This is a genomic window from Streptomyces sp. NBC_01446, assembly GCF_026340095.1.
GTDB classification, from domain to species: Bacteria; Actinomycetota; Actinomycetes; order Streptomycetales; family Streptomycetaceae; genus Streptomyces; species Streptomyces aureus.
The window spans coordinates 6,958,401-7,014,664 of the sequence record NZ_JAPEPO010000001.1 but is presented as its reverse complement, the minus strand read 5'-3'; the positions used below and the strand labels follow the sequence as shown (position 1 = coordinate 7,014,664).

52 protein-coding genes and 2 pseudogenes (1 of these 54 only partly in view) are annotated in these 56,264 nt (G+C 72.4%); 31 read left to right on the top strand and 23 right to left on the bottom strand.

Annotated features, from left to right (window positions below):
- Positions 1–27 precede the first annotated feature (27 nt).
- The 9 genes from OG456_RS31565 to mug all read left to right on the top strand — a co-directional run bounded on the left by OG456_RS31565 (position 28) and on the right by mug (position 10,384).
- Complete coding sequence (locus OG456_RS31565) at positions 28–822, top strand: ABC transporter ATP-binding protein (protein ID WP_266566929.1); 795 nt, start codon at positions 28–30, stop codon at positions 820–822.
- A 10-nt stretch (positions 823–832) separates the two neighbouring features.
- Positions 833–3,400 carry an ABC transporter permease gene (locus tag OG456_RS31560; RefSeq protein WP_266566928.1) on the top strand — a complete coding sequence of 856 codons (2,568 nt, stop codon included), beginning with the start codon at positions 833–835 and terminating at the stop codon, positions 3,398–3,400.
- A gap of 67 nt (positions 3,401–3,467) precedes the next feature.
- Entirely contained in the window at positions 3,468–4,358 is an 891-nt protein-coding gene (locus tag OG456_RS31555; RefSeq protein ID WP_266566927.1) for an LLM class F420-dependent oxidoreductase, read from the top strand.
- 66 nt (positions 4,359–4,424) lie between these two features.
- The gene (locus OG456_RS31550; protein ID WP_266566926.1) at positions 4,425–4,850 is read left to right on the top strand and encodes a GNAT family N-acetyltransferase; all 426 of its coding nucleotides are present in this window, start codon (positions 4,425–4,427) and stop codon (positions 4,848–4,850) included.
- A 197-nt stretch (positions 4,851–5,047) separates the two neighbouring features.
- The gene (locus tag OG456_RS31545) at positions 5,048–6,388 is read left to right on the top strand and encodes a hemolysin family protein (RefSeq protein ID WP_266566925.1); all 1,341 of its coding nucleotides are present in this window, start codon (positions 5,048–5,050) and stop codon (positions 6,386–6,388) included.
- Positions 6,385–7,398, top strand: a complete 1,014-nt coding sequence (locus OG456_RS31540; protein WP_266566924.1) for a hemolysin family protein — start codon at positions 6,385–6,387, stop codon at positions 7,396–7,398. The genes OG456_RS31545 and OG456_RS31540 overlap by 4 nt, the downstream gene beginning before the upstream one ends.
- 83 nt (positions 7,399–7,481) lie before the next feature.
- A complete protein-coding gene (locus OG456_RS31535; protein ID WP_266566923.1) occupies positions 7,482–8,270 on the top strand; it encodes an SGNH/GDSL hydrolase family protein in 789 nt (262 codons plus the stop codon).
- 105 nt (positions 8,271–8,375) lie between these two features.
- The gene (gene purB, locus OG456_RS31530) at positions 8,376–9,818 is read left to right on the top strand and encodes an adenylosuccinate lyase (protein WP_266566922.1); all 1,443 of its coding nucleotides are present in this window, start codon (positions 8,376–8,378) and stop codon (positions 9,816–9,818) included.
- A gap of 5 nt (positions 9,819–9,823) precedes the next feature.
- Positions 9,824–10,384 carry a G/U mismatch-specific DNA glycosylase gene (mug, locus tag OG456_RS31525; protein ID WP_266569495.1) on the top strand — a complete coding sequence of 187 codons (561 nt, stop codon included), beginning with the start codon at positions 9,824–9,826 and terminating at the stop codon, positions 10,382–10,384.
- Between the two features lie 45 nt (positions 10,385–10,429).
- Here mug and OG456_RS31520 read toward each other — a convergent pair whose 3' ends face one another.
- The 4 genes from OG456_RS31520 to OG456_RS31505 all read right to left on the bottom strand — a co-directional run bounded on the left by OG456_RS31520 (position 10,430) and on the right by OG456_RS31505 (position 13,494).
- The gene (locus tag OG456_RS31520) at positions 10,430–11,236 is read right to left on the bottom strand and encodes an SAM-dependent methyltransferase (RefSeq protein ID WP_266566921.1); all 807 of its coding nucleotides are present in this window, start codon (positions 11,234–11,236) and stop codon (positions 10,430–10,432) included.
- Between the two features lie 90 nt (positions 11,237–11,326).
- Positions 11,327–11,761: a hypothetical protein gene (locus tag OG456_RS31515; protein ID WP_266566920.1), complete on the bottom strand. Its 435-nt coding sequence runs from the start codon at positions 11,759–11,761 to the stop codon at positions 11,327–11,329.
- 63 nt (positions 11,762–11,824) lie between these two features.
- Positions 11,825–12,562, bottom strand: a complete 738-nt coding sequence (locus OG456_RS31510; protein WP_266566919.1) for an ABC transporter permease — start codon at positions 12,560–12,562, stop codon at positions 11,825–11,827.
- Positions 12,563–12,564: 2 nt separating this feature from the next.
- Entirely contained in the window at positions 12,565–13,494 is a 930-nt protein-coding gene (locus OG456_RS31505; protein WP_266566918.1) for an ATP-binding cassette domain-containing protein, read from the bottom strand.
- A 108-nt stretch (positions 13,495–13,602) separates the two neighbouring features.
- On the opposite strand from OG456_RS31505, the gene OG456_RS31500 reads away from it, so the two are divergent.
- From OG456_RS31500 to OG456_RS31490, 3 genes are all read left to right on the top strand, one after another.
- Complete coding sequence (locus OG456_RS31500) at positions 13,603–14,838, top strand: sensor histidine kinase (protein WP_266566917.1); 1,236 nt, start codon at positions 13,603–13,605, stop codon at positions 14,836–14,838.
- A 45-nt stretch (positions 14,839–14,883) separates the two neighbouring features.
- The gene (locus OG456_RS31495) at positions 14,884–15,534 is read left to right on the top strand and encodes a response regulator transcription factor (RefSeq protein WP_266566915.1); all 651 of its coding nucleotides are present in this window, start codon (positions 14,884–14,886) and stop codon (positions 15,532–15,534) included.
- A 119-nt stretch (positions 15,535–15,653) separates the two neighbouring features.
- Positions 15,654–16,817 (top strand): ROK family transcriptional regulator, encoded by a 1,164-nt coding sequence (locus OG456_RS31490; RefSeq protein ID WP_266566913.1) that lies wholly within the window; start codon positions 15,654–15,656, stop codon positions 16,815–16,817.
- 84 nt (positions 16,818–16,901) lie between these two features.
- Here the strand turns inward: OG456_RS31490 and OG456_RS31485 are convergent, their stop codons facing one another.
- A complete protein-coding gene (locus OG456_RS31485; RefSeq protein WP_227293472.1) occupies positions 16,902–17,669 on the bottom strand; it encodes a GntR family transcriptional regulator in 768 nt (255 codons plus the stop codon).
- A 260-nt stretch (positions 17,670–17,929) separates the two neighbouring features.
- The gene (locus OG456_RS31480; protein WP_266566911.1) at positions 17,930–18,808 is read right to left on the bottom strand and encodes an RNA polymerase sigma-70 factor; all 879 of its coding nucleotides are present in this window, start codon (positions 18,806–18,808) and stop codon (positions 17,930–17,932) included.
- Positions 18,809–18,991: 183 nt separating this feature from the next.
- Here OG456_RS31480 and OG456_RS31475 point away from each other — a divergent pair, with 183 nt between their 5' ends.
- Positions 18,992–19,822: an alpha/beta fold hydrolase gene (locus OG456_RS31475; protein WP_266566909.1), complete on the top strand. Its 831-nt coding sequence runs from the start codon at positions 18,992–18,994 to the stop codon at positions 19,820–19,822.
- Between the two features lie 36 nt (positions 19,823–19,858).
- On the opposite strand, the pseudogene OG456_RS31470 reads toward OG456_RS31475, so the two are convergent.
- Positions 19,859–20,695 (bottom strand): annotated as a pseudogene (locus tag OG456_RS31470) (EamA family transporter); the annotation flags it as partial.
- A 47-nt stretch (positions 20,696–20,742) separates the two neighbouring features.
- Between OG456_RS31470 and OG456_RS31465 the strand changes: the two are divergent.
- From OG456_RS31465 to OG456_RS31455, 3 genes are all read left to right on the top strand, one after another.
- The gene (locus tag OG456_RS31465; RefSeq protein ID WP_266566907.1) at positions 20,743–22,221 is read left to right on the top strand and encodes a PLP-dependent aminotransferase family protein; all 1,479 of its coding nucleotides are present in this window, start codon (positions 20,743–20,745) and stop codon (positions 22,219–22,221) included.
- A 176-nt stretch (positions 22,222–22,397) separates the two neighbouring features.
- Entirely contained in the window at positions 22,398–23,981 is a 1,584-nt protein-coding gene (locus OG456_RS31460; protein ID WP_266566905.1) for an alkaline phosphatase, read from the top strand.
- A 96-nt stretch (positions 23,982–24,077) separates the two neighbouring features.
- Positions 24,078–25,529, top strand: a complete 1,452-nt coding sequence (locus tag OG456_RS31455) for a GNAT family N-acetyltransferase (RefSeq protein ID WP_266566903.1) — start codon at positions 24,078–24,080, stop codon at positions 25,527–25,529.
- A gap of 88 nt (positions 25,530–25,617) precedes the next feature.
- On the opposite strand, the gene OG456_RS31450 is transcribed toward OG456_RS31455, so the two are convergent.
- On the bottom strand, positions 25,618–26,829 hold the full coding sequence (locus OG456_RS31450) for a PLP-dependent aspartate aminotransferase family protein (protein WP_266566901.1): 1,212 nt from the start codon (positions 26,827–26,829) through the stop codon (positions 25,618–25,620).
- 60 nt (positions 26,830–26,889) lie between these two features.
- Between OG456_RS31450 and OG456_RS31445 the strand changes: the two genes are divergently transcribed.
- Positions 26,890–27,384, top strand: a complete 495-nt coding sequence (locus tag OG456_RS31445; RefSeq protein WP_266566899.1) for an Lrp/AsnC family transcriptional regulator — start codon at positions 26,890–26,892, stop codon at positions 27,382–27,384.
- 35 nt (positions 27,385–27,419) lie between these two features.
- Positions 27,420–29,123 (top strand): DUF885 domain-containing protein, encoded by a 1,704-nt coding sequence (locus OG456_RS31440; protein WP_266566897.1) that lies wholly within the window; start codon positions 27,420–27,422, stop codon positions 29,121–29,123.
- A 59-nt stretch (positions 29,124–29,182) separates the two neighbouring features.
- On the opposite strand, the gene OG456_RS31435 is transcribed toward OG456_RS31440, so the two are convergent.
- Positions 29,183–29,662, bottom strand: coding sequence for a rhodanese-like domain-containing protein (locus OG456_RS31435; RefSeq protein ID WP_266566895.1), 480 nt, complete (start codon positions 29,660–29,662; stop codon positions 29,183–29,185).
- Between the two features lie 146 nt (positions 29,663–29,808).
- Here OG456_RS31435 and OG456_RS31430 point away from each other — a divergent pair, with 146 nt between their 5' ends.
- The gene (locus OG456_RS31430; protein WP_266566894.1) at positions 29,809–30,264 is read left to right on the top strand and encodes an Lrp/AsnC family transcriptional regulator; all 456 of its coding nucleotides are present in this window, start codon (positions 29,809–29,811) and stop codon (positions 30,262–30,264) included.
- Between the two features lie 27 nt (positions 30,265–30,291).
- Here OG456_RS31430 and OG456_RS31425 read toward each other — a convergent pair whose 3' ends face one another.
- The 3 genes from OG456_RS31425 to OG456_RS31415 form a co-directional block, all read right to left on the bottom strand.
- Positions 30,292–33,288, bottom strand: coding sequence for an SMC family ATPase (locus OG456_RS31425; protein WP_266566893.1), 2,997 nt, complete (start codon positions 33,286–33,288; stop codon positions 30,292–30,294).
- Entirely contained in the window at positions 33,285–34,448 is a 1,164-nt protein-coding gene (locus OG456_RS31420; RefSeq protein ID WP_266566892.1) for an exonuclease SbcCD subunit D, read from the bottom strand. The genes OG456_RS31425 and OG456_RS31420 overlap by 4 nt, the downstream gene beginning before the upstream one ends.
- A gap of 96 nt (positions 34,449–34,544) precedes the next feature.
- A complete protein-coding gene (locus OG456_RS31415; RefSeq protein WP_266566891.1) occupies positions 34,545–35,171 on the bottom strand; it encodes a YigZ family protein in 627 nt (208 codons plus the stop codon).
- A gap of 172 nt (positions 35,172–35,343) precedes the next feature.
- Here OG456_RS31415 and OG456_RS31410 point away from each other — a divergent pair, with 172 nt between their 5' ends.
- The 4 genes from OG456_RS31410 (at position 35,344) to OG456_RS31395 (ending at position 39,238) form a co-directional block, all read left to right on the top strand.
- Complete coding sequence (locus tag OG456_RS31410) at positions 35,344–37,320, top strand: amino acid transporter (protein WP_266566890.1); 1,977 nt, start codon at positions 35,344–35,346, stop codon at positions 37,318–37,320.
- A gap of 75 nt (positions 37,321–37,395) precedes the next feature.
- Positions 37,396–37,812, top strand: coding sequence for a BlaI/MecI/CopY family transcriptional regulator (locus OG456_RS31405; protein WP_266566889.1), 417 nt, complete (start codon positions 37,396–37,398; stop codon positions 37,810–37,812).
- Between the two features lie 8 nt (positions 37,813–37,820).
- A complete protein-coding gene (locus OG456_RS31400) occupies positions 37,821–38,753 on the top strand; it encodes a M56 family metallopeptidase (RefSeq protein WP_266566888.1) in 933 nt (310 codons plus the stop codon).
- Positions 38,754–38,830: 77 nt separating this feature from the next.
- Positions 38,831–39,238 carry a CoA-binding protein gene (locus OG456_RS31395; protein WP_266566887.1) on the top strand — a complete coding sequence of 136 codons (408 nt, stop codon included), beginning with the start codon at positions 38,831–38,833 and terminating at the stop codon, positions 39,236–39,238.
- Between the two features lie 39 nt (positions 39,239–39,277).
- Here the strand turns inward: OG456_RS31395 and OG456_RS31390 are convergent, their stop codons facing one another.
- Together OG456_RS31390 and OG456_RS31385 are read right to left on the bottom strand one after the other, a co-directional pair.
- Positions 39,278–40,048, bottom strand: a complete 771-nt coding sequence (locus tag OG456_RS31390) for a cupin (RefSeq protein WP_266566886.1) — start codon at positions 40,046–40,048, stop codon at positions 39,278–39,280.
- Positions 40,049–40,147: 99 nt separating this feature from the next.
- Positions 40,148–40,999: a hypothetical protein gene (locus tag OG456_RS31385; protein ID WP_266566885.1), complete on the bottom strand. Its 852-nt coding sequence runs from the start codon at positions 40,997–40,999 to the stop codon at positions 40,148–40,150.
- Between the two features lie 169 nt (positions 41,000–41,168).
- Here OG456_RS31385 and OG456_RS31380 point away from each other — a divergent pair.
- Both OG456_RS31380 and OG456_RS31375 read left to right on the top strand, forming a co-directional pair.
- Positions 41,169–41,402: pseudogene (locus OG456_RS31380) on the top strand (IS607 family transposase); the annotation flags it as partial.
- A 43-nt stretch (positions 41,403–41,445) separates the two neighbouring features.
- Positions 41,446–43,089: a transposase gene (locus tag OG456_RS31375; RefSeq protein WP_266566884.1), complete on the top strand. Its 1,644-nt coding sequence runs from the start codon at positions 41,446–41,448 to the stop codon at positions 43,087–43,089.
- A gap of 6 nt (positions 43,090–43,095) precedes the next feature.
- Here the strand turns inward: OG456_RS31375 and OG456_RS31370 are convergent, their stop codons facing one another.
- Entirely contained in the window at positions 43,096–43,653 is a 558-nt protein-coding gene (locus OG456_RS31370; RefSeq protein ID WP_266566883.1) for a YbaK/EbsC family protein, read from the bottom strand.
- Between the two features lie 43 nt (positions 43,654–43,696).
- Positions 43,697–44,269, bottom strand: a complete 573-nt coding sequence (locus OG456_RS31365; protein WP_266566881.1) for a helix-turn-helix domain-containing protein — start codon at positions 44,267–44,269, stop codon at positions 43,697–43,699.
- Positions 44,270–44,372: 103 nt separating this feature from the next.
- On the opposite strand from OG456_RS31365, the gene OG456_RS31360 reads away from it, so the two are divergent.
- Positions 44,373–45,239, top strand: coding sequence for a DMT family transporter (locus OG456_RS31360; protein WP_266566880.1), 867 nt, complete (start codon positions 44,373–44,375; stop codon positions 45,237–45,239).
- A 92-nt stretch (positions 45,240–45,331) separates the two neighbouring features.
- Positions 45,332–46,912, top strand: coding sequence for an IS1182 family transposase (locus tag OG456_RS31355; protein WP_266559966.1), 1,581 nt, complete (start codon positions 45,332–45,334; stop codon positions 46,910–46,912).
- 59 nt (positions 46,913–46,971) lie between these two features.
- Here OG456_RS31355 and OG456_RS31350 read toward each other — a convergent pair whose 3' ends face one another.
- On the bottom strand, positions 46,972–47,736 hold the full coding sequence (locus OG456_RS31350; protein WP_266566878.1) for an acyltransferase: 765 nt from the start codon (positions 47,734–47,736) through the stop codon (positions 46,972–46,974).
- 144 nt (positions 47,737–47,880) lie between these two features.
- Here OG456_RS31350 and OG456_RS31345 point away from each other — a divergent pair, with 144 nt between their 5' ends.
- Positions 47,881–48,414 (top strand): gamma carbonic anhydrase family protein, encoded by a 534-nt coding sequence (locus OG456_RS31345; RefSeq protein ID WP_266566876.1) that lies wholly within the window; start codon positions 47,881–47,883, stop codon positions 48,412–48,414.
- A 51-nt stretch (positions 48,415–48,465) separates the two neighbouring features.
- Here OG456_RS31345 and OG456_RS31340 read toward each other — a convergent pair whose 3' ends face one another.
- Both OG456_RS31340 and OG456_RS31335 read right to left on the bottom strand, forming a co-directional pair.
- A complete protein-coding gene (locus OG456_RS31340; RefSeq protein ID WP_266566874.1) occupies positions 48,466–49,101 on the bottom strand; it encodes a DedA family protein in 636 nt (211 codons plus the stop codon).
- 101 nt (positions 49,102–49,202) lie between these two features.
- A complete protein-coding gene (locus tag OG456_RS31335; RefSeq protein WP_227293497.1) occupies positions 49,203–49,655 on the bottom strand; it encodes a DUF4442 domain-containing protein in 453 nt (150 codons plus the stop codon).
- A 72-nt stretch (positions 49,656–49,727) separates the two neighbouring features.
- Here OG456_RS31335 and OG456_RS31330 point away from each other — a divergent pair, with 72 nt between their 5' ends.
- Complete coding sequence (locus OG456_RS31330) at positions 49,728–50,684, top strand: hypothetical protein (protein WP_266566871.1); 957 nt, start codon at positions 49,728–49,730, stop codon at positions 50,682–50,684.
- A gap of 97 nt (positions 50,685–50,781) precedes the next feature.
- Positions 50,782–51,819, top strand: coding sequence for a hypothetical protein (locus OG456_RS31325; protein ID WP_266566869.1), 1,038 nt, complete (start codon positions 50,782–50,784; stop codon positions 51,817–51,819).
- 70 nt (positions 51,820–51,889) lie between these two features.
- Here the strand turns inward: OG456_RS31325 and OG456_RS31320 are convergent, their stop codons facing one another.
- A complete protein-coding gene (locus OG456_RS31320) occupies positions 51,890–52,219 on the bottom strand; it encodes a hypothetical protein (protein WP_266566867.1) in 330 nt (109 codons plus the stop codon).
- 173 nt (positions 52,220–52,392) lie between these two features.
- On the opposite strand from OG456_RS31320, the gene OG456_RS31315 reads away from it, so the two are divergent.
- The gene (locus OG456_RS31315; RefSeq protein WP_266566865.1) at positions 52,393–53,697 is read left to right on the top strand and encodes an MFS transporter; all 1,305 of its coding nucleotides are present in this window, start codon (positions 52,393–52,395) and stop codon (positions 53,695–53,697) included.
- Here OG456_RS31315 and OG456_RS31310 read toward each other — a convergent pair.
- The 3 genes from OG456_RS31310 to tuf all read right to left on the bottom strand — a co-directional run.
- Positions 53,659–54,504, bottom strand: coding sequence for a spermidine synthase (locus OG456_RS31310; protein ID WP_266566863.1), 846 nt, complete (start codon positions 54,502–54,504; stop codon positions 53,659–53,661). The two genes, OG456_RS31315 and OG456_RS31310, sit on opposite strands and share 39 nt — an antisense overlap.
- A gap of 182 nt (positions 54,505–54,686) precedes the next feature.
- Positions 54,687–55,526 carry a patatin-like phospholipase family protein gene (locus OG456_RS31305; protein WP_266566862.1) on the bottom strand — a complete coding sequence of 280 codons (840 nt, stop codon included), beginning with the start codon at positions 55,524–55,526 and terminating at the stop codon, positions 54,687–54,689.
- An 88-nt stretch (positions 55,527–55,614) separates the two neighbouring features.
- Positions 55,615–56,264: the 3' portion of an elongation factor Tu gene (tuf, locus tag OG456_RS31300; RefSeq protein ID WP_266566861.1), read on the bottom strand. Its footprint extends 529 nt past the window's final position; the window shows 650 of its 1,179 coding nt (coding positions 530–1,179); its start codon lies beyond the right edge, outside the window; it ends in the stop codon at positions 55,615–55,617.

The window sequence follows — 56,264 nt, the reverse complement described above, 5'->3', positions numbered from 1 at the left end:
GACGACGGCGAGACCCAGGAGGCGGCCTTGTCCACAGCGGCAGCAGAACAGCCCCACGGTCCGGCGGAGGCGGGCGACGTAGCCGCGCGCGCCCGGGGCCTGACCAAGGCGTACGGATCCGGGGAGACCGCCGTCCTCGCGCTCGACTCGGTCGACGTGGACATCGCGCGCGGCCGGTTCACGGCGGTCATGGGCCCCTCGGGGTCGGGCAAGTCCACGCTGATGCACTGCCTGGCCGGGCTCGACTCGGTCTCCGCGGGCCAGGTGTGGCTCGGGGACACCGAGATCACCGGCCTGCGCGACAAGGAGCTGACGCGGCTGCGGCGCGACCGGATCGGCTTCATGTTCCAGTCCTTCAACCTCATTCCGACGCTGAACGCTGCGGAGAACATCACGCTGCCGATGGACATCGCGGGCCGCGCCCCGGACGCGGAGTGGCTGAAGCAGGTCATCGACACGCTCGGCCTCGGCGACCGGCTCAAGCACCGTCCCGCGCAGCTCTCCGGAGGCCAGCAGCAGCGGGTGGCCTGCGCGAGGGCACTCGCCTCACGACCGCAACTGATCTTCGCGGACGAGCCGACCGGGAACCTGGACTCGCGCGCGGGCCTCGAGGTCCTCGGGTTCCTGCGCGAGGCGGTGGACGACCTCGGCCAGACCGTCGTGATGGTGACGCACGACCCCGGCGCCGCGGGCCACTCCGACCTGGTGCTCTTCCTCGGCGACGGCCGCCTCGTGGACGAGATGCCGCAGCCCACGGCGGAAGCGGTCCTGGAACGCATGCGTCTGTTCACCGGGGGCAACCCCCACAACTCCCAGCCGTAGAGGGGCCGCTGTGCTGAAGGCGACGCTCAGGAGTTTCCTCGCGCACAAGGGCCGACTGGTCCTGTCGGGGCTCGCCATCGTCCTCTCGGTGGCGTTCGTGGCGGGCAGTCTGGTCTTCTCGGACACGGTCACCCGCACCTTCGACCGGCTCTTCGCGTCCACGTCCGCCGACGTGCAGGTGAATCCGAAGCAGGATTCCCTCAGCGAGACGGTGCCGACCGGAGCGGTCGAGACCGTCCCCGCCCGGCTCGCCCGGCAGATCAGGTCCGTCGACGGCGTCGCCGCGGCCAGGATCGACGCCGCCGCCGAGAACGTCACCGTCGTGGACGACAGGAACAACTCGGTCGGCCCCACCAGCGGCGCCCCCACCATCGCCACCAACTGGTATGTGACGGACCGCAGTCCGGTCCGCCTGACCTCGGGCCATGCCCCGCGCGGCAGTGGCGAGGCACTGCTCGACGCCGACACCGCCGACAAGAAACACCTCCGCATCGGCGACTCCCTCACCGTCCTCGCGCAACCGGGCTCCTTCACCGTCCGGATCGTCGGCATCGCGACCTTCCGCACCACCAACCCCGGCGCCGCGCTCGTCTTCCTCGACACGGCGACGGCACAGGCGAAGCTGCTCGGCGCGACGGACCGCGCGACGAGCATCTCCGTGGACGCGGCGCCCGGGGTGAGCGACGCCGCGCTGAAGCGGCGGATCGCCCGACAGCTCGGTTCCGGCTACGACCTCAAGACCGCAAGCGAACAGGCCACGTCGGACGCGGCGGACCTCGGCTCGTTCCTCGACGTGATCAAGTACGTGATGCTGGGCTTCGCCGGGATCGCGGTCCTGGTCGGGATCTTCCTGATCGTGAACACGTTCTCGATGCTGATCGCGCAGCGCACCCGCGAGCTGGGACTGCTGCGCGCGCTCGGCGCCGACCGGCGGCAGGTGCGTCGCTCCGTCCTGACGGAGGCGGTGTTGCTCGGCCTGGTGGGCTCGGTGCTCGGCCTCGCGGCGGGCATCGGGCTGGCGCTCGGCCTCATCCGGCTCATGAGCGCGTTCGGGATGAACCTGAAGTCGACCGAGATGGTGATCGGCTGGGGGACGCCCGTCGCCGCGTTCGCGGTCGGCGTCGGGGTCACGTTCGTGGCCGCGTATCTGCCGTCGCGGCGTGCGTCGCGGGTCTCCCCCATGGCGGCGCTCGCGGACGCCGAGATCGCGGGTGCGGGGCGGCCGCTGCGGGTGCGCGCGGTGGCAGGGGCGGTGGTCGGCGTGGCGGGGGTGGCCGCTCTCGCCGGCTGTGCCGCGGCCACGAAGACGGCGAGCGCCTCGCTGCTCCTGATGGTCGGCATCGTCCTGACGCTGCTGGCCACGGTGATCGCGGGCCCCTTGCTCGTACGTCCCGTGATCCGCGTCCTGGGCGGCGCGTTCCCCGCCGTGTTCGGCTCGGTGGGGCGGCTCAGCCAGCGCAACGCGCTGCGCAACCCGCGGCGCACCGGGGCCACCGCGGCCGCGCTGATGGTCGGGCTCGCTCTGGTGGCGGGCATGTCCGTGGCGAGCGCGTCGATGAGCAAGTCGTTCGACGAGCAGATCGACAAGACCCTGGGCGCCGACTTCACCGTCCAGAATGCCAACTTCACGCCCTTCCCTGAAGAAGTGACCGACAAGATCCGCGCCACGGAAGGGGCGGGGCTCGTCGTGCGACAGCGGTTCGTGCCGCTCGCGGTGCGTCTGCCGGACGGCAAGCGCGTGAAGACGACGGCCGCGGGTTACGAGGCACAGCTCGACGACGTCGCGCACATCACGTACTCCCAGGGCGACTCGGCGGCCGCGCTCGCGCCCGGGAAGGTCGCGATGGACGCGGAGTTCGCCAAGGAGCACCACGCGCGCGTGGGCACGGTGGTGCCCGTGGACCTGCCCGGCGGACGCACGGACCGGCTCACCGTCGCGGCCCTCACCGACCAGGGCGGGGGCGACGGATTCGGCATGTCCGGCGGCCTGTTCATGGGGATGGGGACGCTGGAGAAGTTCCTGCCCGACGGCCAGGACTCGGCGGTGTACGTGAACGCCTCCCCCGGCACGGGCGCGGACGTGCTCCGCGCCCGCCTGGAGAAGGCCCTCGATCCGTACCCACAGGTACAGGTCCGCGACCTGGCCGACTACAAGAAGCTCGTGCACGACCAGATCGCGGTGCTGCTGTACCTCGTGTACGCGCTGGTCGGGCTCGCGATCGTCATCGCCGTGCTGGGCGTCGTCAACACCCTCGCCCTGTCGGTCGTCGAGCGGACGCGGGAGATCGGTCTCCTCCGCGCCATCGGGCTCTCCCGGCGCCAGTTGCGGAGGATGATCCGCCTGGAGTCCGTGGTGATCGCCGTGTTCGGCGCGGTGCTCGGGCTCACGCTCGGTGTCGTGTGGGGTCTCGCCATCCACGAGGTTCTCGCCCTCCAGGGCATGGAGGCGCTCGCCATCCCGTGGGGCACGATCGTCGCGGTCGTGGTCGGCTCGGTCGTCGTGGGGCTCGCGGCGGCGCTCCTTCCGGCGCTGCGCGCCTCACGCATGAACGTGCTGGCGGCCATCGCCCACGAATGATGTACTCGCCGCACGGTCTCCCGGCCGGCTCCACCCAGTTCAACTCGCCCGAGACTGAGGAGAGTTCATGAGTCGCGCGTTCCGCTTCGGCGTCAACATGGTCACCCCCGCGTCCGGTGACGAGTGGCGCAAGCGCTGCCGCAGGGCCGAGGAGCTCGACTACGACGTGATCCTCGTCGCCGACCACCTGGGCGTGCCCTCGCCGTTCCCCTCCCTGGTCGCCGCCGCCGAGGCGACCGTGCGCCCGCGCGTGGGCACGTTCGTCCTCAACGCCGGCTTCTGGAACCCGGTACTCCTCGCCCGTGAGGTGGCGACCACGGACGCGCTCACCGGCGGCAGGCTCGAACTGGGTCTGGGCGCAGGCTACGTACAGGCGGAGCACGAGGCGGCCGGGCTGCCCTGGGGGTCGCCCAGTGAGCGCGTGGACCATCTGCGGCGCGTCGTGGAGGAGCTGGACCGGCTGCTCGGGTCGGACGAGCATCAGCCTCGGCCCGTGCAGCACCCCCGACCGCCGCTCCTGATCGGCGGCAACGGCGACCGGATGCTGAAGCTGACGGCCGAGCACGCACAGATCGCGGCGTTCACCGGGGCGCGCTCCGTCCCCGGCCACCCGGGCGGGAAGCTCCAGCACCTCACCCCTGAGGAGCTGGACGAGCGCGTCGCCACGTACCACCGCTTCGCGGCGGGGCGCGCGGAGCCCGCCGAACTCAATCTGCTGATCCAGATGGTCACGGTGACCGACGACCGGCGGGCGGCGATCCGGCCGGTTCTCGAACACATCCCGCAGTTCACGGAGGACGAGGCGCTGGACCTGCCGCTGCTGCTCGTCGGCACGGTCCGTGAGATCGCCGACCAGGTGCGCGCGCAGCGCGACCGCTATGGATTCACGTACATCACGGTCCTGGAGCCGTACATGGAGGCGTTCGGTCCGGTCATCGAGGAGCTGCGTAAGCCCTGAGCCGGGCGCTGTCCGCATCGTGAAAATGGCGCGCGGGGCCGGCCGCCCGGTGATGGGATCGGCCCCATGAGTGATCTTCGGATACGGGCCGCGACGCCCGACGACCTCGATGCCGCCCTCGCCTTCTGGAAGCTGGCCGCCGAGGGCACGAGCATCAGCGACGACCGCGCGGGCGTGGAGCGGCTCGTCGCCCGTGACCCCGAGTCGCTGCTGCTCGCCGAGCGCGACGGGGAACTGGTGGGGACCGTCATCGCCGGCTTCGACGGGTGGCGCTGCCATCTGTACCGGCTCGCGGTGCATCCGGACCTGCGGCGGCAGGGCGTGGGTTCGGCGCTGCTCGCCGCCGCCGAGGAGCGGTTCGTCGCGCTCGGCGGGCGGCGGGGCGACGCGATGGTCCTGGACCGCAACGGGCGCGCGCAGCACACGTGGCGTGCCGGAGGTTATGCGCCGGAGCCGCAGTGGACGCGCTGGGTCAAGCACCTCACTGACTGACGTCCTCCGAGGCCGGGGCGACGGCGTCCCGGCCGCACGGGCTTTGCCGATCCTTTACCATGGTCGCTCCACTTGTCCTGTCTTCTTTCTCTTGAAAGGTGTGAGCGTCCGCCCATGGGCGAGCCTCCCAGTACCCGGCGCCTGCGACATCGCGCGATACCCACCGCCCTGCCCGATCATGGGACGGAGGTGACCCGATGACCGAAGTGCTCCTGCTCGCCGTGGCGGTGCTGCTCTCGCTGGCCTGCGGCGCGTTCGTCGCTGCCGAGTTCTCCCTCACCACGGTCGAGCGTTCCGGCCTCGAGCGCGCCGTCGAGCGCGGTGAGCGGGGCGCCGCCGGCGCCCTCAAGGCCGTACGGAACCTGACCTTCCAGCTCTCCGGCGCCCAGCTCGGCATCACCGTGACCAACCTGGTCGTCGGCATGCTCGCCCAGCCGTCCGTCGCCAAGCTGATCACGGGCCCCCTGGAGAGTCTCGGGCTCTCCCACTCCGCCGCCGCCTCGGCCGCGCTGGTCATCGGTACGGCGCTGTCGACCGTCTTCCTGATGGTCGTCGGCGAGCTCGTCCCCAAGAACTGGGCGATCTCGTCGCCGCTGGCCGTCGCCAAGCGCGTCGCGACGCCCCAGCGCCTGTTCAGCGCCGCGTTCCGCCCCTTCATCACACACCTGAACAACACCGCGAACCGGGCGGTGCGCCGCATCGGCATCGAACCCGCCGAGGAGCTGGCCTCCGCGCGCGGACCGCAGGAGCTGGTGGCCCTGGCCCGCCACTCCGCCAAGGAGGGCGCCCTCGAGGCGGACACCGCCGAGCTGTTCATGCGCACCCTGAACCTCGCGGACCTCACCGCGGAGAACGTGATGACGCCGCGCGTCCAGGTCGTCGCGCTCGACGCGCAGGCCACCTGCGAGGACGTGGCGAACGCGACCCGGGCCACGGGCCTGTCCCGGTTCCCCGTCTACCGCGGCAACCTCGACTCGGTCGTCGGCGTCGCGCACATCAAGGACGTCCTCGCCGTGCCCGCGGAACTCCGGGGCCGCCGCTCCGTGTCCGATCTGATGCGCGAACCGCTCCTCGTACCCGAGACCCTGACCGTCGACCGGCTTCTCGACCGGCTCTCCGGGAAGCGCACGATGGCCGTCGTCATCGACGAGTACGGCGGCACCGCGGGCGTCGCCACCGTGGAGGACATCGTCGAGGAGGTCGTCGGCGAGGTGCGGGACGAGCACGATCCGCACGAGACACCTGACCTCGCCCCGGCGGGCGCGGACGAAGAGGGCCGCGCCCTCTACTCCGCCGACGGCGCCGCCCGCACCGACCAGCTCCAGCGGGTCGGCCTTCGAGTCCCCCACGGCCCCTACGAGACACTCGCCGGCCTGATAGCCACCGAGCTCGGCCGGATCCCGGCCGTCGGCGACAGCGTCGAGGTGGCCGGATGGCGGCTCGACGTCGTGGACGCCGCGGGCCACCGCGCGGCCCGCGTCCTGCTGCACGCGCCGCAGGCCGAGCAGTCCGACGACGCCCCGGAGGTGGACCGATGACCGCGATCCAGCTCCTGATCGGCCTGGCGACGCTCGTCGTCAACGCCTTCTTCGTCGGCGGCGAGTTCGCCCTGATCTCCGTACGCCGCAGCCAGATCGAACCGCACGCGGACGAGGGCGACCGGCGGGCGAAGAGCGTCCTGTGGGGCCTTCAGCACGTGTCGGCCCTGCTGGCCGCGGCGCAGCTCGGCATCACGCTGTGCACCCTGGTGCTCGGCATCGTCGCCGAACCCGCCATCGCCCATCTCCTTGAGCCGCTGTTCGACGCGGTCGGCGTGCCGCACGGCCTGATCCACCCGATCTCGTTCGTGATCGCGCTGACGGTGGCCACGTATCTGCACATGCTGCTCGGCGAGATGATCCCGAAGAACGTCGCGCTCGCCGAGCCGGTGCGCAGCGCGCTGCTCCTCGGGCCGCCCCTGGTGACCTTCGCGAGGGCGCTGCGCCCGGTGATCTTCACCGTCAACGCCTTCGCGAACGGGCTGCTCAAGCTGTTGCGCGTCGACGTCAAGGACGAGGTGTCCGCCACGTTCTCGGACGACGAGCTGGCCCGTCTCGTCAAGGACTCGGGCGACGCGGGACTTATCGACGACCGCGCCCAGGAGCGCCTGCGCGACGCGCTCGAACTGGGCCGCCGCCCGGTCAGGGACGTCGTCCTGCCGCTGGAGCGGGTGGTCTACGCACATGTGGGCGTCACGCCCGAGCAGCTGGAGCAGCTGTCGGCGCGGTCGGGGTTCTCGCGCTTCCCCGTGGTCGACGACAACCGCCGCATCGTCGGCTATCTGCATGTGAAGGACGCCCTGGACGCGTCGCCGCGCGATCTGCCGTTCCGGATTCCGGACATGCGGCCGATCGCGCGCGTCCGCGAGACGACGCCGCTCGACGACGTCCTCTCGGCGATGCGCGGCAGCCGTACGCACGTGGCGGCGGTCCTCGGCGCCGACGGGCGGCTCGCCGGTCTGGTGACGATGGAGGACGTCCTTCGGGAACTGTTCGGACAGCCGGCGTGATCTCGGCGCCGTGTGCCCGACCGACGTCGGGCACACGGCGCCCCGTCGGCTGTCCCAGGGCCCGGGTTACCATCGCTTCCGCCATGCAGAAAAATGCCAACCACACCAGTTACAGCAGCCTCGTCACGATCGGTGACTCGTTCACCGAGGGCATGTCCGACCTGCTGCCCGACGGCTCCTACCGCGGCTGGGCCGATGTACTGGCCGGCCGGATGGCGGCCCGCACCCCCGGCTTCCGCTACGCGAACCTCGCCGTGCGCGGCAAGCTCATCGGCCAGATCGTCGACGAGCAGGTGGACGTCGCGGCCGCGATGGGCGCCGATGTCATCACGCTGGTGGGCGGGCTCAACGACACCCTGCGCCCCAAGGTCGACATGGGCCGGGTGCGCGGGCTCCTCGAAGAGGCCGTCGAGAAGCTCGCGCCGGCCTGCGAGCAGCTCGTCCTGATGCGCAGCCCCGGCCGCAACGGGCCCGTGATGGAGCGCTTCCGGCCGCGCATGGAGGAGCTGTTCGCCTGCATCGACGACCTCGCGGCGCGGCACGGCGCGGTGGTCGTGGACCTGTACGGGCCACCCGCCCTCGGTGACCCCCGCATGTGGGACGTGGACCGGCTGCATCTGACGGCGGAGGGGCACCGCCGGGTCGCCGAGGCCGTCTGGCAGGCGCTCGGCCACGAGCCCGAGGGTGACTGGCAGTCCGTGCTCCCGCCGACCGCGCCGCCGGGGTGGGGCACGCGCCGCCTCGCCGACGTCCGCTTCGCCAAGCAGCACCTCGTCCCGTGGATCGGCCGCCGCCTGACGGGCCGCTCCTCCGGCGACGGCCGCCCGGCCAAGCGCGCCGAGCTGCTGCCGTACGAGGCTCCGCGCGGCTGACCTGCCGGGACGGGGGCGGCGCGCGGCGGGCGCCCCGCCCTCGTAGCTTCCGACGAATGGGGCCCTGGCGCTGGCCTGCACGAATCGCCAGTAGAATCCGTACACGTGACTGCTGCGCCTGCAAAGCCCCGTATCCCGAATGTTCTCGCCGGACGCTACGCCTCCGCCGAGCTCGCCACTCTCTGGTCCCCCGAGCAGAAGGTGAAGCTGGAGCGTCAGCTCTGGCTCGCCGTGCTGCGCGCGCAGAAGGACCTCGGGATCGAGGTGCCGGACGCCGCTCTCGCCGACTACGAGCGCGTCCTCGACCAGGTCGACCTGGCTTCCATCGCCGAGCGCGAGAAGGTCACGCGCCACGACGTGAAGGCCCGCATCGAGGAGTTCAACGCCCTCGCCGGCCACGAGCAGGTCCACAAGGGCATGACGTCCCGCGACCTGACGGAGAACGTCGAGCAGCTCCAGATCCGCCTCTCCCTCGAACTGGTCCGCGACCGCGCCGTCGCCGTCCTCGCGCGCCTCGGCAAGCTGGCCGGCGAGTACGGCGAGCTGGTGATCGCGGGCCGCTCGCACAACGTCGCGGCGCAGGCCACGACCCTCGGCAAGCGCTTCGCGACCGCCGCCGACGAGCTGCTCGTCGCGTACGCCCGGGTCGAGGAGCTGCTCTCCCGCTACCCGCTGCGCGGCATCAAGGGCCCCGTCGGCACCGCGCAGGACATGCTGGACCTGCTCGGCGGCGACGCGGCGAAGCTCGACGAGCTGGAGCAGCGCATCGCGGGCCACCTGGGCTTCTCGCAGGCGTTCACCTCGGTCGGCCAGGTCTACCCGCGCTCCCTCGACTACGAGGTCGTCACCGCGCTCGTGCAGCTCGCGGCCGCGCCGTCCTCGACCGCCAAGACGATCCGTCTGATGGCCGGGCACGAGCTCGTCACCGAGGGCTTCAAGCCGGGCCAGGTCGGCTCGTCCGCGATGCCGCACAAGATGAACACCCGCTCCTGCGAGCGCGTCAACGGCCTCATGGTCATCCTGCGCGGCTACGCGTCGATGACCGGGGAGCTGGCGGGCGACCAGTGGAACGAGGGCGACGTCTCCTGCTCCGTGGTGCGCCGTGTCGCGCTGCCGGACGCGTTCTTCGCGCTCGACGGTCTTCTGGAGACGTTCCTGACGGTGCTCGACGAGTTCGGCGCGTTCCCGGCCGTCGTCGCCCGCGAGCTGGACCGCTACCTGCCGTTCCTCGCCACGACGAAGGTCCTGATGGCGTCGGTGCGGGCGGGCGTCGGCCGCGAGGAGGCCCACGAGGCCATCAAGGAGAACGCCGTCGCGTCGGCCCTCGCCATGCGCGAGCAGGGCGCCGAGCGCAACGAGCTGCTCGACAAGCTCGCCGCCGACTCCCGGATCCCGCTGGACCGCGCCGGGCTCGACGAGCTGATGGCCGACAAGCTGTCGTTCACGGGCGCCGCGAGCGACCAGGTCGCCACCGTCGTCGCGCGCGTCGAGGAGATCGTCAAGCAGCACCCGGAGGCCGCCGGTTACGCGCCCGGTGCGATCCTCTGACCCGGCTGACCCCCGCGGACCTGGAGGCCGCTCGTGACCGCATCGTTCCCGATGTGGTCGCGAGCGGCCTCTCCGTGCTTTTCTGCGGGATCAACCCGGGCCTGATGACAGCGGCGACCGGCCACCACTTCGCGCGCCCCGGCAACCGTTTCTGGCCGGTGCTCCACCTGTCCGGGTTCACGCCCCGGCAGCTGGCCCCCGCCGAGCAGGAGGAACTCCTGTCGTACGGGCTCGGGATCACGAACGTCGTCGCGCGGGCCACGGCGCGGGCGGACGAGCTGAGCGCGCAGGAGTACCGCGACGGCGGCCGCCTGCTCACCGCCAAGGTGGAGCGGCTGCGGCCGCGCTGGCTCGCGGTCGTGGGCGTGACGGCGTACCGGTCGGCCTTCGGGGAGCCGAAGGCGAGGATCGGCCCGCAGGAGCGGATGATCGGCGCCACCCGGGTGTGGGCGCTGCCCAACCCCAGTGGTCTGAACGCGCATTGGACGGCGGCGACGATGGCCGAGGAGTACGCACGGTTGCGCGCAGCCGCCTCGGGGGAGGACGGCGCGGGGCTCCCCGGCTGACGCGGCGCGAGACGGGTCGCGCAGTGGCTTGCGTGACGGCATGCGTCAGGGCTTGCGGGCCACGACACCGAACTGGGCGACGAGCGGCCCCTCGTCGACGCCGTCCGTCCGCCAGCGCGCGCAGGAGACGAGGCCCGGCTCCAGGATGTCGAGTCCGTCGAGGAAGCCCTCGATCTCGGCGCGGCCGCGTGCGGTGATCGGCGGTGTCGCGTTCTCGTTCCAGAAGCGCATCGCCGCCTCGTTTCCCTCGCCGCCCAGCTCCAGCGTGGGGTGCGTGAGCACGAGGTGGCTGCCGGAGGGGACCGCGTCCACGAGGTGGCGCACGATGGACGTGGCCTCGGCGGTGTCGAGGATGAAGTTCAGGATGCCGAGCATCATGACGGCGACCGGCCGGCCGAGGTCCAGGGTGCCGGACGCGGCGCGCAGGATGGCCGCGGGGTCCCGCGCGTCCGCGTCCACATAGCTGGTGGCGCCCTCGTCCGTGCTGGTGAGGAGCACGCGGGCGTGCGTGAGAACGATCGGGTCGTTGTCGACGTAGACGACGCGGGACTCGGGGGCGATGCGCTGGGCGACCTCGTGGGTGTTCTCGGCGGTGGGCAGGCCCGTGCCGATGTCGAGGTACTGGCGGATGCCTGCCCGGCCGGTGAGGTGGGTCACGGCGCGGCCGAGGAACGCCCGGTCGGCGCGCGCCACTTCGCCGATGCTGGGGTACCTGGAGGTGACCTGGTCGCCGACCTGTTCGTCCACCTCGTAGTGGTCCTTGCCGCCGAGCCAGTAGTCCCACACGCGGGCGTTGTGCGCGATGTGGTTCGCGGTCCGCTCCCCCGGCTCCTGCCCGCTCTGCTCGCTCACGTGCTCTCCCTCACCTCGGTCGTGCCATGATCCGATGCCAAGATCCCATGGTGGCACGGCAGTTCCCGCTTACCGGGTCCAGGCGCGTCATCAGGGCGGGTCCACGTCCGTGACGGCGGCGACGAGCCGGAACGGCAGGTCCTCGGCGCCGAGCGGGATGCCCAGCACGATCCACCGCCCGTCGGCCTGCCACACCTGGACGTCCGGCACATACGCGCTGAGCGCGGCCCAGGGCTCCGGTATCTCCTCGCCGCCCTCGACCGCGCGCAGGCTGACGCTCCACAGGCTGAACCACTGCGGCTCCCCCCAGCGCTCGGTGAGCATCGAGGAGAGCCCGTCCCGGTCGGCGACCCACTGGTCCTGAGCGGCGCCCTCGGGGGCCGGCTCCCGGAGCTCGTCGCGCGTCGCCAACTCCGCGATGTGATAACCCGGTCCGCCGGAGCCCGCGTCCGATCTGCCGTGCTCCGCGGGGAACTCACGGGAGCGCAGCAGGTCGATCGTCGCGAGATGCTGTGCGGTGCTCATGACGTCCAGTAAAGCGGCCACCACTGACATTTGGCGGGGCGTCCGGCGGTTACGAGCCTGCCGTCACGCGTCCCTGCGGCGCAGCGCCCACCAGCCGGCGAGGAGCGCGGCCGCCGCCCACCCGGCGGTGACGGCGAGCCCCGTCCACGGCCCGAGCGTGCCGACCGGGTCCTGGTGCAGGACCTGTTGTCCGGCGTGGTCCGGCAGGAAGTCGGCGACGGAGGCGGCCATGTCACCCACGACGAAGGACACGATCAGGATGAACGGGATCAGCAGGCTCAGGACGGCGACCGCGCTGCGCAGGACGACGGTGAGACCGGCCGCGAACAGGGAAATCAGGGCGAGGTAGAGGCCGCCTCCGACGCAGGCGCGCAGCGCGCCCGGATCGCCGAGTCCCAGGGCGTAGGACCCCATGAACGCCTGACCGGACAGGAACGTGACGAACGAGGTGAGCAGGCCCACCACGATGGCGAGGGCACCGACGACCGTGATCTTCGCGGCGTAGAGGAGATTCCTGTTGGGGACCGCCGCGAGGGAGACGCGCAGGGCGCCGTTGAGGTACTCGGACGACACGGCGGTCGTGCCGAAGGCGATGGCCGCGATCTGGCCGAAGTTGAGTGCGTAGAAGGCACCGAAGAGGAGGTCGGCTCCTTCGTTGTCGGCCTCGGCCTGTCCGACCGCGGCGGTGGCCAGGATGGTGATGGCTACGGTCGTGGTGAAGACCGCGACGAGTGAGCCGGCGCTGGCGCGCACGGACCTCACCTTGATCCATTCGGAACGCAGCACGGCGGTGGTCGACATCGTCAGGCCTCCTGGAGGGGGGTCGCGGCGGACGCGAACTCGGTGTCGTCCGCGGTGAGGGCGAGGTAGGCCTCTTCCAAGGAGCCCGATTCGTCGGCGAGTTCGAGGACGGCGATGCCGTCCGTGGCGGCGAGCGCGCCGATCTCCTCGGCGCGCGCGCCCGCGACGGTCCAGCGGCCGTCGCCGGTTGCCACGGCTTCGAGTCCCTTGCGGCGAAGTGCCGCGCGCAGGCTCGCGGGATCGGTCGTGCGGACGCGGACGCGCCGCTCGCTGTGCGCGTCGATGAAGTCCCGCATCGGGGTGTCGGCGAGGAGCCTGCCCCGGCCCAGGACGACGAGGTGGTCGGCGAAGGTGGCGGTCTCGTTCATGAGGTGGCTGGAGACGAGGACCGTGCGGCCCTCACGGGCGAGACTCCGCATCAGTTCGCGGATCCAGATGATGCCTTCGGGGTCGAGGCCGTTGGACGGCTCGTCGAGCATCACGACCTGCGGGTCGCCGAGGAGGGCGGCGGCGATGCCGAGGCGCTGGCGCATGCCCAGCGAGAACGTCTTGATCCGGCGTCCGGCGACGGCCGCGATGCCGGCGAGCTCCAGGACCTCGTCGACCCGGCGTACCGGGATGCGGTTGGAGGCGGCAAGAACGCGGAGGTGGTCGCGGGCGGTACGGGAGCCGTGGGCTGCCTGGGCGTCGAGGAGGGCGCCGACCTCGCGCAGAGGTTCGCCGAGCGTCGCGTAGGGGCGGCCGCCGAGTGTGGCGGTGCCCGACGTGGGCCGGTCAAGGCCGAGGACGAGGCGCATGGTGGTGGACTTCCCGGCGCCGTTCGGGCCGAGGAATCCGGTGACCCGGCCGGGCCCGACGCTGAACGTCAGGCGGTCCACCACACGGGTCGTGCCGTACTCCTTGGTGAGCTCTTGGACGTCGATGCTGGTCATGGCTCCAGCTTTCCGGCGGCGCCCCCGCCGGGTCCTCCCCCGGGCGTGGAGAGCGTCTCCCCCATGAGGGGGAGCCATCCGCACCCGCACCGCTGGCACGATGGCGGCATGATCCGCCTCCTCGCGCCGCTGACCCGCGCGGTCACGTACACCCGCTGGCTGCACCTTCTCGTCGGCGCGATCATCGCCCTCGTGTGCGGGTCCGTGTACCCGGGGCTCACCCGGCCGGGGTACGGGCAGTGGGTCCTGATGCTGTTGATCCCGGTCCCGCTCCTCATGGCGGCGGCCGTGATCCCCGTGGTGCGCAGGGCCGAGGGTCTTCAGGCCCGCCTGATGCTGTTTCCCGGTGCCCACGCGCGCGTGGGGGGCGATTCGGGTTCACGGGAGGCGGGCGTGTCCGTGGCGCCGTCGGCGTCGTGGCGGGACCGGGGCAGGACCGCGGTGTGGCTGGTGCTGCGTCTGTGGGCAGGCTGCGCGGTCGCGTTCGTGACCGGCCAGCTCATGGCTCTCTCCCTGGAACTGGTGGACGCCACGTCGGGCGGCCCCGGCGAGGCCGAGTCCCTCATCCCCGTACCGGGGCACGGCTGGGCGTACGCGCTGCTCGTGCCGGTGCCGCCGCTGGTGTTGCTTGGCGTGGTCGCGCTCGCCGGGCGCCTGATGGTCCCGGCCGCCCTCGGTCTGCTCGGGCCGTCGGCGGCGGAGCGTCTGGCCGCTCTGGAGGAGCGCACCGAGCAGCTGCTCGAACGCAATCGCATCGCCCGCGAACTCCACGACTCCATCGGGCACGCGCTGACCGTCGCCGTCGTGCAGGCCGGCGCGGCGCGGGCGGCCGCCGATCCGGCCTTCACCGACCGCGCCCTGGACGCCATCGAGGAGACGGGCAGGGCGGCCCTCGAGGACCTGGAGCGCGTCCTGTTGGTGCTGCGCGAGTCGGGGCAGCCCGCGAGCCGCCGGCCCACGCTCACGGAGGCGGACCGCCTGCTGGACTCGGCGCGCGCCTCGGGCGCCGAGGTCGACGCGGAGGTGCTCGGCGCGCTGGACACGGTGCCCGGTCCCGTCTCCCGAGAGGGCTACCGCATCCTCCAGGAGGCACTGACGAACGTGCTGCGCCACTCGGGGACCGTCCCGATCCGGGTCGCCGTCACGGTCGACGACGCCCGCCTGTGGCTCGACGTACGCAATCCGCTTCCCGCGGGCGCACCGGCGAACGGCCAGGGCAGCGGCGGTGGCAGCGGCAGCGGTCTGCGGGGCATCCGGGAGAGGGCGGCACTCCTCGGCGGCCGGGCGCGGACGGGTCCCGACGAGGGGCAGTGGCGGGTGCACGTGGAGCTGCCGCTCGGCTGATCCCCGTCTCCACGTACGCCCCGACCGCTCCCCTAGGCTGTCCGGATGCCGCTCACCGTGCTTCTTGTCGACGATGAACCGCTGGTCCGCGCCGGGTTGCGTGCCGTGCTTTCGGCGCAGCCGGACATCGAGGTGGTGGGCGAGGCGGCCGACGGTGCCGCGGTGATCCCGCTCGTCCGGCAACTGCGTCCGGACCTGGTCGCCATGGATGTGCGCATGCCTCTCCTGGACGGGATCGAGGCCACGCGCGCGGTGCTGCGCAGTGTGTCCGAGCCGCCCAAGATCCTGGTCATCACGACGTTCGAGAACGACGAGTACGTGTACGGGGCGCTGCGGGCGGGCGCCGACGGGTTCCTGCTGAAGCGGTCGCGGCCCGCCGAGATCGTGAACGCGGTCCGGCTCGTGGCCGAGGGCGATTCCCTGCTGTTCCCCGCGGCCGTGCGGCGGCTCGCGGCCGAGTACGGCAACACGTCGGCACGCGAGGCGATGGACCGCGCCGCGCTCACGGAGCGGGAGGCGGACGTGCTGCGCCTGATGACGCGGGGCCTGTCCAACGCCGAGATCGCCGAGCGGCTCGTCGTCGGCACGGAGACGGTCAAGTCGCATGTGAGCGCCGTCCTCGCCAAGCTCGGGGCGCGGGACCGGACGCAGGCCGTCATCGCCGCGTACGAATCCGGTTTCGTCTCGCCCGGCTGAGCGCCCCTTCGTCCCGCCCGGCTGAGCGTCCCGGGACACACAAGTGCACCCGCGCTCGCCGGTGTCCGCCGCGGCGAGTACGATCCGCCCAACACGCGCGCGAGCTGGGAGGACGGACGTTGGGGCGGCTGACCGGCGGGGACCCTTCCCTGCTACGGCGGATCAACTCCGCGGTGGTGCTGCATGCCCTGCGCGCCACGGATCTCGCGACGCTCACGGAGATCACCCGGGTCACCGGGCTTTCCCGGCCCACGGTCGAGGGCGTCGTCGAAGGGCTCATCGCGGCGGGGCTCGTCGTCGAGACGGCCGTCGACGACAGCGGGACGCGGCGCCAGGGGCGGCCCGCGCGACGGTTCCGCTTCCGGGCCGAGGCGGGGCACCTGCTCGGTCTGGAGATCGGCCCGCACCGCGTGGCCGCCGTCCTGTCGGACCTGGACGGCAAGGTGCTCGGCACGGCCGCGAAGGACGTCGACGAGACCGCTCCGGCCGACGAGCGCATCGAGCGGCTGCGGACCGCGGTCGCGGACCTGCTGCGCCGCGCGGGTGTCGCCCGGAACTCGCTGCGGGCGGTCGGCGTCGGCAGCCCCGGCATCGTGGAGGCCGACGGCACCGTGCGCCTCGGCACCGCCCTGCCGGAGTGGACGGGGCTCCAACTCGGCGAGCGGCTGCGGCGCTCCTTCAAGTGCCCGGTCCTGGTGGAGAACGACGCGAACGCGGCGGCGGTGGCCGAGCACTGGAAGGGCGCGGCGACCGAGTCCGACGACATCGTGTTCGTGCTGGCGGGGCTCAGCCCGGGCGCCGGCGCGCTGATCGGCGGCCGGCTGCACCGCGGGTACGGCGGCGCGGCCGGGGAGATCGGCGCGCTGCACCTCCTGGGGCGCGAGGTGCGTCCCGAGACGCTGCTCTCGACGACGGACGAGCCGCTGCACCCGCTCGACGAGCAGGCCGTCGCGCAGGTCTTCGCTCTCGCACGCCAGGGCGACGAGCGGGCCGGCGCGGCTGTCGACCGGTTCCTCCAGCGCCTGGTGCACGACGTGGCGGCGCTGGTGCTCGCCCTCGACCCGGAGCTGGTCGTCGTGGGCGGCTGGGCGGCCGGCCTGGACGGCGTACTGGAGCCGCTGCGCCGCGAGTTGGCCCGGTACTGCCTGCGTCCGCCGCGCGTGGCCCTGTCGGTTCTGGGCGAGGCGGCGGTGGCGACCGGGGCGCTGCGGCTCGCGCTGGATCACGTCGAGGAGCAGCTGTTCGCCGTCGAGGGAACGGTCACGGCGCGCCGCTGGCCGTAAACGCACAGACGCCGAAGGCCCACCGTGGAGGATCACGGTGGGCCTTGACGGAAGGCGACGCGCGCGGGTCTCGCCCGACGTCCGTCAGGAGGCGCGGCGGTCCGGGCCGTGGTGGATCTCGACGCCGCCCGAGTCGCCGAAGGTGAGGCGGCAGGTGTCGGCACGGTAGGTGGCCACGGAGACCGCGGCCGTCTCGCCCTCGCTGAAGAACCGGGTCGTGACGACCAGGACGGGCGCGCCCGGCAGCCGGTCGAGCTCCTTCGCGTCGTCGGCACGGGCCGAGCCCAGCTCGACGGCGCGGTCCTGGCCCTCGAGCCCGAGCCGCCCCAGTTCGCGGAGCACGACACGCGCGCGTGAGGGCCCGGACGGGGCGTCTATGGCGGAGAGTTCGGGCACGGACGACGACGGTACGTAGAGCAGCTCGGCGGCGACGGGCTGGCCGTGCGACACGCGCGTACGGCGCACCCGGTGGACACGCTCGTCGGGCGCGGTGCCGAGGATGCGGGCCACGGCCGCCGGCGGCACCGCGGGCTCGCTGTCGACGGCCTGCCAGGCTTCACCGTCGGCGGCGCCGGGCCACTCCTGGTCGTCGGACGAGTCGACGGCCACGCCCACGCGGGGCGGGGCGACGGTGGTGCCGACGCCACGGCGGCGCTGGAGCCTGCCTTCGAGTTCGAGCTGTTCGAGCGCCTGGCGGAGCGTGGCACGGGCGACTCCGAAGCGGGCCGCGAGGTCCCGCTCGTTCGGCAGGATCTCTCCCACGGCGAACTCGGAGTCGAGTGCCTCGGTCAGCACGGTCTTGAGGTGCCAGTACTTCGGCTCCGGCGCCGTTTCCAACTGCGTGGTCCCCACCCTGTCCTCCGCAATCGCCGTGTCCCGGCGGCGTTTAGCGCCCTTGTTTATTAAAGGTTCCTGCACTATCTCTGCGAGGGTAGGCCTGCCCTCCGACTTGGTCAAGACCAATCCTCGGTCCGCTCCGGGGCCCGCGGGGGTTCCGCCGCAGAGCGTTCATGGCGGTCCGCAGAGCGTTCACACCGCGTTCGCGAAACGACGAAAGCCCCCGCCCGGTCGGGGCGGGGGCTTCGGTGACGGCGGACGCCGCAATGCGGACGTCAGGCGAGCGACACGAGTTTGTCCGGGTTACGCACGATGTATACGCACTGCACGTGGCCGTCGGCGACATCGACCTGGAAGACGCTGTCCGGCTTGCCGTCGACCAGGGCGAGCACCGCAGGCCCTCCGTTGAGCTCCACGATCCGGAAGGTGAATCCGGCGCCGCCGCCCTTGGCGGCCCCGAGCAGGAAGCGGCCCACCTTGTCGGCGGACTCGATGACGCGCAGCGGCGCCTTGGACTTGCCGCCACTGTCGCCGACGAGACGCGCGTCGGGTGCGAGGAGCGTCATCAGGGCCTCCAGGTCCCCGCCCGTCGCGGCCGCGAGGAAGCGCTCGGTGAGGTCGCGCTGCTCGACGGGGTCGACGTCGAAGCGCGGCCGGCGCTCGTCCACGTGCTTGCGGGCGCGTCCCGCGAGCTGGCGCACGGCGGACTCGCTGCGTTCGAGCGTGGTGGCGATCTCGGCGAACGGGAACCCGAACGCCTCACGGAGCACGAACACGGCGCGCTCCAGCGGCGAGAGCGACTCCAGGACGACGAGGACGGCGAGCGACACCGACTCCGCCAGTACGGCCGCCTCCGCGGTGTCGGGCGCGGTCGGCCCGAAGTCGGTGACCAGCGGCTCCGGCAGCCAGGGACCCACGTACGCCTCGCGCCGGACCTGTGCCTGCCGCAGCCGGTCGATGGCCAGGCGGGTGGCGACGCGGACGAGATAGGCGCGTGGTTCGCGCACCTCGTCGCGGTCGGCCTGCGCCCAGCGCAGCCAGGCGTCCTGGACGACGTCCTCGGCGTCGGCCACGCGGCCCAGCATGCGGTAGGCGACCCCCATCAGGACCGGCCGGTGCTCTTCGAAGACCTCAATCACGGTGTCGGTTGCCACCCCTCCATCCCAACGGACGCAACGGCGCGTGTCCAGGCCGAATCGATGCGGCGGTGACCACAAACGGCTCCGCGCCGGGTCTGTCTCGCCCTCTCCCCCTTGAACTGGAGGCTACTGAGCGGTAATTGTTGCTGACAAGCCGTCTAAGGAACCGTCGCTCGGGCGTCGGGGACAGGGAGCGACATGGCCACAGAGGTGTCCTTCAGCATCGAAACCCCCGGTGGCCCCCGTGAGGTGACCGTCGCGTACGAACGCGTGGGCACCGGGGAGCCGTTGCTTCTCCTGCACGGGATCGGCCACCACTGGCAGGCCTGGGCTCCCGTGATCCCGGTCCTGGCCGCCGAACGCGACGTGATCGCGATCGACCTGCCGGGCTTCGGCGCCTCTCCCGCGCTGCCCGACGGCGTCGCCTACGACCTTCCGACGGTGGCGGCCACGCTCGGCTCGTTCTGCGCGGCGCTCGGCATCGAGCGGCCGCATGTGGCCGGCAACTCCCTGGGCGGTCTGCTCGCGCTGGAGCTCGGCCGCGAGAAGCTCGTACGGTCGGTCACCGCGCTGTCGCCCGGCGGGTTCTGGTCGCAGGCCGAGCGCCTGTACGCGTTCGGCACGCTGCGCGCGATGCGGCAGGGCGCGCGGGCGCTGCCGGTTCCCGCGATCGAGCGGCTCGCGCGGTCGGCCGCGGGCCGGGCGGCCCTGACGAGCACCATCTACGCCCGTCCCGGCAGCCGTTCAGCCGATGCGGTCGTCGCGGAGACGCTGGCCCTGCGCCACGCTCCCGGGTTCGCGCAGACCCTCGCCGCGGGTCTGGAGGTGCAGTTCACGGACGACGTGCCGGACATCCCGGTGACCGTCGCCTGGGGCACCCGCGACCGGCTGCTGCTGCGCCGCCAGGGCATCAGGGCCAAGCACGCTGTCCCCGGGGCCCGCCTCGTGCGGCTGCCCGGCTGCGGTCACGTCCCCATGAGCGACGACCCGGCGCTCGTCTCCCGCGTCATCCTGGACACCAGCCGCTGACCGCACCCCGAACACCCCGGAGCCGAGCGCCACTCCGGCGCCGACGAGCGCGCTGCCGACGGCCTGCGCGGCGCCGTACGTCCCGGTGCCGACGAGCGGCGCGGTGCACGCCGCCGCCACGGGGATGAGCCCGGAGAACAGGGTGGCGCGCTCGGCGCCGACGCGCTGCATGCCGATGTACCAGCACACGAAGCCGATCACCGTGACGACGGCGGCCTGCCACAGCAGCGCCGTCGCCTCGGTGACGTCGGGCACGCGGAGCATGTCCGTGCCGTCGAGCACCGCGCCGACGAGGGCCGACTCCAGGGCGGCGACCCCGCAGACCGTGCAGGACAGCAGCTTCGGGCCGAGGGGACGCAGCACCGGCACCGCGAGGACGGCGAAACCGACCTCTCCGATGAGGGCTCCTACGGAGAACAGGAGACCGGCCGTGTCCGTGCGCCCCCAGCCCTGGACGGTGAACGCGCCGAAGGCGACCAGCAACGCTCCGTAGAGGACGACCCGTTGGGGCCGGCGGCCCGCGAGCAGGGGCACGAGCACCGCCACGACGACCGGGGCGCATCCGACGAAGACCCCTGGGACGGCCGGTTCGGCGCTGCGCTCCGCGGCGAGCACCGCGAGGTTGAAGCCGACCATCCCGACCGCCGCCAGCAGGGCGAGCCGCCCCCATCGGCGCCCGGTGAGGTGGCGCAGCGGCGCCGTGCCGCCCCTGCCGAGCAACGGCAGCAGAAGCAGGCAGGCGAGGGCGTACCGGAGGAACTGGCCGCCCGCGTACGGGTAGTCCCCGAGGACGCTGTTGGCGGTGAAGGAGGCGCCGACGAGGACGCAGGCGAGGGCGGCCGGCAGGGCACCTCGGATCGAGTGCGCGTTCATGGCCCTGACGCTAGGGAGGGCGGCGGCCCGGATTAAGGTCCACGTTCATGACGTCATCGGGGACCAATCCGCGCGCGGCCGGTCCAGGCGCTGCGGAAGGTGAGGTCCAACCGCCGTCCGCCGCCTGGGAGTTACTGCTGCCCGCCGCATCGGCGCCCGCACGCGCGCGTGGCCGCGGTCTCCAGGCGGCGCTGCGGGACGCCGTCAGGTCGGGGCGGCTCGCGCCCGGGACCCGCATGCCGTCGAGCCGCGATCTCGCGGCGGATCTGGGCGTCTCGCGCGGGCTGATCACCGAGGCGTACGAGCAGTTGACCGCCGAGGGGTATCTGCGCAGCGGGCGCGGTGCGGGGACCTGGGCGAGCGGGGCGGTGCGCGCCGCGGCGACGGCCGGTGTCCGGGACCTGGCGCCCCGACCACCGGGCACCCGGGCCGACTTCGTGGCGGGAAGCCCCGATCTGTCGCTGTTCCCGCGCGCCGCGTGGGCGGCGGCGCAGCGCGGCGTGCTGGCCGAACTGCCCCACCACATGCTGGGCTACCCGGACCCGCGGGGCATTCCCCGGCTGCGTACCGCGCTGGCCGAACTCCTCGCGCGGCGGCGCGGCGTGGTCGCGGATCCGGAGCGGATCATCGTCTGCTCCGGGGTGGCACAGGCGGTGACGCTGCTCGGATTCGTGCTGCACGCGCGCGGGGCGCGGTCCGTGGGCGTCGAGGACCCGGGGAGCCCCGATCTCGGTTCGCTGTTCGCCTCGGCCGGTGTCGGCACGACCGCGCTCCCGCTGGACGGCGAGGGGCTGGCCATCGGGCCGTTGCGGGACTCGGGTGTGCGCTCGGCGGTGACGACGCCGTCCCACCAGTTCCCCTCGGGCATCGCCTACTCACCGGCGCGCCGCACTCAACTCCTCGACTGGGCACGGTCGGTGGATGGTCTCGTCATCGAGGACGACTACGACGGGGACTTCCGTTACGACCGCGCGCCGGTGGGCGCGCTTCAGGGTCTCGACCCGGAGCATGTCGCGTACACGGGATCGGTGAGCAAGTCGCTCGCTCCCGGGCTGCGGCTCGGCTGGATGGTCGTGCCCGCCGGGCTGACCGACGAGGTCGTCGAGCGCAAGCGCTACATGGATCTCGGCAATCCGGCCCTCGACCAGGCCCTCCTGGCCCGTTTCGTCGAGCGCGGCGACTACGATCGTCAGCTGCGGCGCTGCCAGCGCGCCTACCGCGAGCGCCGCGACACCCTCGTGGCCGCGCTCCACGCGCATCTGCCGGGCTCTCAGGTGACGGGAATCGCCGCCGGACTGCACGTCATCGCCCGACTCCCCGAGCGCTACGGGCCGCAGGAGGAGCTCCTCGAACGGGCCGCGGCGGCCGGGGTCACCGTCCGCCCGCTGACCCACTACGGCACCTCGGACAGCGGAGACGGCGCAGTGCGCCTCGTCCTCGGCTACGCGCATCTGCCGCCGGCGCGGATCGCGGAAGGCGTACGTCTCCTGGCGCGCGCGGCCCATGAGGGGGCCACGCGCGCGTGAACGGCGGCGTGGTCGTGTGAGGCGGTGCAGCGCGCCGGGTTCCCCGATCCCCAGGGGCAGTTGTTCACTTGGGGTTCGCGTGTGCGCCGTGGTGAGCCCGTAGGTGTGGCTTCGCCGCGGCGCCCCGCAGTGGTGGCACCGCTCTGTCGTCGGAACCCGTTTCTGGAGGCGTATTCATGTCACACCGTCCGCCGAGTTCTCTGCCCGGCCGCCGCGGGGTGCTACGCGGTTCGCTCGCCGCCTCGGCCGCGCTGGCCCTGCCCGCCGTGGGCGCGGCCGCCGCGCCGGCCTTCGCCCTGTCGGGTCGCCCGAAGGCGGCGTGGGGTGTCCAGGCCGGCGACGTCGGCGCACACTCGGGGCTGATCTGGACGCGCTCCGACCGGCCCGCCCGCATGATCGTGGAGACCTCCGCGACGGAGTCGTTCCGCCGGGCCACCAAGTGGCACGGGCCGCTGATCGGCGCGGGCACGGACTTCACGGGCACCACCCGCCTGCGCGGCCTGCCGCCTGGCGAGCAGATCCACTACCGCGTGGTGCTCGCCGACCCGGACGACCCCCGCCGCACGGGCGAACCCGTCACCGGCACGTTCCGCACCACCCCCGTGGGCCGCCGCGACGGGGTGCGCTTCCTGTGGTCGGGCGACATCGCGGGCCAGGGCTGGGGCATCAACCCGGACCTCGGCGGCTACCGCGTGTACGAGGACATGCGCGCCCTGAACCCGGACTTCTTCCTGTGCAGCGGCGACAACATCTACACCGACGCCCCGATCCTGCCCAGCGTCACGCTGCCGGACGGCCGCGTATGGCGCAACGTCACGACCGAGGAGAAGTCCAAGGTCGCCGAGACGCTGGCCGAGTTCCGCGGCGCGTTCCGCTACAACCTCCTCGACGAGAACCTGCGCCGCTTCAACGCGCAGGTGCCCACGATCACGCAGTGGGACGACCACGAGGTGCACAACAACTGGTACCCGGGCCAGATCCTGGACGACGCCCGCTACACGGAGAAGGACACGAACGTCCTCGCCGCGCGCTCCCTGCGGGCGTTCAGCGAGTACTTCCCCGTGTCCACGCTGCCGCCGGGCGACGACGAGGGGCGCGTGTACCGGGTCCTGCGGCACGGCCCTCTGCTCGATGTCTTCGTGCTCGACATGCGCTCGTACCGCAACGCCAACTCCCCGGGCCGGCAGCCCGACGACGCGACCGGGATCCTCGGCGCACGACAGCTGGCCTGGCTGAAGCGCGAGCTGTCGCGGTCGCGGGCCGCCTGGAAGGTGATCGCCTCCGACATGCCGCTCGGCCTGGTCGTGGCCGACGGCAAGGTGAACTTCGAGGCCGTCGCCCAGGGCGATCCGGGAGCGCCGCTCGGCCGCGAACTGCAGATCGCGGAGCTGCTGCGCCACATCAAGCACGACCGGATCACGGGCACGCTGTGGCTCACGGCGGACGTGCACTACACGTCGGCGCAGCACTACGACCCGTCGCGCGCCGCGTTCCAGGACTTCGAGCCGTTCTGGGAGTTCGTCTCCGGCCCGCTGGCGGCGGGCGGTTTCCAGGCGGTGAAGCTGGACGCCACCTTCGGCCCCGAGCAGAGCTTCATCAAGGCGCCGGACCGGGCCAACACGTCCCCGATGGAGACCCCGCAGTATTTCGGCGAGGTCTCCATCGACGGCGGCAGCGGTGAGCTGACGGTACGGCTGCGGCAGCAGGGCGGCGACGTGCTGTTCTCCAAGGTGCTCCAGCCGGGGCGAGTTGGACAGTAGTCAACAAACGGGACGTAAGCAGTCTTTACCCATCGGTCACAAAGCGTTCGTGATCACGCAACACCGTTCCTTCACAGTGGCTGCATGAGTCCAGACATGTCTGATGTGAGGCGGACCAGGAACGGCCGCCCCGTCCACCACTGGCGGCGCGACGTCGTCGAGCTCGCCGCCCTGTTCACGGCCGTGGCCGTCGCGGACGCCGTGGCGAACCTCGTCGGTCACGGCCCCGGCGGCCCCGTGCTGCTCGCCATCTCGGCCGTGGCGCTCCTCGCCACGGCCGGATTCCACACATGGTGGGCACGACGCCACAACCACGCACCCCCGACAGGCGATACCGACGCCCGGCGGCTCCCCACGGAGCACGCCGGGCAGTCGGAACGGCCCGACACAGAGGTCCCCACGGGCGCCGGCCCGCAGGCGACGAACCAGGCCACGGCCACCGCGCTGTGGCGCATGCGGACGACGGTCCGTGACGAGCCGGGGTCGCTCGCGGCGCTGTGCACGGCGCTCGCCCCGCTGCGGGTCGACATCCTGAGCCTGCAGACGCACCCCCTGGGTGAGGGCACCGTGGACGAGTTCCTGCTGCGCGCGCCGCAGGAGCTGCCCGCCGCCGAACTCAGCCGGGCCGTGTCCCAGGCCGGCGGCTCCGGCACCTGGATCGAGCGGGCCGACGCCCACGACCTCGTGGACGCGCCCACCCGTATCCTCGGTCTCGCCACGCGCACGGCCCTGGACGCCGCCGAACTCCCGTTGGCACTGCGCCAGCTGCTCGGCCGGTGCACCATCAGGTCGCTGCCGGCCACGACGATGAGCGGCCGAAGGACGGAGAGCGCACCGGTGGAGGGGGCGCTCGAGGAGACCGTGATACGGCTCCGGGCCCCCGAAGGCGGCGTGATCACCGTGGAGCGGCCGTATCTGCCGTTCACGCCCACCGAGTTCGCGCGCGCCCGCGCCCTGGTCGAGCTCGACGCGCGGCTCGGCCCGCGCATCCCGCGCAGCCAGGACGTCCTGACGCTCCCCGAGGGCAACGCGATCACCGTGCGCCGGGCCGACTCGAACGACGTGGCGGCGGCCAAGGCGATGCAGGAGCGCTGCTCCCGCGCGACGCTGAGCAAGCGCTACCACGGGCCGGTCGGCGACGCGGACCGCTATCTCAACCACCTGCTCAGCCCCCGCTTCGGCCGCACGCTCGCCGCGCAGACCGCGTCGGGCCGGATCGTCGCCCTCGGGCATCTGCTGTGGGACGGCGACGAGACGGAGATCGCGCTGCTCGTCGAGGACGACTGGCAGCGCCGCGGCATCGGCACCGAGCTGCTCGGCCGCCTGGTGGCGATGGCGGTCGAGGCGGGCTGCGAGAGCGTGTACGCGGTCACGCAGGCGTCGAACACCGGGATGGTCGCGGCGATGCGCGGCCTCGGGCTGCCCCTCGACTACCAGATCGAGGAGGGCACGCTGGTGATCACGGCTCGCCTGGAGGCGACTGCGGTCAGGTCGCGGCTGCCGTACGAGGGGCCCCGCGCGGCGTTCGAGCAGGCCGAACAGCACTGAGGACCGGGCCGGCCGGGACCGACTCCACGCGAGCCGGCCCGGACCGGTCCCCTCCTCTTTCCGGCCGGTCCGGGCAGGCGGCTCTACGTCACTCCGGCACCCGCAGGCATGCCGCGGTCGCACGCCCCGTACCGCCGCCCGGCTCCCCCAGCGCCTGGTCCAGGTCCGCCCACAGGTCCTCGACGTCCTCCAGACCCACCGACAGCCGCAGCAGCCGGTCGCTCACCCCGGCCGACCTGCGGTCGGAGGCGTCGACGATGCGGTGGCTGATGGACGCCGGGTGCTGGATGAGCGAGTCGACGCTGCCGAGGCTGACCGCCGGTGTCACCAACCGGACCGTTCGGATCACCTCGTGCGGGTCACCCACGGTCTCGAAGGCGACCATCGCGCCGCCGATCCGCGGATAGTGCACGCGCGCGACGCGCGGGTCCCGGGACAGCCGCGCCGCCAGTTCGGCCGCCGTCGCCGACGCGGCCCGCACGCGCACCGGCAGCGTCGCGAGGCCGCGCAGCAGCAGATAGCCGGCGAGCGGATGCAGCACGCCGCCCGTCGCGAACCGCACCTGGCGCAGCTGCCGGGCGAACGCCTCGTCGCACGCCACGACCCCGCCCATGACGTCCCCGTGCCCGCCGAGGAACTTGGTCGCACTGTGCAGCACCAGCCGCGCGCCGTACTCGACGGGCCGCTGGAGCACCGGCGTGGCGAAGGTGTTGTCCGCGAGGAGCGGGACCGTTCCGCAGGAGTGGGCCACGGCCCGCAGATCGAGTTCGGCGAGCGTCGGATTGGCGGGTGACTCCACCATCACGAGCCCGGTGTCGGGCCGGATCGCGTCCGCGATGCCCGCCGGATCGACCCAGGTCACCTCGGTGCCGAGCGCCCCGGCGGTGAGCAGGTGATCGCTGCATCCGTACAGCGGCCGGACGGCGACGACATGGCGCAGCCCGGCGCCGCCGCGTACGAGCAGCACCGCGGTCAGCGCGGCCATGCCGCTCGCGAAGGCGACCGCGCTCTCGGTCCCTTCGAGCCGGGCGAGCGCGGTCTCGAAGCGGCCGACGGTCGGGTTGCCCAGCCGGGCGTACACCGGCGGGCCCTCGTCGACGACGCCGTCCGCCGCGAACGCGTCGATGCGGGCGGCCTCGCCGCGGCTGTCGTACGACGGGTAGGTGGTGGACAGGTCGATGGGCGGGGCGTGCAGCCCGAGTCCGGCGAGGTCGTCGCGGCCGGCGTGCACGGCTTCGGTGGCGAGGGCCCGCCGGTGGGCGGGGCCCGGGCGCGTCCCTGCGTACAGGTCGTTGTCCATGGACGACAGCCTGAACAACAGCCGGGGTTCACCGGCGGAACTCCGTGCTACGTTCGGCCGATGGCCGATTCCGTCGTACTCGATCCGGTTGACCTGCACATACTGCGCCTCCTTCAGAACGATGCCCGCATCACCTATCGGGACCTCGCCGCGCAGGTCGGTGTCGCGCCGTCCACCTGCCTCGACCGCGTGACCCGGCTGCGCCGGTCCGGCGTGATCCTCGGGCATCAGCTGCGCCTCGACCCGGCGAAGCTGGGCCGCGGGCTCCAGGCGCTGCTCTCGGTACAGGTGCGCCCGCACCGGCGCGAGCTGGTCGGCCCGTTCGTGGAGCGGATCCGGGCGCTGCCGGAAGCGCGGTCCGTCTTCCATCTGACGGGCCCCGACGACTACTTGGTGCATGTCGCCGTCCGCGACACCGCCGATCTCCAGCGGCTCGTGCTCGACGAGTTCACCGCGCGCCACGAGGTGGCGCGCGTCGAGACGCGGCTGATCTTCCAGCAGTGGGAGTGCGGCCCGCTCCTGCCCCCGTCGGCCGACGCCGTCGGTGAATCCTGATGACGCGGCCCCCCGCCCCGTACGACGATGGCGGCATGTCAGATTCGCCAGCCACAGCAGCAGCCGTCACCGGACCGCTCCCGCGCGAGGTCGCCGACGCCTACGTCGACGAGCTCATCGCCCTCGACCCCGTCACCGGCACCTACCTCGGCGTGCCCGAGAGCCACAGCAAGCTGCCCGACCTCTCACCCGCCGGTCAGGAGGCCCTCGCCGATCTCGCGCGGGCGACCCTCGCGCGGCTCGACGAGGCCGAGCGCAGGCCTGGCGCCGATCGTGCGATCGAGCGCCGCTGCGGACGGCTCCTGCGGGAGCGGCTCACGGCCGAACTCGCCGTGCACGACGCGGAGGAGAACCTTCGGGCCGTCACCAACCTGGGCGGGCCCGTGCACAACGTGCGGGAGGTCTTCACCCTCACGCCGACCGCGACGGACGCGGACTGGGCGGCCGTCGCCGAGCGGCTGCGCGCCGTGCCGGGGGCGCTCGCCGGATACCGCGAGACGCTGTCGCTGGGCCTGGAGAAGAAGCTCCACGGGGGACCGCGTCCCACCGCCACGTTCATCGAGCAGCTCACCGAGTGGGCGGGCGAAGGGCGCGGCTGGTTCGAGGACTTCACCGCGGACGGGCCCGACGCGCTGCGCGCCGAGCTGGACGCCGCGGGCGCCACCGCGACGGCCGCGGTGGTCGAGCTGCGCGACTGGATGCGCGACGTGTACGCGTCCGCGGTCGAGGGCTCGCCCGACACGGTGGGCCGTGAGCGGTACGCCCGCTGGTCGCGCTACTACAACGGCACGGACCTCGACCTGGACGAGGCATACGCGTACGGCTGGGCGGAGTACCACCGCCTGCTCGGCGAGATGAGGACCGAGGCGGAGAAGATCCTTCCCGGGGCGGCGACGCCGTGGGTGGTGCTCGCACACCTCGACGAGCACGGCACGCACATCGAGGGTGTGGAGGAGGTGCAGCGCTGGCTCCAGAACCTGATGGACGAGGCGATCGAGGCCCTCGACGGCACCCACTTCGAACTCGCGGAGCGGGTACGGAAGGTGGAGTCCCGGATCGCCCCGGCCGGCAGCGCCGCGGCGCCCTACTACACGGCGCCGTCCGAGGACTTCACGCGGCCGGGACGCACCTGGCTTCCGACGATGGGCCAGACCCGGTTCCCCGTCTACGACCTGGTCTCCACCTGGTACCACGAGGGCGTGCCCGGCCACCATCTCCAGCTCGCGCAGTGGACGCACGTCGCGGACAGCCTCTCCCGCTACCAGGCGAGCGTCGGCATGGTGAGCGCCAACGCCGAGGGGTGGGCGCTGTACGCGGAGCGCCTGATGGACGAACTGGGCTTCCTCACGGACGCCGAGCAGCGACTCGGGTATCTGGACGCGCAGATGATGCGCGCGGCCCGCGTCATCGTCGACATCGGTATGCATCTGGAGCTGGAGATCCCGGCGGACTCGCCGTTCCACCCGGGCGAGCGGTGGACGCCCGACCTCGCGCAGGAGTTCTTCGGGGCGCACAGCAGCCGGCCCGCGGACTTCGTGGAGAGCGAACTGACCCGCTATCTGTCCATCCCCGGGCAGGCGATCGGCTACAAGCTGGGCGAGCGCGCGTGGCTGCTCGGCCGGGCCAACGCGCAGGCCAGGCACGGGGACGCGTTCGACGCGAAGGCCTGGCACATGGCGGCTCTCTCGCAGGGGTCGCTCGGCCTCGACGACCTGGTGGACGAGCTGTCCCAGCTGTAACTCCGTTGCGGGCGGCGACCCTTGGAGCCGCCGCCCGCACGCCGGTCCCTCTCGCGGTGTCAGCAGCCGCAGTCGTCCGAGTCGACCGGCGCCGTCAGCGGGTCGGCGTCGCGCCGCGCGGACCCCTCCCACGTCTCGTACGCGAAGCCCTCCCGCGCCCAGTACTCGAAGCCGCCGAGCATCTCCTTGACCTGGAAGCCGAGTTCGGCGAGGGCGAGGGCCGCGCGCGTGGCGCCGTTGCAGCCCGGGCCCCAGCAGTACGTGACGACGGGCACCGTCCTGTCGAGGAGCTGCCCGGCCTGCTCGGCGATGAGCGCGGTGGGCAGGTGGACGGCACCGGGTACGTGTCCCTGGTCCCACGAGGCGGTGGAGCGGGTGTCGATGACGACGAAGCCCGGGTCCCCGTCGGCGGCGAGCGCCGAGGCGACGTCGGACACGTCGGCGTGGAAGGCGAGGCTCGCTCCGAAGTGAGCGGCGGCCGCGGCGGGGGACGCCGGGGGCACACGGAGCACGGCGTTGGGGGTGGTGGTCGCGGTCATGATGTCGGCCTCCCTGGCGGATCGCTGCGGGCCGCACGACCGTGCCGCCCTCGACCAGAAATCTACGGTCCGTGGCGATCTTCCTGAAGTGACGATCCCCGGCATCCCTCTTGATCGGCCGGGGATGTCCCTGCTATTCCTGCCACATGACCGGTGAATCCCCGTACATCCCCGATGCCACCGACTGGCGCATCCTCGACGTCCTCCAGCGCGAGGGCCGCGCGAGCTACGCCGAGCTCGCGCGGGCCGTCTCGATGTCCGCGAGCGCCGTCACCGAGCGGGTGAAGCGCCTGGAGGAGGCCGGGGTGATCGCGGGGTACGCGGCGGTGGTCGTCCCCGAGCGGATCGGCCTGCCCATCCTGGCGTTCGTACGGCTGCGCTATCCGAACGGGCACTACAAGCCGTTCCACGACCTCGTCGAGGTGACGCCGGAGATCCTTGAGGCGCACCACGTCACCGGCGACGACTGCTTCGTCATCAAGGTCGCGGCGCGCTCGATGAAGCATCTGGAGGAGGTCTCCGGCAGGATCGGCGCGCTCGGCTCGGTGACGACCAGCGTGGTCTACTCGTCCCCGCTCCCCCGGCGGCCGCTCGGCCACTGACCCGCCGCCGGGCGGCCACGGCCGGGCTCAGGTCCGCTGCCGTACGACCGACCCCGACCGCCCCTTCACGATCTCGAGCTGCGCGTGCACCCGGCGGCGGAGGTCGGCGACGTGGCTGACGATGCCGACGCTGCGGTCCCGCTCGCGCAGGGAGTCCAGGACGTCGAGCACCTCGTCCAGGGTCTGGTCGTCGAGACTGCCGAAGCCCTCGTCGATGAAGAGGGTGTCGAGGCGGACACCGCCCGCCTCGTCCGTGACGACGTCCGCGAGGCCGAGGGCGAGGGCCAGCGACGCGAAGAACGTCTCCCCTCCGGAGAGTGTCGCGGTGTCCCGCTCGCGCCCTGTCCACGCGTCGACGACGTGCAGGCCGAGGCCCGAACGGCCGCGCCCCGTACGGCCGTCGGAGTGCACCAGCGTGTACCGGCCGGACGACATGCGGGCCAGTCGCGCGGTCGCCGCGGCCGCGACCTGTTCGAGCCGGGCCGCGAGCACATAGGACTCCAGGCGCATCTTGCGCTCGTTGTCCGCGGACGTGCCGGCGGCCAGACCCGCCATGCGCGCCACTCGGTCGTACGCTGCGCGCAGCGGCGCGAGCCGTCGCACGGCCGTGGCGCAGCGGGCCGAGAGCCGGTCGATCTCGGTGCAACGGCGGTCCGCGTCGTCGCGCGCGGAGGCCGCGTCGCGCACCCTCCGGTCGGCCGCCTCGGCAGTGCGCTGCGCCGCGGGCACATCGGCGGGCGACTGCCGGGCCGCCGCCGCGGTGTCGTCCTCGGCCAGGACGGCACGCACCGAGGCCTCCTCGGACTGGCGGGCGTCGAGCCGGTGTTGAAGGTCTCTGTGCTGGGCGTCGTCCAGGAGGGCGGCGGCCGCGGCTTCCGGCGTGTCGAACCCGGCGCGGAACGCCGCGTCGGCGAGTCGCGCGTCGGCGTCCTTGAGCCGCTCGGCGGACTCGTCGGCGCCGCGGGCGGCGTCCGCGGCGGCCGTGAGCTGCGCGGCGAGGCGCTCCAGCTGCGCGGCGCGCGCACCGACACTGGTCTCCGACCCGCGCGCCCGGACCAACTCGCGCTCCAGGACGCCCTGTTCGCGGTCGACGCTCTCGCGCAGGGTGGCTCGGGCGACGGCGCGACGTGCGGCTTCCTGCTGTGCGGCGAGTCTGCGGTCATGCTCGCCCTCGGCCTGTCCGAGGGCCTCACGTGCGGCGTGCAGTCCGGAGGCGAGGCCGCGCGCCTCGGCGTGTCGGGCTCGCAACTCCTCGGCCGCACCGGCGAGTTCGAGGGCGGATGTCTCTCCGGCGGCGGCCGTCGCGGCGGCGAGGGACTCACGCACCGCGGCGAGCCGGCTCTCCTGCTCGGTGCGCGCGTCGTCCGCGCGGCGGTATGCGGCCAGGGCCGACTCCTCGGCGTCGCGGCCGACATGCTCCGCGGTCTTGCGCATGGGGTCGGGGTGGTCGGTGGAACCGCACACCGCGCAGCTCTCGCCGGGGACGAGCTGCGCGGCCAGTTCGGCCGCGATCCCTTTCAGCCGCTGCTCCTTGAGGCCGAGCCAGTACTCATGGGCGGCGGCGGCCTCCTCCCGGGCCCGCAGGGTGCGCGTCTGGGCGTCGGCGGCCTCGCCGGAGAGCCGGTCGCGACGCCGGGCGGCCTCCGACTTCTGCTGTGCGGGCTCCAGTTGACCCGCCAGGTGCTCGGCGCGCGTCGCGGCCTCCTGCGCGGACTCGACGGCTTCCTGGAGCGCGGCCCGGCTGCTGTCCCAGCCGGCGAGCCAGCTCGCCGCGTCCTGGAGCAGCTCTTCGTCGGCGCGCTCCTCGCGGTCGAGTCCTCGGCGCTGCCCGGCGAGTTCCGTCAGGCGCAGTTCGGCGCGCCGGGCGGACTCCAGGCCGCCCAGCTCCTCGGCCGCCTTCCGCGCGGCGGCGGCGAGACCCGCGGCGCCGGCGTCGTCGAACGACTCGGGCAGTACGGCGCGCGCGCGTGCGTCCTCGCTCGTGGCCCTGCGGTGTTCGCTCTCCGCGGCCTCGCGCAGCGCGAGGGCGGGCGCGACGGCCTCGGCCTTGCGGCCCCGCGCCATGCGCTCCTGGACCCGCCGGTGCTCGTCCGCCCGCTCGTCGAGCCGCGCGGCCCGCTCCCGCGCCTCCTCGAACCGCCGCTGGAGCCGGTGCACTTCCTGCACGCCGGCCAGGTCGCGCTGCGCCTCGGTGCGGGCCGCGTCGGCGGCGGTCAGCGCGAGGTGCGCGACGGTGAGCCGCTCGCGGGCGGTGGAGCGGGCGACGGCGGCCCACGTGAGGACGGAGTCGGCGAGCCCTGGGTCGCCGGGCGCGGCGTCGGTGGCGGGCAGTTCGACGATGTTCCCCGCCGCCTGCTGCATGCGGTGTGCGTCGGCGAGCAACTCGGCGTCCGCCGTGCGAACTTCGCTCTCGGCGGCGCGGCGCTGCTCGGCGAGCCTTTGCTCGGCCGCGGCGAAGCGCCGCGTGTCGAAGAGCCGGCCGAGGAGCTTGCCGCGGGCCTCGGCGTCGGCCCGCAGGAACCGTGCGAAGTCCCCCTGCGGCAGCAGGACGACCTGGCAGAACTGCTCCTTGCTCATCCCGAGGAGCTGGCTGATCTCCTCGCCGATCTCCTGGTGGGAGCGACTGAGGTCCTTCCAGGTGCCCGCCGTGGCGTCGTACTCGCGCAGCCAGCTCTGGGCCTTGTCCATGGTGGTGCCGGTGCCACGCTTCTTGGGGCGCTCCCACGGGGGCTGCCGGGTCAGCTCCAGGCGGCGCCCCGCGACCGTGAGGTCGAGGGTGACCTCGGTGCGGGTGCCGGGCGAGGCGTGGTCGCTGCGCAGGGACGTGCCCTGGCCGCTGCCCTGCCGCGCGCCGGGGACCGCGCCGTACAGGGCGTAGCAGACGGCGTCGAGGACGGAGGTCTTGCCGGCGCCCGTCGGGCCGTGGAGCAGGAAGAGGCCCGCCGAGGACAGGTCGTCGAAGTCGACTTCCTGGCTTGCCCCGAAGGGGCCGAAGGCGGTGATCCGCAGCCGGTGGAGCCTCATCGGGCGACCTCGCGCCGGGTGTCGTCGATGCGTACGGCGTCGAGTGCCTCGCGCAGGACGGCGCGCTCGCGCTCGTCGGGTCCGGCGCCGCGCACGTGGGTCACGAAGTCCTCCGCGATCTGCTGGTCGTCGCGCCCCTTGAGGCGCTGCGCGTACGAGACGTCGGGGTCCTCGGGGGCGCGCTGCGGGTCGAAGGCGAGGCTGAGGGTGTGCGGGAACCGCTCGGCGAGTCGGGCCATGGGGTCGTCGGGCCTGACCGGGTCGGTGAGCGTGGCCTCGACCCAGGACTCCTCGTGCGCGGTGAGGTCCGGGCGCGCGAGCAGGTCGGCGAGGTCCCCGCGGATCCGGGCGAGCGGTCTGGGCACCGGGCAGTCGACGCGCTCGGCGGCGGCGAAGCCGTGCGCGTCCAGGTCGACGAGCCACATGCTCTTGCGGTGGTCGGCCTCGGAGAAGGAGTACGGGAGCGGTGAGCCGGAGTAGCGCGCGCGCTCGGAGATGACCTGGCTGCCGTGCAGATGCCCGAGCGCCACGTAGTCGACGCCGTCGAAGACGCCGGAGGGAACGGCGGCGACTCCGCCGACGGTGATGTCGCGCTCACTGTCGCTGGCCTCGCCGCCGGTGACGAAGGCGTGTGCGAGGACGACGGACCGGGTCCCCGCCGGTCGCTCGGCGAGATCGGCCCGCACCCGGTCCATGGCGGCGGCCAGGACGGCCTCGTGGCCCGGCTTCGACACGCCGAACTCGTCCTTCACCAGCGCCGGTTCGAGATAGGGCAGCCCGTAGAAGGCCACGTCACCGGTGGCGTCCGGGATCAGCACGGGGGTCGCGCACGCGCCGGGGTCGGTGCGCAGGTGGATGCCGGCGCGGCCGATGAGCCCGGCGCCGACGCCGAGGCGGCGCGCCGAGTCGTGGTTCCCGGAGATCATCACCGTGGGGGTGCCCTGGTCGGCGAGGCGGTGCAGGGCGTCGTCGAACAGCTCGACCGCGGCGAGGGGCGGCACGGCGCGGTCGTACACGTCGCCCGACACGACCACCGCGTCGACGGCCCGCTCACGGACGGTCGCGACGAGGTGACTGATGAACTCGGCCTGGGCGCCGAGCATGTTCACCCGGTGGAACGCCCGGCCGAGATGCCAGTCGGAAGTGTGCAGCAGCCTCATGATCCCCGAGACTAACGGGCGGGTCGGACATCACGGGCGGCTACTGGCGTATCGGTACCTGGTCCGCCGCGCACCCGCCTCGCCCGCCCGAGCCGGTCACGCGTCCCCGTACGCCTCTCCCCCGAGCTCGAACTCCGCGGTACCGGCGGTGACATCGGCCAGCCACGCGCGGAACGCGTCCACGTCGGCGTCCGGCAGACCGATCTCGATCGTGACCGCCTCCCCGTAATGGACGTCACGCACCTCACGTCCCGTGGACCGCAGATCGTTCTGTACCTTGCCGGCGCGCTGGTGGTCGACGGTGACGGTGGCGAGCCGGAAGCGGCGCCGGGTGAGGGTGCCCAGCGCGTCGAGCGCCTCGCCGACGGCTCCTCCGTAGGCGCGGATGAGGCCGCCCGCGCCGAGCTTCACGCCTCCGTAGTAGCGGGTCACGACGGCGACGACGTACCGCATCTCGCGGCGCGTGAGCATCTGGAGCATGGGGACGCCGGCCGTGCCGCCCGGCTCGCCGTCGTCGCTCGCCTTCTGCACGGAGGCGTCGGCACCGATGACGTACGCGTAGCAGTTGTGGGACGCGGTGGGGTGCTCCTTGCGGATGCGCGCCACGAAGTCCTGGGCCTCGCGCTCGGTGGCCGCGGGCGCGAGTGCGCACAGGAACCGGGAGCGGTTGATCTCGGTCTCGTGCACGCCCTCACGGGCCACGGTGCGGTACTCGTCCTGCATCCGGCCAGCGTATGCCGCGCGCCGGCGTTCGCTCGCCCCCGCCCGTCGCCCCGGTCACGCGGTGGTGAATACTCGCTCGTCGTCGCAGGGCTCGCGGGACGTCCGGTCCCGTGGCTTCCTGCGCGGATGCACCCCCGGGTCCGTACCGGCACGACAGAGAGCAGTTTCGCCCATGACCGGCACGCAGGCCGAACGCGCCGAAAGCACCGCCGTCCGGCCGCCGTCCCCACGATGGCGGGGCTGGCTCCTCGAAGGTCTGAGCGAGACGACGGCCCGGCATCCGGGACCGCACGGCACGCCGCCGGCCGAGCACAAGGGCCACACGTGGTGGCGCGTGATGTGCCTGACGGGTGTGGACTACTTCTCGACCCTCGGCTACCAGCCGGGCATCGCCGCACTCGCCGCGGGACTCCTGTCCCCGCTGGCCACCCTCGTCCTGATCGCGCTCACGCTCGGCGGCGCGCTGCCGGTCTACCGCCGCGTCGCCAAGGAGTCCCCGCACGGCGAGGGTTCCATCGCGATGCTGGAGCGGCTCCTTCCGTGGTGGGCGGGGAAGCTGTTCGTCCTTGTGCTGCTCGGGTTCGCCGCCACCGACTTCATGATCACGATCACGCTGTCGGCGGCCGACGCCGCGGCGCACGTCGTCGAGAACCCCTTCGCTCCCGCGTCGCTCGACGGCGCGAACACCTGGATCACGCTGTTCCTGGTGACGGGCCTCGGCGCGGTGTTCCTCAAGGGGTTCCGTGAGGCGATACGGGTGGCGGTCGTGCTCGTCGCCCTCTATCTCATGCTGAACGTGGTCGTCCTCATGACCGCCGCCTGGCACGTCCTGACCGAGCCGGTGAAGATCGGCAACTGGTGGGACGCCATGACCGCCGCGCACTCCTCGCCCGTCGCGATGATCGGCGTGGCGCTCCTCGTCTTCCCGAAGCTGGCGCTCGGCATGTCCGGCTTCGAGACGGGCGTCGCCGTGATGCCCCAGGTGCGCGGCGACGCCACGGACACGTACACGCATCCCAAGGGGCGGGTGCGTGACACCCGCAAGCTGCTCACCACGGCCGCGCTGATCATGAGCGGTTTCCTGCTGCTCTCCAGCCTCGCGACGACGATCCTCATCCCCCAGTCCGCGTTCGAGAGCGGCGGCCCGGCCAACGGCCGCGCCCTCGCGTTCCTCGCGCACCAGTATCTGGGCGAGGGTTTCGGCACGGTGTACGACGTCTCGACCATCGCCATCCTGTGGTTCGCCGGAGCCTCTGCGCTCGCGGGGCTCCTCAACCTCGTGCCGCGCTACCTGCCGCGTTACGGCATGGCCCCGGAGTGGACGCGCGCCGTCCGTCCGCTGGTGCTCCTGTTCATGGCGATCGCCGTCTTCATCACGCTCTGGTTCAACGCGAACGTCGACGACCAGAGCGGCGCGTACGCCACCGGTGTCCTGGTCCTGATGCTGTCGGCGTCGTTCGCCTCGACGGTCGCGGTGCGCTCGCGCGGGCGCAAGGCCGCGACCGTCGGCTTCGGGGCGATCACCGCCGTGTTCGGGTACACGCTCGTGACGAACGTCATCGAGCGGCCCGACGGAATCAAGATCGCCCTCCTCTTCATCGTCGGGATCCTGCTCACCTCCTTCGCGTCGCGCGTGCACCGGGCCTTCGAACTGAGGGCGGGCGAGGTGACGTTCGACGAGACGGCGACGCGGATCATCGACGAGGCCGCGGGCCACGGGCCGCTGCGGATCATCGCGAACGAGCCCGACGAGCACTCCAAGGCCGAGTACCGCGCCAAGGAGTACAGCCAGCGCGAGCAGACCCACATCCCGGACGGGCGGCCCGTCCTGTTCCTCGAGGTCTTCGTCCACGACTCGTCGGACTTCACCGCGCCGGTCGAGGTCCACGGCGACGAGAAGCACGGCGTACGCCGGCTGCGCGTCCAGGGCGCGGGCGTGCCGAACACCATCGCGGCCGTCCTGATGAGCCTGCGGGCCCGCACGGGCGAGGTGCCGCACGCGTACTTCAACTGGACCGAGGGCCATCCCGTCAGCCATCTGCTGCGCTTCCTGGTGTTCGGCGACGGCGAGGTCGCGCCGGTCACCCGCGAGGTGCTGCGCCGCGCCGAGCCCGACCCCGCCCGGCGGCCCCGCGTCCACGTGGGCTGACCCGCGCCCGCATCCCTGCGGAATAGGATGTGGCGCCCACGTGTGGGTGACGGCCGGGGCGGAGGGCGACGGGACATGACGCGGGACGGACACGACGGCCGGCGGCCGCGGCGCCGGGGGCAGGGCGAGCTGGAGGCCCAGGTCCTCTCGGCGCTGTGCGAGGCGCCGGGTCCGGTGACGGCGGCCTGGGTCCAGGAGCGGGTCGGCGGCGACCTCGCCTACACGACCGTGGTGACGATCCTGACGCGGCTCCTCGCGAAGAGCGCGGTGACCCGCGCACGTGAGGGCCGCTCCTTCCTGTGGACACCGGCTGCCGACGGGGCGGGGCTCGCAGCGCTGCGGATGCGCAAGGTGCTCGACGGCGAGACGAACCGCGAGGCGGTCCTCGCACGCTTCGTCACCGCGCTTCCGCCGGGCGACGAACAACTGCTGCGGGACCTCCTCGAACAGGCGGAACGGCCGGACGAAGCCCCCGGCCCCGGCGAGGGCTGAGCCGGGCGATGGGGGTCTTCGTCTTCCTGCCGCTGGTGCTGCCGCTGACGGCGTGGCCCGTGGCGCGCCTGGCCGAGCAGCATCTCCACCCGCGCACCGCGACCCGTCTCCTGACGGCCGTCGCGGGAGTGATGGCCCTGTGCAGCACGCTGTGCCTCGCGCTGCTCATGGTCGTCGGAACGGCCCAACTGCCCGGCAACCCCCTCCCCGACGGCTGGTCGGACCCCGAGGTGCGGGCGGCCGTGCCGTACGACGGGGTGGCGGGCAGGGCCGCGATCCCCGCCCTCGCCGTCGTGCTCGTGGTCTGTACGCGGGTCGTCGTCCGGCACCACTTGGTGCGGCGCAGGGCCCGGCGGGCGCTTGCCGGGCCGTGCGACCGGGGCGTCGCGGTCGTGCCGGACACGGTGCCTTACGCGTACGCCCTGCCCGGGGGCGACCGTGACCGGGTGGTGGTCACGACCGGCCTCCTGGGCGTGCTCACCGGGCCGGAGCGCAGAGCGCTGTTCGCGCACGAGCGGGCCCATCTGGCGGCCCGGCACCATCGTCATCTGCTGGTGGCGCAGTTGGCGGCGCGGGCCAATCCGTTCCTGCTGCCGCTGCGCACGGCGGTGGCGTACGCGACGGAGCGGTGGGCCGACGAGGACGCGGCGCGCTCCGTGCACGACCGCCGCGTCGTGGCCCGTGCGATCGGCAAGGCCGCCCTCGTCTCGCGCGCCGCTCCGGCCCCCACGCTGGCGGGCCTCGCTGCGCCGGGCCCGGTCCCGCGGCGGGTCGCGGCCCTCCTGCGCCCGGCGCCGACGGCGCACAGCTGGCCACCGGCCGGCACAGGGATCGGCCTCGCCGCGTGGGCGGCGGCCGTGGGCACGGCGGTGTCGGCGATGTCGTCGGCGAACTCGGCGGTGACCATGATCCGCATCCTGCACGAGGCCACGTTCCTCTGACCTCGGCCTGGGGGAATCCCGCACGGCACCGCCCTGTTGACCACGGTGAACACCCGTCGACCCCCAGGAGGCAGCGCATGTACGGCGATCAGGAGACGGTCCGCAGAATCCTCACGGAACTCGGTGACACCTGGGCGGTCGTGGGCCTCTCCTCGAACAGGGCGCGCGCCGCGTACGGCGTCGCCGAGGTCCTCCAGCGCTTCGGCAAGCGCGTCGTCCCGGTCCACCCGAAGGCCGAGACGGTCCACGGCGAGCAGGGCTACGCGTCCCTCGAAGAGATCCCGTTCAAGGTCGACGTGGTCGACGCCTTCGTCAACTCCCACCTCGCGGGCCAGGTCGCCGACGAGGCCCGGTCGATCGGCGCGGAGGCGGTCTGGTTCCAGCTCGGCGTGATCGACGAGGCCGCGTACGAGCGCACGCGCGACGCGGGGCTCTCGATGGTCATGGACAAGTGCCCGGCGATCGAGATCCCCCGCCTGGGCTGAGTCGCTCCACTCCGGTGAAGGCCGCACACGCGGCGCCAGTCACCCGCCAATCTGCGGCAGCGTCACCCCGGGCAGCTCGTACTCGTCGCGGCGGCCGCACATGCCGTAGCCGCCGCGCCGGGTGGGACCCGTGTCGCACGAGGCCGATCCCGCGAGGTAGGAGAGGTCGCCGGATTCGAGGGCCGCGAGCTGGGTGCCGGTGCGCTCGGCGGTGGCCAGCGCGCCGGCCCGCCACAGCTCGCGCCAGGCGGGCACCTTGTCCCGGACGAGGCGCGCCGCGGCCCGCTGGAACTCCAAGTAGGGCACGTCGTCCCCGGCCAACAGCGCCTCGCGCAGCGGCAGATAGCCCTCGACGGCGAGGTCGCGCCGCTGCCGTGCGGCCACCTCCGCCAGAGGTCCCGTCCGCGCCGGTAGTGTCGCGGCGGCGGCGTAGCGCTCGGGATCGGCGAGCACCTCGGGCGGGAAGGTGAAGACGGCGTCCCCGGCCTCGGGCAGACCGCTGTTCTGCATGAGGACGGTGATGCGCAAGTCGCCGCGCTGCACCATCCGGTGCACAGTGCCCGGCGTGAACCACGCCACCGATCCCGCTTCCAGGGGGACTTCGCGGTAGCCACCGGGGCTGAGTGTCTGGACGGCGCCGCGTCCGCCGGTGACGACGTAGGCCTCCGTGCACACCAGGTGCAGATGCGGGGTACCGCCGCACACACCGTCGGCGGCCTCCCATTCGTAGGCATCGAGATGGGAGAGGCCGACGGCACCGGGCAGCGGATGTGAGAAGTCGGTCGACGGGAGGACGGTTTCGGAGGGCATGCGGGGCTCCTCAGCCAGGCCGGGCGGAGCGGGGCAGGGGCGAGCGGGACCATGCGGGGAAAGCGCTTGCTCCGAGAGGGAGCCTAAGCGCCCCCGGCCTCACTTGCACGCGATCGGCTCGATCGCCCCCGGCCACCGCTCGACGTCGCCCCCGGTCCGCACATAGGCGTCGGACCCGTCGGCGGAGAGCCACAGCCGGCGCCGCCCGTCGCGGTACCCGGTGTCCGTGACCCCGTCCGGCAGCCGGGACTTCGGCGCGTACGAGGAGTGCAGGAGTTCGCGGGGCACCGCCTGTTCGGGGTCCCGGACGAACTGGCGGTCACCGAGGTGGAGGAACTCCGCCGACTGCCAGTCGCAGTGCTCGGGCCCGGCCGCGCTGAAGATCTCGGACGCGGGCACCGGACGCCCCTCCCGATCCGCCCAGATCCGGATGTCGAGGTGGACGCGGTCCCGGCGGGCGAACTCGGACGGGTCGCACTGGGCGTACGTCTCCAGACCCCAACCCGGCCTGCGCGGCAGGTCCTTGGCGACGATCACGGCCACGCGGGTGCGGCCGCCGACGTCGTACGAGTACAGGACGCGCCGGCCCGCCTCGCGCTCGACGCGATAGCCGCGGCGCGGCAGGGACCGGGCGAGCTCGTGGGCGACGAGCGCGTTCAGGGCCTCGTCCGGCGAGTCCGCGCCGTCCGACGCGCCCCAGCCGTCGTCCCCGCCGCCGCCCTGGTACGGCTTGCCCGCGCATTCCAGGGCCAGGACGGAGGCACCCCCGCCCTGGACGTCGTCCTCGTCACCGTCGGTGTCGGGCGCCTTCGCCCGGAGAGGCCCGCGGTAGGGGGCGGCCGGCGAGGAGCCGGTCACCACCAGGCCCTCGGGGACTTCCGCGCCGCAGGCCGCCACGGACACCAGCGACCCCGTCACCATCGCCAGCACGGCCGCCGTCCGAATTCTCATACCTCGCCCCACCCGTTTCTCCGCCCCCGCCCCGCGCCACTGCGCGGAGCCGCTCCTCAGACGCGGCGGCCTCCGGGTTCGTTCGGCCCCGGGCGGGGTCGTGAACCGCTCGCGACTTAGTCAACTTTGTTGTGTATTAAAGTCTCTGAGTGGGCGTTATGGTCTTCGTGTGAACCTCAAGGAATGGGCGGTGGCGAACGGTGTGCATCCGCATACCGCGTATCACTGGTTCCGTGAGGGCACGTTGCCGGTACCTGCTCAGCGGGTCAGTCCCCGCACGATCCTGGTGAGCATCGAGGCAAACTCCTCACCGTCCGTGACGGGCGGCCTGGGCCTGTATGCCCGCGTCTTTTCGCATGATCAGAAGGCTGATCTGGAACGGCAGTTGGCACGCCTGGTCGCGGCGAAGAACCGGGCAAAGAAGGCTCTTGAGGCGGCTGCCGCCGATGACTGAGCCGAAGAAGCTCCGCACCTTTGACGCGCCGTTCGTCGCCCTCGGGCCGTCCGGTGTCGCGATACGCGACCGTCTCAAGCACCTCACGCCCGAGGACGACAAGGTGTTGCGCCTGGTCGGCGAACACCTCGGACACCTGGCGTCCCGCGACCTCAAGGCCCGCTGCCAGGACGCGGGCGACCATTGCACCGATAGGTGGGCGGCGCGGAAACGGGACCTGACGGGCGCCTCATCATCGCGGTGGGCCGGAGCCATCACGAAGGCCACGCACGACCAGTGGGCGCTCGCCCGTCGCTGCCAGCTCGCCCACATCCAGGGCCTTGAGGCCGGCGTGCGCATGCTGATGCACCGCCTGTCCCTTCCGGTCGGTGAGGAGGGCACCAAGCGTGCTGCGGGCGGCTACCGCTCGAAGGGCGAGTGGTTCCACAAATCGCGCCGCCTGGCGATCCTGGAACACCGCCTGGACGTGGCGCGCGCGGACCGGGAGGCCGGTGTCGTGCATGTCGTGCGTGGTGGCCGCAAGCTGCTGGGCAACCGGCACAACCTCGAAGCCGCGCAGCTCACCGAGGCCCAGTGGCGGGAACGTTGGCAGGCCCAGCGCTGGTTCCTCGCCGCAGACGGGGAGTCCGGGAAGCGATACGGGAACGAGACGATCCGCGTTACCCCCGACGGCGAGGTGTCGATCAAGCTGCCGGCCCCGCTCGCGGATTGGGCGAACGCCAAGCACGGCCGGTACGTCCTGGTCTCCAAGGTCGCGTTCGCGCATCGGGGCCAGGAGTGGGCCGACCGCATCGCCAACGACCGGGCTGTGGCCTACCGCATCCACTACGACGTGGAACGTGGCCGCTGGTACTTGACCGCCTCGTGGCAGCGGCCGGTGGTCCAGACGATCGGGCTGGAGACCGCACGCGCCAAGGGCATGATCGGCGTCGACACAAACGCAGGTCACTTCGCCGCCTACCGGCTCGACCCGCACGGCAACCCGGTAGGCGACCCACACCGCTTCTTCTACGACCTGTCCGGTACTGCTGATCATCGTGACGCGCAGATCCGGCACGCCATCACCCAGCTCCTGCACTGGGCGAAAAGCTGCGGCGTCGCCGCCATCGGTATCGAGAACCTGGACTTCACCGCCGAGAAGACCCGCGAGAAGCACGGCCGCAAGAAGCGGTTCCGGCAACTGATCTCAGGCATCCCGACCGGGAAGCTCAAAGCCCGGCTCGTCTCCATGGCCGCCGAGATGGGCCTGTCCATCGTGGCCGTTGATCCGGCCTACACCTCGATGTGGGGCAACCAGCACTGGCGCAAGCCGATGCGGACACCCCACCGCAAGATGTCCCGCCACGATGCCGCTGGCATCGCGATCGGGCGACGCGCCCTCGGGCACCCGATCCGGCGACGGACGGCACCGCCCCCACAGCACCAGAGTGATGCTGCGGGGCATCGGACCGTCCAGGCCCGAGCGGATACCCCAGAGCGTGAGGGAACCCGCCCACCCGTCACGGACCGTGCACACGATGCACACCGCCGAGCGGGTACACAACAGGCAACGCGGGGGACCAGTGCATCCAAAACCGTTCGGGACGCGCGCAGTGCCGGGCAGTGGGTCCAAGACTCACTCCTGCACACTGATTAGGAACGGTCAGTTCACGCCGAGCCCTTCGAGGACCACCGCGCCGGGCAGGTCGAGGAAGGCCTTGCCGGGCACGATGAGCTTGCCGCGGCGCGTTCCGCTGCCGATCAGGACGTGCGCCCGGTCGACGACGGCCGCGTCCACGAGGAGCGGCCAGTCGGCGGGCAGCCCGATCGGGGTGATGCCACCGTACTCCATGCCGGTGGCGCCGGTGGCCGTCTCCATCGGGGCGAACGACGCCTTACGGGCGCCCAGTTGACGGCGTACGACGCCGTTGACGTCGACCCGGGTGCCGGAGAGGACCAGGCAGGCGGCGAGGGTCGTCTCGCCGCCGCGCTTGCCCGCGACGACGACGCAGTTCGCGGAGTCCTCGAGCAGCTCGGGGCCGTAGTGCTCGACGAACGTGGCCGTGTCCGCCCACTCGGGCTCGGTGTCGACATGGATCAGCTGCTCCGCTGGGACCGCGCCGTGCCAGGTGCGTACGGCGTCTGCCACCGGGCCCGTCAGCAGGTCGAGCGCTTCGGGAGCGGGGCGGACGTGGTTGAAGTTTCCGATGGGTGCGCGCATGTCGGCACGCTAACAGCCGTCCGCGGCGGCCGAGTCGGGCGTCTCAGCGTACGGGCGGCACCGACACGGCCATGGTCATCTCCATCGTCTCGGTGCCGTCGTTGCGGTAGGTGTGCGAGGCGTCGGCCTCGAACGAGACGCTGGATCCAGTGGGCACGCGGTACTCGGCGCCGTCCAGGACGAGGGTCAGTTCGCCTGCCGTCACATGGAGCAGCTCCACCGTGCCCGCGGGGTGCGGGTCGGAGCCGCTGCCGTCGCCGGGTTCCAGGTGCCAGTCCCACATCTCCAGGGGGCCGGGGGCCTCGGTCCCGGCGAGCAGCCGGTTGTAGCTGCCGGCTTCCGTGCTCCACAGGCGTACGGCCTGCTCGGGCGGGACGATGCGGACCTTCGGGCCTTGTTCGTAGTCGAGCAGGGTGGTGATGCTGATGCCGAGCGCGTCACCGATCTTGACCACGGTGCCGATGCTGGGGTTGGTGCGGGCCTGCTCGATCTGGATGAGCATGCCGCGGCTGACTCCGGCGCGCGTCGCGAGACCGTCGAGGGTGAAGCCGCGCTCGGTGCGCCAGCGCTTGACGTTGCGGCCGAGGGACTGGGTCAGCAGGTCGAGGTCCGACACATTCCGTCCAATATTCTGGATGACAGCGTTCAATTCATTGAACTAACGTGTGGTGCAACAAAGCATTCACCGCTGTTCACCACACTGTACTGCGAGGCAGACCATGACAGCACTCTTCGCCCTGGCCACCAGCCTCATGTGGGGCCTGGCCGACTTCGGCGGAGGGCTCCTCACCCGACGGACTCCCGCGCTCACGGTCGTGGTGGTCTCGCAGAGCATCGCCGTCGTGGTGCTCGGCGCGATCGTGGCCGCGACCGGCGCCCGGAGCGAGGCGGGACCGCAGCTGTGGTTCGCGGTCGCGGCCGGTCTCGTCGGCCCGGTCGCCATGCTCGCCTTCTACAAGGCGCTCGCCCTCGGCCCGATGGGCGTCGTCTCGCCCCTCGGCTCGCTCGGCGTCACCGTTCCCGTCGCCGTCGGCCTGGTGCTCGGGGAGCGTCCGGGGCTGGTCCAGTTCGCGGGCATCGGCGTGGCCTTCGCAGGGGTGATCCTGGCCGGCGGTCCGCAGTTCCGGGGCGCGCCCGTGCAGCGTCAGGCCGTCCTGCTCACGCTGCTCGCGGCGTTCGGCTTCGGTGCGGTGATGGCCCTGATCGCGGAGGCCTCGTCCACCATGACCGGGCTCTTCCTGGCGCTCTTCGTGCAGCGGGTGACCAATGTGACGGCGGGAGGCACGGCCCTGTACGTGTCCGTGCGGCGCGGCGGCCGGGCGCTTCCCGAGGACGGCGGGATGCGGGCCGTCCGGTCGGCGCTCCCCGCGCTCGCGTTCGTGGGCCTCGCCGACGTGGCGGCCAACGGCACGTACGCGATGGCGGCGCGGCAGGGCCCGGTCACCGTGGCCGCCGTGCTCGCCTCGCTCTACCCCGTCGTGACGGCGCTGGCCGCGCGCGGCTTCCTCGGCGAGCGGCTGCGCGGGGTGCAGGCCGCGGGGGCGGGCCTCGCACTGGTGGGCACGGTGCTGCTGGCGACGGGTTAAAGCCCTGTCCGGACAGGCCCTAGAAGACTCATGAAGATCTTGGGTTCTGGCCCCGCCGCGTGAGCGGCGGGGCCAGACTGTTTGTTGTGGTGATGGGGGAATGGGCCGGGGAGACGATCGGGCCGGATGTATGGGAGACCTGCCGGGATTTGATCCCGGCAGGGAGTGTGTTCGCGTTCCTGGCCGAGCATCGCAGCGCGCTGTTCGAAGCGGAGATGTTTGCGGACATGTACCCGTCGGCGAACGGGCGGCCGAGCATGCCGCCGCAGATCCTGGCCGCTTCGATCACGCTACAGGCCCTGCACGGGCTTTCGGACTTCGAGACGGTCCAGGAGCTGCGGTGCGACCTGCGGTGGAAGGCCGCCTGTGGACTGGGCCTTCATGACATGGCGTTCGATCCGTCGTTGCTGGCCTACTTCCGCCGCCGGCTGGCCCGTTCCGCCCGGCCGAACCGGGTATTCGAGGCTGTGCGTGAGGTCGTGAAGGCCACCGGTGTCCTCAAGGGCAAGCACCGCCGGGCGCTGGATTCCACTGTGCTGGACGACGCGGTGGCCACCCAGGACACCGTCACCCAGATCATCGCCGCCATCCGGGCGGTGATCCGGGAAGTCCCCGGGGCCGGCGAGGTGGCAGCCGTGCAGTGCACCGCGCACGACTACAACGACCCGGGCAAGCCGAGGATCGCCTGGAACGACGAGCAGGCCCGTGCCGACCTGGTCGACGCCCTGGTCGGTGACGCACTGCGGCTGCTGGGCCATCTGCCCGAGCAGCAGCTCGACGAGAAGGCCGCGAACGCGGTCGGCATCCTGGCCCTGGTCGCAGGTCAGGACGTGGAGCCCGCCGAGGACTCCGACGGCCGCGACGGGCGCTGGCGCATCACCCAGGGCACCGCACCAAACCGGATGGTCTCCACTGTCGACCCCGAAGCCCGGCACGTGCACAAGACCCGCACCCACCAACAGGATGGCTTCAAGGCCCACCTCGCCATGGAGCCCGAGACCGGGTTATACACCGCCGTCGCCCTGCGGCCCGGAGCCGGTCCCGAGCACCACGAGGCGATGGTCGGAATCGACCTGCTCACCGACGAGGACGAGCCCGTTGACGCCTTCGGTGACACCGCCTACTCCACCGGCGACGCCCGCCACAGCCTCGAAACTGCCGGTCACCGGCTGTTCCTCAAACCCGCACCACTGCGGCCCGCCGTCCCTGGCGGCTTCACCCTCGACGACTTCATCATCGACACCGGCGCCGCCACCGTGACCTGCCCCGCCGGACACACCGTCCCTTTATCCGCTCCCGCCGGGCAGCACCACCAGCGCAAAGCCTCGTTCAAGGACGTGTGCGCCGGATGCCCCCTTCGTGAGCGGTGCACCAAGGCCAAGGCCGGGCGGATCCTGACCATCCGTCCGCACCACGACCTGCTCGCCGCCGCTCGCCACCAGACCGCCACCGATCCCGACTGGCAGGCTGACTACCGGCGCTGGAGACCACCAGTCGAACGCGCCGTCGCCTGGCTCGTCCACCACAACAACCGCAAACTCCGCTACCGCGGCACCATCAAGAACAACGCCTGGCTCCACACCCGAGCAGCCGCCCTCAACCTCCGCCGACTGATCAACCTCGGACTCACCCGAACCAACGGAACCTGGCACCTCACCCCGGTCAATACATAGCCGGAGGGGCCGCCCGGCCTGCGGCCGGACAACCCCTCAGCAAGATCTTCATGAGTCTTCTAGGCGCTCGCGCCCGGCTGGACGCCTTCTTCGAGTTCTTCCAGGTCGGCGAGCGCGAGGAGCTGCTCGGGGGTGACACCTTCGGGGATCGGGGCGGGGGCGGGTGTGCGCAGCGGCGGCTGCCACCCGTTCTCCTCGTCCCAGCTCCTCACGACCCGGGCGGGCGCACCGGCCACGACCGAGCGGTCGGGCACCTCGCCGCGCACGACGGCGCCGGCGGCCACCACGACGTTCCGGCCGATCCGGGCGCCCGGCAGGATCACCGCGCCGGTGCCGATCCAGCAGCCGGGGCCGATCTCCACCGGCTCCATGCGCGGCCACTGCTTGCCGATGGGCTGGTGCGGGTCGTCGTACGAGTGGTTGGTCGAGGTCACGTAGACGTACGGGCCGAAGTAGCAGTCGCTGCCGATCGTCACCGTCGTGTCGGCGATGACATGGCTGCCGCGGCCGAGGACGACGCCGTCGCCGATGCGCAGGATCGGTTCCGTGCCGAGGTCGAGGTCGGGCATCAGGCCGGCGGTCAGAGTGACCTGTTCCGCGACGATGCAGTGCGCGCCGAGGTGGATCCAGGGCTCACCGAAGACCGTGCCCTGCGGGAAGGCCAGCTTGGTGCCGTGGCCCAGGGACCCGAAGCGGTAGCGGCCGGGGTGCTCGGCGGTCACCGCGCCCGCGCGCTGCGCGAGGCGCCAGCCCGCCTGCACCGCGCGATGGGCCAGGCGTCCGGTGAAGGCGCGGGATGAGAACGCGTTCCAGTTCTTCGGCACAGCCTCACGTTACTCAGCCGTACGCCACCGCGTGGAACCGTGGCCTGTGATCTTCGCCCCACACGGCACGCGCTCGGGGCCGTCCCGTACGGTTCGCTCTGGCGCGACACAGTCGGCGCGGAAGACGGAAGAGGAGACAGAGCGATGGGCCAGCAGGCACTCATCACCGGGATCGGCGGCAAGGACCCGGACCTCGACCAGGAGGCGTTCGCCGCGCCGACCTCGGTCGTGATCGGCGAGGTCACCCTGCACGCCGGGGCGAGTGTCTGGTACGGCGCGGTGCTGCGCGCGGACTGCGGCCCGATCGTGCTGGGCGCCGACAGCAACATCCAGGACAACTGCACCGTGCACGTCGACCCCGGCTTCCCGGTGACGGTCGGCGAGCGGGTCTCCGTGGGACACAACGCGGTCCTGCACGGCTGCACCGTCGAGGACGACTGTCTCGTGGGCATGGGCGCCACGGTTCTCAACGGCGCGGTGATCGGCGCCGGTTCCCTGGTCGCCGCCCAGGCGCTCGTCCCGCAGGGGATGCAGGTCCCGCCCGGCTCACTCGTCGCCGGGGTGCCCGCCAAGGTGAAGCGCCCGCTGACCGACGAAGAGCGCGCGGGCATCACCCTGAACGGCACGCTCTACGTGGAACTGGCGAAGGCACACCGCGCGGCGCACGCGGACGACTGACAGCTGACAGCTGACAGCTGACAGCTGACGACAATCGTCAGGCGTCAGGTGTCACTCGGCGGCCGGGACCGGCTCCGCCTCGGCCGCCGCCTTCTTCGCCTTGCGCCTGACGATCAGCATGGAGGCCAGGCCGATCAGCACGGCCGCGGCGAGCCCGTAGTACGAGAACCGCTTGAGCCAGTCCTCGGCGACCACGCCGATGTAGTAGATGACGGCGGTCGTGCCGCCGGCCCAGATGACCCCGCCGAGGAAGTTCGCGATGAGGAACTTCCAGTAGGGCATGTGCAGCACGCCCGCCAGCGGGCCCGCGAAGATGCGCAGCAGGGCGACGAAGCGGCCGAAGAAGACCGCCCACATGCCCCACTTCTCGAAGGAGCGCTCGGCGGTCGCGACATGGGCCTCGCCGAAGTGGCGTGGGAACTTGTTGCCGAGCCAGGCCAGCAGGGGGCGTCCGCCCTTGCGGCCGATGGCGTATCCGATGGAGTCGCCGACGACGGCTCCCGCGCTGGCGCAGGCTCCGAGGATGATCGGGTTGACGTCACCCTGCTGGGACGACAGCAGCGCCGCCGAGACCAGCACGATCTCCCCCGGCAGCGGGATGCCCAGGCTTTCGAGCCCGATGACCCCGGCCACCAGGGCATAGATGGCGACCGCCGGTACCGTGTCGAGCCATTCCTGGACGTGCAACGCCGATTCCTCCCGTGTCGGTGGGCGGGTGCCCGGCGCACGCTCCCCCGGGTGCGCATGCCGGGCAGCCTACCTGTTCGAGGAAAACGGAGATGTCAGGCTCAGCTGTTGGGGCGCAGCGTCCAGACGACCGTCATTTCCCCGGTCACCGCACCGTCGGCGCGCTGGATCGCGACGGTCACCGGGAACTCGGGGCGCTCCCCCGCGTCGAGCTCGGCGACCACGTCGGCGGCCGGGCGGCCGAGCGTGGCCGTCGCCGTGACGGGGCCCATGGCGAGCTTCTTGTACGCGATGTCGGCGCGCACGGCGAGCGGCACCGCCCGCGAGAGCTGGTCCCCGAAGGCCGCGAGGACGATCGCGCCGCTGGCGGACTCGCCGAGCGTGAACATCGCTCCGGCGTGCGGTCCGCCGACGTGGTTGTGGTACTCACTCTGGTCCGGCAGGGCCACGACGGCCTTCTCCGGGGTGGTCTCGAGGAATTCGATGTTCAGGGTCCGGGCCATCGGCACGGTGGCGGCGAGCATCTCGCCGATCGACATCTGTTCAGCGCTCATGGTCCGTGATGTTACCCACGAGTAGCCACCTTGGCCATCCTCGGTCCGGCGGTAGCCCTATCGTTGCTCGCCATGTGGCCAGGAGAGCAGGGTCCCGGGGGCGAGCAGAACCCGCAGGGCCGCCAACCGAATCCGTACCAGCAGCCGAACCCGTATCCGCAGCCGTCCGGACAGCAGGTCTGGAACGCGCCCACGATTCCAGCCGGTTCACCCCAGCCGTCACCCGAACCCCCGAAGCGCAGACGGACGGCTCTCATCGCCGTGGTGGCCGCCGCCGCGGTCGTCGTCGCGTCCGTGGTGACCGGGGTCCTCGTCCTCGGCGGCGACAAGGACAAGAAGGACGACAACGCCGGGCCCGGCCCCACGAAGTCCTCGGCGGCCGCGCCGAACGCGACCGGCAACCCGCGCGCGGGCGGCGGTGTCGAGCCCACCGTGCACGGCTGGAAGACCGTGGTGAACACCGACCACGGCATGGCGTTCGACGTTCCCTCCACCTGGCTGGTGAAGTCGAACGGCTGGGTCAACTGGGTCTCCAAGGAAGGCGACCCGCGCGAGAAGCCGCTCATCGCCATGAGCAACCCGGCGTTCCTCGAAGAGAAGTGGTGCGTCTCCGACGACGACAAGGACGGCAACGAGGAGGAGTCCTCGCTCGGCGCGACCGGGTCGCGGGGCAACAACGGCGCCAAGAGCACCGAGGACGCCGCCACCAAGGACGCCACGATGTGGGTCTACGGCGCGTACTCGCAGCCCGACAAGAAGAGCATCACCACGAAGCCGGCGGAGTCGTACACCACCACGTCCGGCCTCACCGGCAGCCTGGTGACCGCCACTTCGACGGGCGTCAAGCAGAAGAAGCACGGCAAGTGCTCCTCCGACGGCAAGGCCGCCGTGTTCGCCTTCAAGGACGCCGACGGCGACTTCGCGTCCTGGTCGTTCTTCGGGCCCACAGGCGTCAAGGGCGAGGTACCCGACGCGACGGTCAGGAAGATCGTCAGCACCGTGCGGCTCGTGGACGTCAGCGACTCCTGAGACACGGCGCCGCAGAACGCGGCCGCCGGCGAACCGTTGCACGTCCGGTACAGGGCGACGGTGCCGGCGGCTGCCGGGGCCTCTATTGTTGTGCGCCATGTGGCCAGGACAGCAGCCGCCCGGGGGCGAGCAGAACCCGCAGGACCAGAATCCGTACCAGCAGCCGGGGTACCAGCAGCAGCCCAACCCCTATCAGCAGCCGGGCTACCAGCAGCAGCCCAATCCGTACCAGCAGCAGCCCGGGCAGCAGCCTCCCGGGCAGTGGGGCGCTCCCACCGTCCCGCTCGGCGATCCCCAGCCGCCGAGCGGCAACGGCGGCGGCAACAAGACGAAGATCACCGCGATCGTCGCGGCCGCGGCCGTCGTGGTCGCCGCCGGCGTGACCGGGTTCCTTGTTCTCGGGGGTGACAAGGAGGACAAGGCAGACCCCAAGCCGTCCAAGTCCCCCACGAAGTCCGCCTCCAAGGACCCCAGCCCCGACGCGAGCGACGACGTCAACCCGCGCGACCCGTCGAACGCGCCGAAGGCCACCATCGCGGGCTGGCAGGTCGTCGTGAACCCCAAGTACGGGACCGCGTTCGACGTACCGGCCGACTGGGCCGTGAAGTCGGACGGTCTGATCACCGGCTTCGACGACGCGAAGGACGAGGGCGCCAAGCCCCTCATCACGATGTCCGCACCGGCGTTCCTCAAGGAGAAGTGGTGCACGTCCGACGACGACAAGGACGGCACCGAGGACAGCAGCGCCCTCGCCGCGACGGGCACCAAGGGGCAGAACGGCGCCAAGAACACCCAGGACGTCGCGCGCAACGACTCGGCGTGGTGGGTGTTCGGCGGCTACACCGACCAGAAGGACTCGTCGAAGAAGCTCCTGAAGATCGGTAAGCCGAAGGACTTCACGACCGCTTCCGGCGTCAAGGGCAGCGTGGCGATCACTACATCGTCCGGTGTGCCGAAGACCGGCAAGTGCGACACGGACGGCAAGGCCACCGTGTTCGCCTTCAAGAACTCCCAGGGCGACTTCGTCTCCTGGACGTTCTACGGCGCCAAGGGCGTGAAGGAGGAGGTCCCGGACTCCACGGTGCAGAAGATCCTCAGCACCGTTCGGCTCCAGGGCGACCCCAGCGTGCACTGAGCCGCACACAGCGCAGCGTCCGGACCGCCCGGTGAAGGGCAGGCCGGACGCTGTCAGCGGCGTGATGCGATCAGCGCAGGTAGTTCCGGTAGACCCACCTGCCGGAGATCGCGTCCTCGGTCACCTTGCAACTGCCGATACACACCCACGGGTTGCCGGAGCTGTTGGTACAGGCCCAGTAGGCGTGCACCGAGTTGTTCTTGTAGATGTAGTCGATCACGGCCGCGTTCCCCGAGATCGAGGAGTGGACCGGCACCTTCTCCTCGGCGACCGTGTAGTCGTGGCTGGTCGGCGCACACGTGGTCGCCGCCGCCGAAGCGGGCGTCGCGGCGATGACGGGGAGTGCGGCGGCGCCGACGAGCGCGCCCGCGGCCAGCAGGGACGAGAAGTACTTCCGCATTTCATTCCTTCCTTCAGAACCAACCGGTTCCGGGGGGTGGCAAATTTGTCGCGGACATGACACAAAAAATCCATGATCAATCTACTGGATCGACACGGCAGTGACCATCAGGTTCGGCCGACCCGAAAGAATCTCGTTTGGCAAGTCGCCCCCACTGCGGCGATAGTCCCTCAGTGAACCCCGCTGCCGCCTCCCCGCTCAGACCCCGCCGACCCGCGTGGGCGGGCCGCAACTACAGCCTGCTGGCGTTTTCGGCGTTCGTGACGACCCTCGGCAGCAACGGCGCGCTGATCGCGTCCGCGTTCGCGGTGCTCGAGACCGGGGGCGACGGCGGGGACGTCGGCCTCGTCGCCGCGTCACGCACCCTGACGCTCGTCCTGTTCCTGCTCGTCGGCGGAGCCGTCGCCGACCGGCTGCCGCGCCACCACGTGATGGTCGCGGCCAACGCGCTCAACTTCCTCTCCCAGGGCGCCTTCGCGCTGCTCGTCCTGACCGGCAAGCCCGAGCTGTGGCAGATGATGCTGCTCAGCGCGCTGGGCGGCACCGGGCAGGCCTTCTTCAACCCCGCCGCCGAAGGCATGTTGATGTCGTCGGTCGACCGGGAGCAGGCGAGCCGCGCCTTCGCCCTCTTCCGGATGGCGATGTCGGGCGCGGCCGTGGGCGGCGCGGCGCTCGGCGGCGCGATGGTCGCGGCCGTCGGACCCGGCTGGGTGCTCGCCGTGGACGCGGTCGCGTTCGCCGTCGCGGGCGCCCTGCGCTCCTGCCTCGACGTCAGCCACATCGCGCCGCGCGAGCCCGGCGGAGGCCTCCTCGCCGATATGCGCGACGGCTGGCAGGAGTTCATCGGCCGACCGTGGTTGTGGGGCGTCGTCGCGCAGTTCTCCGTCGTGGTCGCGGTGGTCGGCGCCGCCGACGCGGTCTTCGGCCCGCTGGTCGCGCGCGACTCCCTCGGCGGCCCCGGGCCCTGGGGGCTCGCGCTCGGCGCGTTCGGCGTCGGAACCGTCGCCGGGGCATTCCTGATGATGCGGTGGAAGCCGCGGCGGCTGCTGCTCGCCGGGACCCTGTGCGTGTTCCCGCTGGCGCTGCCCTCGGCGGCGCTCGCGGTACCGGTGCCTCTTGCCGTGCTGGTCTGCGTGATGTTCGTGAGCGGCGTGACGATCGAGGTGTTCAGCGTCTCCTGGATGACGGCGCTGCACCAGGAGATCCCGGAGGACAAGCTGTCCCGGGTCTCCGCGTACGACTGGTTCGGCTCCGTCGCGATGGTGCCGGTCGCCACCGCGCTCGCGGGCCCCGCCGAGGCCGCCTTCGGCCTGACCCCCGCACTGTGGGGCTGCGCGGCGCTCGTCGTCGTCGCGACGGGCGCGGTCCTGTTCGTGCCGGAGGTGCGCCGGCTGACGCGCCACCCCGACACCGCCGGGCAGCCCGCGCCCGAGCTCGTCTCAGCCGATGCCGAAGGAGCCGCCGGGCGGCACGGGTGAAGGCACCGCCTCCTCGTCCCGTACGGGCTTCGCGCTGCCGGTGAAGCGGCGCAGCTGAGCGCCGTGCTCGACGCGGGCCGGGAACGCGTCGGCCGCGGCGCGGCGGGCGAGGGCCGCGATGTCGAGTTCCTCGTGGGAGGCCACGAGGATCGTGTTCCCGAAGCGCCTGCCGCGCAGCACGGCGGGCTCCGCGATCAGCGCGAGATGCTCGAACACCGTTGAGAACGTGGCGAGTTGGGAGCGCAGGAAGGCGAAGGGCGTACCGTCCGCGAGGTTCGCCGCGTAGACGCCCGTGGGACGCAGGACCCGCTCGGCGGCCTCGGCGTACGCCACGGTGGTCAGATGGGCCGGGACGCGGGAGCCGCCGAAGACGTCCGCCACGAGTACGTCGGCGCTGTCGGCGTCGGCCGACTCCAGCCAGGTGCGGGCGTCGGCCCCGTGGACGGTGATCCCGGCGCCGTCGGGGACGGGCAGGTGCTCGGCGACCAGGGCGAGCAGCCCCCGGTCCGCCTCGACCACGTCCTGACGCGATCCGGGCCGCGTCGCCGCCGCATAGCGCGGCAGGGTCAGCGCGCCACCGCCGAGGTGCAGCACGTCGAGGGGCTTTCCCGGTTCGCCCGCACAGTCGAGGACATGCCCGAGCCGGCGCGCGTACTCGAATTCGAGGTGTTCCGGCGCGTCCAGATCGACGTACGACTGCGGCGCCCCGTCGACCGTGAGCAGCCAGGCCCTGCGCCGGTCCACGTCGGGCATCAGCTTGGCGGTGCCGTGATCGACGGTCCTGGTCACGGGTATCGGCTCGTCCACGCGTCCATTGTGCCGGGCGGTGGGGGTGACAGAGGCCGGGCGGGGTTCACGGGGTGGACGGGGCCGCGGGGCAGGCGGCCTACCGGGCGGCGTTCGGCGGGCGACGGCGACGGGCGTGCCGGGTGGCATCAGCCGGGGCGCGGAAGCCGCCGTGTGCCGGGCAGCACTCGCCAGGGCGTTGCTCAGCCCCACGCCTCCGCCACGCTCGCCGCGTGCGCCGGCGCCTGTTCCCGGCCCGCGCGGGCCGAGGGGGCGCGGTGTGTCGGGTCGAGGCTGTTGTGGCCCATCGCCCTTCTGGTGGTGCGGTTCGGGGTGATGAGGGTGACCCTCGCCCCGCCCGCGGTGAGGCGTTCCGCCTGGGCGCGGGCCGACTCGAGGGTGCCGCCGCCCGCGGCGATCGGGGCGATGATCACGATGCGGTCGTGGCCTTCGGCGAGGTGTGCGTTGGCCGGGGAGCGGACGCCGCCGTCGATCCAGCGGTCGTCCTCGAACGTGACCGGCGGCCAGACGCCCGGCACGGCGCAGCTGGCCGCGACGGCGTCGACCAGGCCGACGCCGCTGCCCCGGTCGAGGACACGGAACTCGCCGGTCGTCGCCCGTACCGCCGTCACCAGGAACGGCCGCTCGGGCCAGCGGTGGGAGACGAGCCGCCCCGCGATGACATCGCGGCGCGTCGCCTCGTCCGGGGTGTCGGCGGCCAGCGCGATGTGCCCCACCCTGCGGCCGAAGTCCTCCGGCGTACGGGAGGAGAGCGCGGCGCGGGCGTGGCGGAGGGTGGCGGCGGCGCCGAGGTGCCCGGCGATCTCCCCTACGGGCGCGGCGAGTTGGCGCTCGTACAGCTCGGCGGGGGTCAGTCTGCCGGAAGCGAGCTGGGCGCCTACGACGGAGCCCGCGGAGGTGCCGATCACGGTGTCGGCGTCCCACAGGTCGGCGCCGGCCTCGGCGAGGCCGTGGAGGATTCCGGAGATCCAGCCGATGCCGGAGAGGCCGCCGCCCCCGAGTACGAGTGCCCTGCCTGCCACTTGAGACCTCCCTGCCGGCTTCGGCGTCCAGTGTGGCCGACGTGCGACCGCCCGCCTCCCGCGGGGTGCGGGAGGCGGGCGGTGCGGTTCAGCCGACGGAGCTGACGGTGCCCGCGCCGACGGTGCGCCCGCCCTCGCGGATCGCGAAGCCGAGGCCCGCCTCCAGGGGCATGTCGCGGCCGAGCTCGACCGTCATCGTGACGGTGTCCCCGGGCCGGGCGACGGCGCTCTCGCCGAGGTCGACATCGCCGACGACGTCCGCGGTCCGCAGGTAGAACTGCGGGCGGTAGCCGGTGGCGACGGGTGTCGTCCGGCCGCCCTCGGCCGCCGAGAGGACGTACACCTGGGCCGTGAAGCGGCGGCTCGGGCTGACGCTGGCCGGGGCCGCGACGACGTCGCCGCGGCGGACCGCGTCGCGGGGCACTCCGCGCAGCAGCAGCGCCACGTTGTCCCCGGCCTGCGCCTCCTCCATGGGCTTGCCGAAGGTCTCCAGGCCGGTGACCACGGTCGCCGACGCCTCGGTGTCCGCGCCGAAGATCTCGACGCGGTCGCCGACGCGCACCCTGCCGCGCTCGACGGCCCCGGTGACGACCGTGCCGCGTCCGGTGATGGTGAGCACGTTCTCCACCGGCAACAGGAACGGCGCGTCCACGTACCGCTCGGGCATGGGCACATACGTGTCCACGGCGTCGAGCAGCGCGTCGATCGCCCCGGTCCAACGGGGGTCGCCCTCAAGGG

Coding starts and splice junctions, on each gene's coding strand:
- OG456_RS31555 (WP_266566927.1), top strand. CDS start 3,468: ATGAGTCGCGCGTTCCGCTTCGGCGTCAACATGGTCACCCCCGCGTCC.
- OG456_RS31550 (WP_266566926.1), top strand. CDS start 4,425: ATGAGTGATCTTCGGATACGGGCCGCGACGCCCGACGACCTCGATGCC.
- OG456_RS31545 (WP_266566925.1), top strand. CDS start 5,048: ATGACCGAAGTGCTCCTGCTCGCCGTGGCGGTGCTGCTCTCGCTGGCC.
- OG456_RS31540 (WP_266566924.1), top strand. CDS start 6,385: ATGACCGCGATCCAGCTCCTGATCGGCCTGGCGACGCTCGTCGTCAAC.
- OG456_RS31535 (WP_266566923.1), top strand. CDS start 7,482: ATGCAGAAAAATGCCAACCACACCAGTTACAGCAGCCTCGTCACGATC.
- OG456_RS31515 (WP_266566920.1), bottom strand. CDS start 11,761: ATGAGCACCGCACAGCATCTCGCGACGATCGACCTGCTGCGCTCCCGT.
- OG456_RS31510 (WP_266566919.1), bottom strand. CDS start 12,562: ATGTCGACCACCGCCGTGCTGCGTTCCGAATGGATCAAGGTGAGGTCC.
- OG456_RS31505 (WP_266566918.1), bottom strand. CDS start 13,494: ATGACCAGCATCGACGTCCAAGAGCTCACCAAGGAGTACGGCACGACC.
- OG456_RS31500 (WP_266566917.1), top strand. CDS start 13,603: ATGATCCGCCTCCTCGCGCCGCTGACCCGCGCGGTCACGTACACCCGC.
- OG456_RS31495 (WP_266566915.1), top strand. CDS start 14,884: ATGCCGCTCACCGTGCTTCTTGTCGACGATGAACCGCTGGTCCGCGCC.
- OG456_RS31475 (WP_266566909.1), top strand. CDS start 18,992: ATGGCCACAGAGGTGTCCTTCAGCATCGAAACCCCCGGTGGCCCCCGT.
- OG456_RS31465 (WP_266566907.1), top strand. CDS start 20,743: ATGACGTCATCGGGGACCAATCCGCGCGCGGCCGGTCCAGGCGCTGCG.
- OG456_RS31460 (WP_266566905.1), top strand. CDS start 22,398: ATGTCACACCGTCCGCCGAGTTCTCTGCCCGGCCGCCGCGGGGTGCTA.
- OG456_RS31455 (WP_266566903.1), top strand. CDS start 24,078: ATGTCTGATGTGAGGCGGACCAGGAACGGCCGCCCCGTCCACCACTGG.
- OG456_RS31450 (WP_266566901.1), bottom strand. CDS start 26,829: ATGGACAACGACCTGTACGCAGGGACGCGCCCGGGCCCCGCCCACCGG.
- OG456_RS31445 (WP_266566899.1), top strand. CDS start 26,890: ATGGCCGATTCCGTCGTACTCGATCCGGTTGACCTGCACATACTGCGC.
- OG456_RS31440 (WP_266566897.1), top strand. CDS start 27,420: ATGTCAGATTCGCCAGCCACAGCAGCAGCCGTCACCGGACCGCTCCCG.
- OG456_RS31435 (WP_266566895.1), bottom strand. CDS start 29,662: ATGACCGCGACCACCACCCCCAACGCCGTGCTCCGTGTGCCCCCGGCG.
- OG456_RS31430 (WP_266566894.1), top strand. CDS start 29,809: ATGACCGGTGAATCCCCGTACATCCCCGATGCCACCGACTGGCGCATC.
- OG456_RS31425 (WP_266566893.1), bottom strand. CDS start 33,288: ATGAGGCTCCACCGGCTGCGGATCACCGCCTTCGGCCCCTTCGGGGCA.
- OG456_RS31420 (WP_266566892.1), bottom strand. CDS start 34,448: ATGAGGCTGCTGCACACTTCCGACTGGCATCTCGGCCGGGCGTTCCAC.
- OG456_RS31415 (WP_266566891.1), bottom strand. CDS start 35,171: ATGCAGGACGAGTACCGCACCGTGGCCCGTGAGGGCGTGCACGAGACC.
- OG456_RS31410 (WP_266566890.1), top strand. CDS start 35,344: ATGACCGGCACGCAGGCCGAACGCGCCGAAAGCACCGCCGTCCGGCCG.
- OG456_RS31405 (WP_266566889.1), top strand. CDS start 37,396: ATGACGCGGGACGGACACGACGGCCGGCGGCCGCGGCGCCGGGGGCAG.
- OG456_RS31400 (WP_266566888.1), top strand. CDS start 37,821: ATGGGGGTCTTCGTCTTCCTGCCGCTGGTGCTGCCGCTGACGGCGTGG.
- OG456_RS31395 (WP_266566887.1), top strand. CDS start 38,831: ATGTACGGCGATCAGGAGACGGTCCGCAGAATCCTCACGGAACTCGGT.
- OG456_RS31390 (WP_266566886.1), bottom strand. CDS start 40,048: ATGCCCTCCGAAACCGTCCTCCCGTCGACCGACTTCTCACATCCGCTG.
- OG456_RS31385 (WP_266566885.1), bottom strand. CDS start 40,999: ATGAGAATTCGGACGGCGGCCGTGCTGGCGATGGTGACGGGGTCGCTG.
- OG456_RS31375 (WP_266566884.1), top strand. CDS start 41,446: ATGACTGAGCCGAAGAAGCTCCGCACCTTTGACGCGCCGTTCGTCGCC.
- OG456_RS31370 (WP_266566883.1), bottom strand. CDS start 43,653: ATGCGCGCACCCATCGGAAACTTCAACCACGTCCGCCCCGCTCCCGAA.
- OG456_RS31360 (WP_266566880.1), top strand. CDS start 44,373: ATGACAGCACTCTTCGCCCTGGCCACCAGCCTCATGTGGGGCCTGGCC.
- OG456_RS31355 (WP_266559966.1), top strand. CDS start 45,332: ATGGGGGAATGGGCCGGGGAGACGATCGGGCCGGATGTATGGGAGACC.
- OG456_RS31345 (WP_266566876.1), top strand. CDS start 47,881: ATGGGCCAGCAGGCACTCATCACCGGGATCGGCGGCAAGGACCCGGAC.
- OG456_RS31335 (WP_227293497.1), bottom strand. CDS start 49,655: ATGAGCGCTGAACAGATGTCGATCGGCGAGATGCTCGCCGCCACCGTG.
- OG456_RS31330 (WP_266566871.1), top strand. CDS start 49,728: ATGTGGCCAGGAGAGCAGGGTCCCGGGGGCGAGCAGAACCCGCAGGGC.
- OG456_RS31325 (WP_266566869.1), top strand. CDS start 50,782: ATGTGGCCAGGACAGCAGCCGCCCGGGGGCGAGCAGAACCCGCAGGAC.
- OG456_RS31320 (WP_266566867.1), bottom strand. CDS start 52,219: ATGCGGAAGTACTTCTCGTCCCTGCTGGCCGCGGGCGCGCTCGTCGGC.